Source organism: Streptomyces sp. NPDC050264 (genome assembly GCF_040655895.1).
Taxonomy (GTDB): domain Bacteria; phylum Actinomycetota; class Actinomycetes; order Streptomycetales; family Streptomycetaceae; genus Streptomyces.
Genome location: NZ_JBFAKV010000005.1, coordinates 134,795 through 191,643 on the forward strand (window position 1 = coordinate 134,795; position 56,849 = coordinate 191,643).

A 56,849-nucleotide genomic window follows, 5' to 3' on the forward strand; every position below is an offset into this window, starting at 1 on the left:
GATCGCGGCGATCGGCGAGGCCGTCAAGGCGCAGGACAAGTACCAGGACGCCGTCGCCACCTCAGGGAAGAACTCGGCCGAGGCAGTCAAGGCGCAGGCCGCGTACCAGCAGGAGCTGGCCAAGCTGCCCCCGGCAACCCGTGAGGCTGCCGTTGCGGTCGGCATTCTCCGCGACAACTTCCAGGACTGGAGCGACAGTCTCTCCGGTGACGTCATGGGCCCGTTCACCAAGGGCGTCGCGGTCGCCAACGCCCTGCTGCCCAAGACGTCAGGGCTGGTCAAAAACGCGTCCACCCAGTTCGACCGGCTGATCACCATGGTCGGCGGCGCGATCTCCACACCGGGGTTCGACGCCCTCAACTCGAGGTTCACCACCTTTGCTGACCGCACGATGACCAACGCCGTCAGCAAGCTCACGGTGTTTCTGTCCAAGGCCGACACGGGCAAGGTCGGCGGCGGCATCGAGACGTTCCTCGACTACGCACGGGCCAACGGCCCGGCCGTATGGGACACCCTGGAGAACGTCGGCCAGGCGCTCATCAATCTGCTGCAGGCCAGTTCGGATGTCGGCGTGGGCATGCTCGACGTCATCAACGCCCTGTCCGGGATCGTGTCCGCCGTGCCGCCCGACGCCATCGCGACGCTGCTGCAGCTGGCCATCGCCATCAAGGCGGTCAAGCTCGCCTCGGTCGGCGCGGCGGCCGCCGGTACGGCCATGCGCGCGCTGGGCCTGCAGCTGGCCGTCATGAACGTCGCGGCGGCCGCGGCACCCGGCAGGCTGGCCGCAGCACGTGCGGCGATCACGGCCCTGTCCCGGACTGCCAAAATCGCGATGGCCGGCACCGGCATCGGGCTGCTGCTCATCGGCATCTCGGAGCTCGCCTCACGTAGCGAGAAGGCGCCGCCGGACGTCGACAAGCTGACGACGTCGCTGACCAAGCTCGGCCAGGGCGGCAAGCTGTCCGGTGAAGCGGTGCGCGCCTACGGCAAGGATCTGTCCGGCCTCGGCGACGCGCTCGCCACACTGGCCAAGCCGAGCAACTACGAGAAGGTCGACCAGTTCCTCACCTCGATCATCGGCATGGACTCGACGCCGGTGAAGGACGCGAAGGCCGCGTTCGACGGACTCGACAAGGCGCTCGCAGGCATGGTGTCTCAGGGCCACGCGGACCTCGCGGCGTCTGCCCTCGACCAGATCATCGTGAAGCTGCAGAAGCAGGGGTACACGTCGGACCAGGTGCGTGGTCAGCTCGACGACTACAAGTCGGCGTTGGCCGGGCAGGCGCTGGAACAGCAGTTGGCCGCGCAGAGCATGGGGTTGTTCGGGCAGCAGGCCCTTGAGGTGAAGACCAAGCTCGACGCCCAGAAGGCATCGGCGGACGGATTGCGGCAGTCCATCGTCGCGTTGAACGACACGAACCGGTCGGCGCTCGGCGGCATGATCGGGTTCGAGGCAGCGGTCGACGCGGCGAGCAAGGCGGCAAAGGAGAACGCCGGCGCGCTCGACATGCACAACGGCAAGCTGGTCCTGAACTCCGAGAAGTCGCGCAACGCAGCCTCGGCCCTGAACGACCTGGCGGCCAAGACCGACGAGGCGGCCGGCGCTGCCCGCGACTCCGGGGCGTCCTGGAACACCGTGAACGGGATCTATGAGCGCGGCAGGAAGCAGCTCATCGCGAACGCCATGCAGATGGGTCTCACCAGGGACCAGGCGAAAGCGCTCGCGGATCAAATCCTGAAGACGCCGGACAAGACCGCGAAGCTACGCGGCAACCTGGACGACCTGAAGGCGAAGCTCGCCGACGCCAAGTCCCGACTCAAGAGCGTGCCCGACTCGCGTAAGGCTGGCGTACGCGCGGAGATTTCCGACCTGAAGCGGAAGATCGCGGACGCCAACGGGCGTCTGAATGCGTTCTCGGGCAAGACCGCCACGGCCACGGTCACGGTCCGATACGTGTCCGTGTTCGAGACGATCGGCTCGGCGCCCTCGACAACAGCCGATGCACTACGGCGGCAGGCGGCACGGCTGGGAAAGAAGGACGGCGGCCTGATCCACCGGGCCTCGGGCGGCCCGATACCCGGCTACCCGAGCGGAGGGCCCGTGAGAGGCCCGGGCACGGGCACCTCGGACTCGGTCCTGATGTGGGGCTCGAACGGCGAATACATGGTCAAGGCCACGTCTGTGGCCAAGTACGGCATCAAGGCCATGGACGCGATCAACGACGGAAAGCTGCAGCTGCCCGCGTCCTCTGGCCGCGCCGCGGCACCGGGCCGCGCCGCCCCCGCACCGGCCGCGCAGACGTCCACGGACGACCGGGCACCGGTCACGTACAACGTGTACCCCCGGTCGTCCGTGATCGACGCACGGGACCTGCAGCTGATCCAGCGGCAGGAAGAGGCGCGGCAGCGCGTGGGGAGGCCCCGGTAAATGCCCGTCATCACAGCACCCAAGGTCGTTGATCCGGGCGATCCGGGCGACGGAGGGACACCGCCGGTAGAGGTGCCCGAGGTCGGATACGCGACCATCACGTACATCGACCCGGCCGGCACTCGATGGCCCATGACCAACCTGGCGGGCGACTGGTTCGTACTGGCCGAGGGAGTTTCCGGGCTGGGCGCCGCGCCGTACACGCTCACCTCCGATCCGCACCCGCGCGGCGGCGCTCGGCTGCGGCACGTCCAGCCGCAGCCGCGCAGCATCGTGTGGCCGCTACTCGTCAAGGGCGCCGACCACAACGTGTTCACCGCGAACTGGCGGGCGCTCGCGCGGGCATTCACCCGGACCCTGCGCGAGGGACCCGGCCTCCTCGAGGTGGCCCGGCCTACCGGCAGCATCCGGCGCATCCCGGTCTACTACCAGGACGGCTGGGATGGACGCGGCCAGCGCGCTACCGGCATCACCTGGGACTCGGCCACCGTGACGCTGTGGTGCGAGGATCCGTACTGGATCGATGCCGTGCCGGTGGGCATACACCGCGAGTCCGGCGTCCTGGTCGACTTCCTTGCCCCGTACCCGTCGGTGTCCTCGGGGCAGGTCCTCGGCGCCACCACCGTCACGAATGTTGGCGACGTCGAGGTGTGGCCGACCTGGACCATCACCGGCCCGGCGACACGGATCACGTTCACGCGTGAGGACACCGACGAGACGTTCATCGTCGACCCGGCCACGATCGGGAAACCTGGCCTCGGCTCCGGTGAGCAGGTCATCGTGTCGACGGATCCGCCGCAGGTCCGCGGGCCCGGCGGGAACTGGATCGGGGCGCTCAACTGGCCCGAGGCCGTGCTGTGGCCGCTGCCTCCCGGCGATACCGCTGTGACGTTCCAGCTGACCGGAGCAGGGCCGGGCAGCGCGGTCGACCTGACCTACTTCCCGAGGTACGAGACCGCATGAGCAAGGGGGTGGACGCGTGACGCTCCAACTCCTGGTCACCGACCGCAACCTGAACTTCATCGGAGATCCGCTCGCCCGCTGGTCCAAGCTCGCCTGCGACGTCAATTTCAACGTGCCCGCCTCGGGCTCGGTGACGCTGCCCGCCTGGCCAGAGCATATGGAGCTGCTGCAGCCTGGCAACCGGCTGGTGCTGGTGCGCAACGGAACGATCTGGTGCGCGGGCCCGCTCGAGGAACCGCAGAACTACGTGTGGGACCTGGAAGGAAACTCCGGGCCGGGCACGGTCACCGTGGCGTTCACGGATGACCTGGCCCGCATCGCCGGATACCTCACCTACCCCGAACCCGCGAAAGCGTTCGCGTCGCAGACCAAGACCAGCAACGTGAACCGGCAGATCACGGCCACCAACGCCGAGGCCCTCATCCGGCAGCTGGTGTCGGAGAACTGCGGACCCTCGGCACTGTCTGCCCGCAGGATTGAGCACCTGGTCCTCGACGCCTTGGCCGGGGTCGGTGGTACCCGCTCGATCACCACACGGTTCGAACCGCTGCTGGACGCCTGCCGCACCGCGGCCGCCACCGACGGGCTCGGGTTCCGTACCCGGCAGGTCGACGACGAGATCCGGTTCGGGGTGTACGCACCGGCGGACCGCACAGCCACGGCCCGGTTCTCCACTGGCCTCGGCAATCTGCGCTCTGTCGCGTTCACGATGGCCGCACCCCTCGCCACCAGCGAGCTGGTTATGGGCGGCGACGACCCCGCGCAGGAGACAGCCGAGGGCGAGCCCGCCAACGAGCGCCTGTTCGTCGAGATCAACTCCGGAGCGGCCGCGGACTGGTACCGCGTCGAGAAGCTGATCGAGGAGTCCGGCAAGGACGACAGCAAGGGCGAGCTGACCCAGGCCGGAACGCTCGCGTTCGGGGACGACAACCCGCAGGCGTCCCTGTCCACGCTCACCATCGACACCGACGACCTGAAGGCCGGCCGCGATTACCAGCTCGGTGACCGCGTCACCGTCGTGCTGCCCACCGGCCTCGAGGTCACCGACGTCGTGCAGACCATCCGCCTGGAAGCCACCCCCGACGAGGGCGAGCTGGTCACCGCCGTGATCGGCAACAGCGACAAAACCACGACCACCGCCACTGTGCGCGCCGTGCGAGATCTGGCCCGCAGGCTCGGACGACTGGAAGCGAGGTAACAATGCCGCAGGACTCTTGGCCGTCGGCGTCCCACAACAACAGGTCGGTCACTGACGGCGAGTACGAGCAGATGGCCGCCCGGTTCTCCGATGACGGGGTCGACGGCTACCCCACCGATCCGGCTGTTGTCTCGGCCGGCGCCGGCCTCGCCGTCGCGATCCGGGCGAGCGTGTGGGGATCGGTGCACGGCCACGCGTGGACGTCCGGCGCCGACGGCGACACCCTCACCATCGACCCCAACACCTCCGGGCTGGTCCGCGTCGACCGCGTGGTGCTGCGCCTCAGCCGCACCACGTGGACCGTGCGCGCCGTCGTCAAGGCAGGCGTCCCCGGCGCTGGTCCGCCGGTGCTTACCACGGGTGATCAGTACGCCTCGTACGAGGTGCTGCTGGCCAACGTCACGATCCAGCCCAACGCCCTGTCGGTGACCGTGGCCCGAGGCGAGCGGTACATCGGATCCCGGATCCGGCCCGCGATCTCCAGCACACTCACGGACCCCAACGCACAGCCTGGAGACGTGACGTGGGAGCACGACACCGGCAAGCTGCAGCTATACGACGGCACCACGAAGCGGACCATTTACTCGGACTCCGGTGACCTCACCGTGGACTCGCCGATGGCTGCGTGGAAGATCACGGTCGCGAGTTCGTTGCAGGCGATGAACGGCACCATCTTCTTGCGGTTGGGGACGTGGGACCGCGTGGGCTCGATGCTGAATGCCGCGTGGGACGCGAGACTTCCGGTCCTGATTCCCGCTGCCTACCGGCACCCGAACCGCAACATCTACGCGATGTGCTACCTCACCGGTGCACGGATCGGCCGGCTCACCATCTACCCGAAGAACAACGAACTCGCCGGTCAGGTGTGGATCACGCAGAAACCCGATATCGCAGTGGGCCAAAGCGTGCTGCCCGAGAGCATCAGTTGGGTGGTGAGCTGACATGGCACGGCTCGAATTCGGGCTCGGCGTATCCGACTTCATCGTGCGGCCGAGCGATGGACTGTGGGGCGTCGGGGCCGGCGCAACGGTGACGTTCTGGAACGCGGCCACGGACGGCACCCAGTACGCCGACCTGCTCGACGTGGGCGGCGCACCCATCACTCAGGTCACCGCGACCGAGTACGGCGGCATCCCGCGGTTCTTCGGCCCGGACGGAATCACCGGGATGTGGGCCGACTCGAGCGGCCCGGCCGGCCGCGTGTGGGTCGAGGCGCACAACGTCACCAGCGGCGACAGCCACGCCGGAGCCGTACGGGACTGGCTCAACGTCCTCGACTTCGGCGCCAAGGGCGACAACTCCGCCGATGACACCGCGGCGATCCAGGCCGCGATCGCCGCATGTCCGATGGGCGGAGTCGTCTACCTGCCCGGTCAACCGTTCCGCACGAGCCGGCCGCTGACGGTACCGCCCGCGGTCACGCTCATGAGCACGCACACGAACCTCATGACCGTGCCCAACCTGACCGACCCCCCGTGCTACATCCGGCCCCTGCCCACCTTCGAGGGCGACGCGGTAATCGAACTGCTCGACGCCGCGACCGGCGGATACTCGACGATCAGCGCCGAACACCGGGTCTTGAACGTGATGATCGACGGGCAGGACCTACCCCAGGGGTCGGCCGTCGATGGGCTCGCTGCGAAGGGCAACATTCAGAACGTCGGGCTGCGCGACTTCACCGTGCGGCAGTGCACCGGCAACGGCATCTACTGCGGCGAAAACGAGGGCATCAACCCCTACAGCTGGCGGCTGCACCGGGTCATGCTCGACAACAACCACGGCCATGGACTGGCGGTGCAGGTCATGACGGACCTGACGATGATCGACGTGCAGGCGATCGGCAACTTCGCCAACGGGTTCAACATCGTCAACGCCGCCAACTCGCAGGCGCTCGGCTGCCGCGCCGAGTGGAACGGGAACAACGGCTACCACCTGACCGGCGACTGGGCGACCGGCACCGGCAGCGGTGGCATGCTGTTCAGCGGCTGCTCAACGGACCGCAACGGGTTCAGCGGGGTCCTGGTCGACGCCACCGGCAACGCGCCGCTGCAGTTCGAGAACATGCTCACCCGCCGCGACGGCCGCAACGGCGGTGCCGGCGGCGGCAACTACGCAGGATTTGCAGCCGCCGGCGCCGAGGTCCCTGTCATCGTCGGTGTTCTCACCTGCTACCCGGGCACCGACGACAACGGCACACAGGAGAACTCGCCGCAGTTCGGCGCCCGCTTCTCCGACTGCGCGTACGTGTCCGTCGCTGCTGGGTTCCTCCACGCCGATGAGGCGGGATGGTCGGACGGCGGCGGGAACGAGGTACTGCGCCGCGGCCTGAACATCGCCGAACGCACCGGCACTACCAGTGCGCCGGTGGACGTGTTCGCGCCGCCGAGCGACGTCGCCGGAAACCTCAACGTCGGCGGGTACTTGGCCGCTGCGTCCGGCCAATCTGACGGCCAGTGGAACATCTGGGCGGGCCAGGCCAAGGCCCTGAACCTCGGCGCCCTCGGCGGCGGCATCGCCATCGCCGAGGGCGCCAACGCCCGCATGAACGTCGCCACTCTGGTCGGCGGCACGGTCACCGTAGCCAACACGTCCGTCACGGCGAACACCCGCGTGCTGCCGTTCCGGCAGGCGGCAGGCGGCACGCTCGGCCACCTGTCCGTCACCAAGAATCCGGGCACCGGATTCACCATCACCTCGAGCAGCACCGCCGACACGTCGCCCCTGGTCTACCTGCTGATCGAACCCGCCTGACCCTCTACTCGTCCGCCACGCCCCGCGCCGCCCGGCCGGGGCCTTTCTCATGTCTGGAGACCGAATGGCCACCTGCCGCGGCATCGACGTATCCGCGTACCAGGGCACACAGAACTGGGCCAGCCACAAGAAGGACGGCGTCGCTTTCGCGTTCGCCAAAGCATCCGAGGGCCAGCAGACGCACGATGCCCGATTCGCCACTCACATCAAGGGCATCAAGGCGGCCGGACTCGTGCCCGGCGCCTACCACTTCGCATGGCCGAACCAGGACGCCGCGCGCGAGGCCTCGAACTACATCTCGGCCGTCACTCCGTATGCGGGCAAGGGCTTCTGCCACTGGCTCGACCTGGAGCGCTACGGCGACGGCCGGAACTACGCGGGCCGCAGCGCTTCGCAGATCAAGGCGTGGGTTACCCGCTGGGTCGCCCTCGTTCAGGAGGCCTTCCCGGGGCAGCGCGTCGGGATCTACACGAGCGGCGATGACGTCGCGGCCGGCCGTGTGCCCGCGGGGTTGCCGCTCTGGTACCCCGCTTACCCGTGGGGCGCGGCCGCGTACAGCAAGGCCGAGGCTGCCACGCAGCCGAAGGCATCCGGGCGGACGCCGCTCATCTGGCAGTTCACCAGTCAGCCCATTGACCGTTCCATCGCCTACCTGTCTGCTGCGGAGCTCCGCGCATGGGCAGCTGGCACCGATCCTGAGGAAGACCCCATGGCAGGCATGACCGCGCAGGACATCTACGACGCGGTGTGGAAGACGGACGCCGTCCCCGCGCCGACGACATCGACCACGATCAAGACGAACCCCACGTGGGCGCCCGTCAGCGTCCTCGCCGACATCGTGAACCGGGTCCGCGCGACCGAGACCGCGGTGACCGCACAGGCCGCCACGATCAAGACGCTCGTCGAGGCCCTCGCCAAGCAGGACAGCGCCGTCGATGTCGACGCGCTCGTGCAGCGCATCACTGACGCCATCGAGTCCGTGACCGTCCGCCTGGACGCCGACCCACAGAACTGAGGACGCCATGCAGAAGTATTTGAAGGCCATCGCCGCCGCGATCGCGGCCGGCGCCGCCGCGATCGGCACTGCGCTCGAGGATGGCACCATCACCGCGCAGGAGGGCGTGACCGCTCTGGCCGCCGTGCTCGCCGCGCTCGGCCTGACGTGGGCCGTGCCGAACAAGCAGGCCACAACGGACGACCGCGGCTGACCACCCACTAGAACGAGGGGGCCCGGTGGCTGATGAGCCGTCGAATGGCGAGCTGTGGCGGCTCATCACCGACGTGCGCGCAGACCTGTCCCTGCGCCTTGACCAACTCGTGCGCAGGGATGTCTACGACGCTCGGGAGAGTGCCCGCGACCGGGCTATGGACTCGCTGCAGCGTGACATCCAAGAGATCAAAGACGACCAGGAGAAGGGGGAGGACAGGCGGGCCGCAGACAGACGCCTCATCTTCAGCGCCCTGATCGCCCCGGTGTTGATGCTGCTATTGACCGTCTACCTGGCATCACAGGGGGTGAAGACGTGACGCGAAGGGAGCGCCGGCGCCACGACCTCGCGTTCGGCCTCGGCCTGGCCGCGTTCCTCGCCGCGGCACTGTGGGTTGTCCTCACCCTGCAGAATCTGCGGGCTGACCTGCAGACGCAGTACGCGGCGCGGGACGCTCTCGCCCGCCAGGTCGAGCACCTCGGCGGGAAACCTGTCGCAGGCCCGCCCGGGAGCCGTGGCGAGCCTGGCAAGTCGGTGCCTGGACCTCGGGGCGCGAAGGGAGACCCTGGGAAGGCCGCGCCCACCATCACCCCGTCGCCGGGCGCATCAGGTAAGCCGGGGGCAGACTCGTCGGTCCCCGGCCCGGCCTCCACGGTCCCGGGCCCCTCGGGCGCCCCCGGCCAGAATGCGACCGGTGCCCCGGGGAGAGACGGCACAGACGGCAAGAACGGAACGGATGGACGCGACGGGCAACCGCCCTCCAGCTGGACGTACACCGACCAGGCCGGCACCAAGTACGAGTGCACGCCTGCCGACAGTTTCGACCCCGCCGCGCCCCGCTACCAGTGCCGCATCGTCGACCCTGCCCCCGCAGACAGCGGCGACGACCAACCCACACCGCAGGCCGCTGGCTTGGACCCACTGCGCCGCCAGTACTCATGACGGAAGGGCCCCGCCTCCTTCGGGAGGCGGGGCCCTTCCGTCATGCCCGCACAAGATCGAGTGGGTTTACCTGCTCCGTCTAGGCTCGGCGAGATGATCCGCACCATCGCATTCGACGTAGGCGAAACCCTCGTTAAGGATGACCGCTACTGGGCGGCGTGGGCCGACTGGCTACACGTACCGCGCCACACGGTGTCAGCCCTCGTGGGTGCTGTCGTCGCCCGCGGGCAGGACAACGCTGACGCTCTGCGTCTGATCCAACCAGGCATCGACGTAGCGGCCGCGTACCGCAGCCGTGAGGAGGCTGGCCGTGGTGAACACCTTGACGAGACCGATGTGTACGAGGACGTGCGCCCGGCGCTCGCCGCTCTCCGCGAGGCCGGAACCCGCGTCATCATCGCTGGCAATCAGACGGCCAAGGTAGGCGAGTTGTTGCGTGCCCTCGATCTGCCCGCTGACATGATCGCAACGTCTGGAGAGTGGGGCGTTGCAAAACCGACGACGGCGTTCTTCGAGCGACTTATTGCCGAGGCCGGCGGCTCTGCCGAGGACATCCTTTACGTGGGGGACCACCCGCAGAACGACACGATCCCTGCACGTGCGGCAGGCCTGCGCACGGCGCATCTGCGGCGAGGTCCGTGGGGCTACCTGTGGGCGGAGGATCCGAGCGTGACCGCGGCGGCCGATTATCGGATCGACTCGCTCATGGACCTCGTGACCATCATCGGAGACTGAACTACCAACACCACGGCCCCACCTGAGGATTACAGGTGGGGCCGTTTACGCACCCGAACATGATCGTCTGGGTACGGTTCGAAGTGGATGCCTCGAACTGGAGCCAGTATGCCGACACTTGACGCTGTTGCGCTGGGCAAGCGCATCGCCACCACACGCAAAGCCAAACGGATGCGGCAGGTGGACCTCGCTCGCACGTCGTACCTCTCGATCGCCATGATTCGCAGCATCGAACGGGGAGCACGGAACCCAAGCGATACCGCGCTCGAAGCAATCGCCGCCGCCCTGGGGGTCGACCCAACGCGGCTACTGTCGAATTTCACCGGCACCGAAACTCGCGTGCACGCCGCCCTCCCGCAGATCTCCGCAGCCTTGGCCACGTATGACGTGCCACTCGACCCGCCGCGCCGTGGCCTCGACGAGCTACACGCTGCCGTTGACGAAGCCGTGAACTGGCGACTCGGCGCACAGTACGGGCAGATCGCACGACACGCGCCTGCCCTCCTGGACGACACGCTCGCCTCGTTCCACACATCCACGGACCAGCGCGCAGCCGCGCGCCTGCTCGTGTCCGCGGCACGGTCAGTGGACGCAGTCGCTTACAAGTACGGGGCCCGCGATCTGAGCGCACGACTGATCGACCTCATGCGCTGGGCTGCCCAGCACGCCGAGGACCCGTTAGTCGACACGTCCGTCGCATACGTCCGTACCGAAACGTTCTTCACCGCCCGCGCCCACCGCGCCGGGGCGCTCGCCCTCGAGGTCGCAGCCGACGCCGCCCCTCCGCCAACTGACCAGGACTCTCAAGCAGCGCTCGGCACCCTGCACATGCGGGCCGCCGTCATCGCTGGCCGCGACGGCAACGCCGAGCAGGCCCAGACACACATCGAGGCTGCGCACCGCCTCAGCGAGCGCACCGAGGAGGGCACCTATCAGGGCACGGCGTTCGGGCCAGAGTCCGTGCGGATCCACGAATTGTCTGTCGCCGTCAGCCTGGGACCGAACGGCGTAGGCAAAGCGTTCAAGGTGGCCCGGAAGTGGGCGCCCTCCAAGGACATTCCGGCTGAGCGACGCAGCGGGTTCTGGATCGAGCTGGCCCGAGCGCAGATGTGGGGCGGCCGCATGGAGGACGCATTCGAGTCGCTGAAGGTAGCTCGAGGGATCGCCCCGCAACACACCCGCGAACACCCCTGGGCGCGCGAGATCGCGGAGACTCTGCTCCGTGTGAAGCGCGCCGACGAGGAGTCGCTGCACCACTTCGCCGGATGGCTCGGCGCTGTCTGACGCCACCCGATTCAGCGAACTGCGGTGCTACAGCTTGTAGCACTTACCGCCTCCTCTAACGCCCATTCTCTGTGCATCGACATCACAGAGCAGAGGCCGAGAGATGAGCGACACGATCGAGGAGACGCCCGTCGTCTCCGTGGACGAAGTAAGCATCGCCCGCCTCCATGGGCTGGCGTGCTGGACATGCGGCGCGGTGTCCGGCGAGCTCGCGCCGAGCCGACGAATTCGCGAGGCCACCTCCGGACACATCTGGACCACCGCCCTGTGCGCCGGCTGCCGACACCTCCCGGTGTCGTCGTGACGACCCCCCAAGACGCTGCCGAAAGCGCAGCCAGGACAAAGGTTGTCGACCTCTTGCCTGTAGCCGTACCGCCTCTCGGCGCGCTCTCGGAACTGCAGCTCCGCGGCTGCTGCTGCGCCTGGTGCGCGGTCACTCTCGCCGTCGGCCGCAGCGTCGATCTCGGCGAGCGTGAGCTGGGCGGCCGACGGGTGTTCCCCCGGGGCTGCCCGACCTGCACCACCATCGAGGTCTATATCCAGGTGCTGGACCACGCGACTCAGTGCGCACGATGCAAGGACACAAAGGCCCTCTGTCCCGAGACCGCAGACCTGCGGCGGGCACTCAAGGAAGGACGTCAACTGTGACTGCAGGGGGCCGCATCTGCTGGCACTGCCAGAAGTCGATCAAGGTTGGGGAGGCGGTCAAGCGGAACGCCATGCACGCAGGGTCGGGCGCTGGCATCACGGTCGAGCAACACGAGTCGTGTCCGAGCTCTCCACCTCCGTCGCAGACGGCGCCCGTCAGCAAGCGCAAGCGCCACTGACCACCGCCGCCGGTACTCCAACGGCCCCCCGGCACCGGGGAGAGAGGCCGCTCAGTATCCGAGCCGAGCGGCCTTGGTCGGCGGCTGCGTTCTCGATCACGCATCGGCTTGTGAACACAGCGTGCGAATAACACACACGTTCGAGTGAAACCCGGCGCCCTGCGCTTGCCAGCGGCATGCTCGCTTAAAAGGATGAGCCTGCCATCTATCTAAGACTGGCCGCCCCTCATTGCTCCCCAGGCGTGAGGGCGGCCGGCAGCGCCCCCCGACACCCGTCCGGGGGGCGCTGTTATCTCTCGCTGCAGTTGCGATGCGGGCGCCGGTCGTCAACCGTTCGGCGATCAGCCTCGGTTGGGCGGTTCTGCACTCACCCGCCAGGCGTACCCACCCTCCGTTCCCGGGGGTGTTCCCGCGGGAACACCGAGCCGCTTTCGGTGACACCCGCAGACACCGGCCGACATCGAACTGCGCCTGTTTGTCCGGGTTTTCGGCATCGCCGCAGGTCAAAAGTGGGTAACAAAACAGGTTCAAGTCCCGTCACTCACCCTGAATGACCGAAGGCCCCGGTTCGAAAGAACCGGGGCCTTCGGCGTTCCCGCCCCGCCCGAGGCCTCAGGACGACCCGCGCACCACCAGCTCGGTCGGCAGCACCACATGACGCTCGGCGCCGCGGCGCGTCGAGGAGCGCTTGCCGTCGGCGGCGAGCGCGATCTCGTCGAGCAGCAGCTCCGTCATCGCCCGGCCCATGTCCCTGGTGGGCTGGCGCACGCTGGTCAGGCCCGGCTCCATGTGGCGGGCGATCACCGAGTCGTCGAAGCCGACCAGGGCGACGTCGTCCGGGATGCGGCGGCCGGCCTCGCGCAGCACCTGGCGGGCGCCGGAGGCCATCAGGTCGGAGCAGGCGAAGACCGCGTCGAGGCCGGGGCTGCGCTCCAGGAGCTCGGCCATGCAGCGCCGCCCGCCCTCCTCGGTGAAGTCGCCGTAGGCCACCAGCTTCTCGTCGTACGCGATGCCGTCGGCGGTCAGCTGGGCCTCGTACCCGACGAGGCGGCGCTGGGCGCCGTACACGTCGAGGGGGCCCGTGATGATGGCGACGGAGCGGCGGCCGCGGGAGGTCAGGTGTCCGACGGCGGAGCGGGCGCCCGCGTAGTTGTCGGTGTCGACGGAGGGCAGCGGCTCGTCGGCGGAGCGGGGGCCGCTGATCACCGTCGGGATGTCCATCTGCAGCAGACGGTCCGCGAGGGGGTCGTCGGCGTGCACGGAGACGAGCAGGACGCCGTCGACGCGGTGGGCGGCGAGGTACGCGGCCAGCCGGTCCTGCTCGCGCTCGCCGCGGGCGAAGGTCAGCAGGAGCTGGAGGTTGGACTCGGCGAGGGCGATACCGACGCCGCCGACCATGCCGGAGAAGTACGGCTCCGAGAAGAACCGGGACTCGGCTTCCGGAACGACCACGGCGATGGAGTCCGTGCGGTTGGCCGCGAGGGCGCGGGCCGCTGTGTTCGGGACGTAACCGAGCTCGGCGACCGCCTCCTCGACCGCGGCGCGGGTACGGTCGCTGACCCGCGGCGATCCGTTGATCACGCGGGAGACCGTGCCCCGGCCCACGCCTGCCCGGGCCGCGACCTCCTCGAGGGTGGGACGCCTGCCGTGAGTGCCGCGAGCCGCCATGACTCATACCTCCCCAAGTCTCACGCGGAATCTAACAGCCCGATAACCGCGGCAAGTTGTCGCCGCCGAACGTCTTGACACCCATCGCATGAGAGGCGAATCTTCAACTCATCACGAGTGGGAGCGCTCCCACCGTACTTGGTTCTTACATACCTCGCACACTCCCCGCCCGAGCCGCAGCACGAACAACGGGCCCAGCACAGGCAGTTGGCCGGGGGACAGCACGTCAGAGCAACCGAAGCACTTTGGAGGGACGCAATGCGCACTTCGGGCAACTCCCGCGGCCGAGCTCGCCGCACCACACTGGTCTCAGCCGCAGGCATCGCCGCTGCCGCGCTCCTGGCCACGGGGTGCAGTGCCAGCGAAGACACCGACTCGGGCTCAGGCTCGGACGGCGGCAAGATCACCCTGCACGTCGGCACGTTCGGTACGTTCGGCTTCGACAACGGCAAGGGCAGCGCCAAGCTCTACGCCGCGTACGAGAAGCTGCACCCGAACATCAAGATCGTCGAGGATCACACCACCGACGGTCAGAAGTACTGGGACACCCTCAAGCTGCGGATGTCCCGCAACAGCGGCCTCGCCGACGTCCAGGCCATCGAGGTCGGCTACATCGCCGAGGCCACGGCCCCGACCATGGCGAGCAAGTGGGAGGACCTGGGCAAGGCCGACAGCGCCCACGTCTCGGACTTCCTCGACTTCAAGACCAAGCAGGCCACGACGTCCGACGGCAAGACGATCGGCTTCGGCACCGACATCGGCCCGATGGCCGTCTGCTACAACAAGGACCTCTTCAAGCAGGCCGGCCTGCCCACCGAGCGGGACGCGGTCGCCAAGCTGTGGCAGGGGGACTGGTCGAAGTTCCTCGACGTCGCGGCCGACTACAAGAAGAAGGCGCCGAACGGCACCGTCTTCACCGACTCCGCGAGCGGCCTGTTCAACGCGGTCCTCTCCAGCCAGCCGCAGCAGTACTCCGACGACAGCGGCAAGCTGGTCTACGACAGCAGCCCCGGCGTGAAGACCGCCTGGAACCTGGCCGTCAAGGCCGCGCAGGACGGCTACACCGCCAAGCTGCGCCAGTTCGACGAGAAGGGCACCTGGGCCGCCGGGTTCAAGAACTCCAAGTTCGCGACGGTCGCCTGCCCGAGCTGGATGCTCGGCCAGATCAAGAGCCAGGCGGGCGACGGGAACAAGGGCAAGTGGGACGTCGCCCTGCCCCCGCAGAACGGCAACTGGGGCGGCTCCTTCCTCGGCGTCCCGGCCTCCGGCAAGCACGTCAAGGAAGCCACCGAGCTGGCCGCGTGGCTGACGAGCGCGGCCCAGCAGGAGAAGGTCTTCACCGCGCTCGGCAACATCCCGTCCACCAAGGACGGCCTGGCCTCCGACACCGTGAAGAGCGCGAAGGTCGACTTCTACGGTGACACCCCGGTCGGCGAGATCTACTCGAAGATCGCGGCAGGCATCACCTCGGCGCCGATCGGCGCCAACGACGGCCAGGTGAAGACCTTCCTCACCGACAACGGCATCCTCGACGTCGAGCAGCGGGGCACGGACCCCAAGAAGGCGTGGGACAACGTCAAGAAGCTGGTCGACGACAAGATCGAGCAGTGACGGACGGCCGGTAGACGCGGTCCCGGCGCCCCCTTCGGGCGGGCGCCGGGACCGCACCACGGCCCGCCTCCCCCCCCCTCAGTGATCAATGCACCACCACCGAACCGGAAGGAAAGCCCGCGTGGCCACCTCCGTCAAGGCGGACGCCGGCGGCAGCCCGCCGTCCGCCCCTCCCTCCGCCGCACCGGTCCAGCGGCCCGCTCCCTCGAACTGGCGCAGCAGGATCTACCGCTGGGACCTCAAAGGTTCCCCGTACGCCTTCATCGCTCCGTTCTTCCTCTGCTTCGCGGCCTTCGGCCTCTTCCCGCTGATCTACACGGGCTGGCTCTCGCTGCACAGCGTCCAGCTCGGCGCCGAGGACCAGGCCTCCTGGGTCGGCTTCGACAACTACAGCCGCCTCCTCGACAGCGAGTTCTTCTGGCGCGCGCTGTCCAACACGTTCACCATCGGTGTGATCTCGACGGTCCCGCAGCTCCTCATGGCGCTGGGCCTCGCGCACCTGCTCAACTCCAAGATGCGCGGGCGCGCCTTCCTGCGCATAGCGGTCCTCACTCCGTACGCCACCTCGATCGCCGCGGCCACGCTGGTCTTCGCCCAGCTGTTCAACACCGACTACGGCATGATCAATTCGTTTCTCGACGTCTTCGGGATCGGACCGGTCCAGTGGGAGTCGTCCAAGTGGCCCTCGCAGATCGCCATTTCGACGATCGTGACCTGGCGCTGGACCGGCTACAACGCGCTCATCTACCTGGCCGCGATGCAGGCCGTGCCGAACGACCTCTACGAGGCGGCCGCCCTCGACGGGGCCTCCCGCTGGCGGCAGTTCGTCTCCGTGACCATCCCCTCGATCCGGCCGACGATCCTGTTCACCATCATCGTGTCGACCATCGGCGCCACCCAGCTGTTCGGTGAGCCGATGCTGTACGGCGGCAGCGTCGGCATCGGCGGCGGCAGCGGCGGTCAGTACCAGACGCTCTCGCTGCTCATGTACCAGACGGGCTGGACCAACAACTCCCTGGGCCGCGCCTCCGCCATCGCCTGGGTGATGCTGCTGATCCTGTTGCTCGTCGGCGCGATCCAGGCGCTCGTGGCCCGCCGCAACCGCACGAAGCTGGGAGGCTGACCCATGACCGTCCAACTCCCGGCTCCCCCCGCGGCGCGCCGCAGCCGCTTCGCACCCGGCGCGGGCGACCAGCGCAAGGCCGGACCGCTCGCCTACGTCCTGCTGATCGTCGCCGCGCTCGTCTCCCTGTTCCCGCTGTACTGGAACGTGGTGGCCGCCTCGCACGACAGCCAGCGGGTGCAACAGGCCCCGGCGCCGCTGCTGCCCGGCTCGCATCTGCTGGACAACCTGGATGTCGCGTGGAACCAGGTCCACATGGGCGTGGCCCTGGTCAACACCACCGTCGTGGCGAGTGTGATCAGCGCCAGCACCGTGCTCTTCGCGACGCTGGCCGGCTTCGCCTTCTCCAAGCTGCAGTTCAAGGGCCGCAACATGCTGCTGGCCCTGGTCGTCGCCACCATGACGGTGCCGCCGCAGCTGACCGTCATCCCGCTGTACCAGATCATCACGGACCTGCAGTGGACGGACACCCTGCAGGCGGTGATCATGCCGTCGCTGGTCGCGGCCTTCGGCGTGTTCTTCATGCGGCAGTACCTCGTCGAGGCGCTGCCGGTCGAGCTCGTCGAGGCGGCCCGGGTGGACGGCGCGAACAGCCTGCGGGTCATCTGGCACGTGGTCTTCCCCGTGGCCCGCCCGGCGATGGCCGTGCTCGCGATGCTCACCTTCGTGCAGGCGTGGAACGACTTCTTCTGGCCCTTCATCGTCCTCACCGACACCGGCACCCCCACGCTCCAGGTCTCCCTGGCGAACCTCGGCGCGGGAAACCACACGGTGGACACCGCGGTCGTGCTGACCGGAGCGCTGATCTCCACGGTCCCGCTCCTGGTCGTCTTCGCCTTCCTCGGCAAGCACATCGTGGGCGGCATCACGGCGGGCGCGGTCAAGAGCTGAACCGCTTCCGTGAGCGGTGCTCCCCAGCCCCGAGTCGGCCCGGCGCCTCCGTCCCGCCCCGCTCGGCGCCGGGCCCCCACCTCCACCTCCACCTCCGCAGCGCGGACGCGCGCAACGACGCGGCGTCCGCGGTGGAGGCGGGGCCCCTCGGCCGCCCCGCCGAAAGCCGTCGCCCTGACGGCCTGTCAACTCTCCTTCCTCCGCACCTTTTGGGAGCGCTCCTATGACCACCACGAACAACACCGGCCCCACCGTCGCCACCGCCCCCACGACCACCGCGGCCCCGCCCCGCACCCGATTCCCCGCAGGGTTTCTCTGGGGGTCGGCCACCGCCGCGTACCAGATCGAGGGCGCTGTGCGGGAGGACGGGCGGACGCCCTCGATCTGGGACACGTTCAGCCACACCCCGGGGAAGGTGGCGAACGGGGACACCGGCGACATCGCCGTGGACCACTACCACCGGTGGCGCGACGACGTGCGCCTCATGGCGGACCTGGGCCTGACCTCGTACCGCTTCTCCGTGGCGTGGCCGCGCGTGCAGCCCACCGGGCGCGGTCCCGCAGTGCAGCGCGGGCTCGACTTCTACCGCAATCTGGTCGACGAGCTGCTCGCGCACGGAATCAAGCCCATGGCGACCCTCTACCACTGGGACCTGCCCCAGGAGCTGGAGAGCGCCGGCGGCTGGCCCGAGCGCGACACCGCGTACCGGTTCGCGGAGTACGCCGGGATCGTCGGCGAGGCGCTCGGCGACCGCGTCGAGAGCTGGGTGACCCTCAACGAGCCCTGGTGCAGCGCCTTCCTGGGGTACGGCTCGGGGGTGCACGCCCCGGGCCGCACCGATCCCGCCGCCGCGCTGCGCGCCGCGCACCACCTCAACCTGGGCCATGGGCTCGCCACTTCGGCGCTGCGCGCCACGCTCCCGGCCCGCGCGGGCATCGGCATCAGCCTCAACCCGAGCGTGGTCAGGGCCCTGACCGACGCGCCCGCCGACCTGGACGCCAAGCGCCGGATCGACGCGCTCGCGAACCGCGTCTTCACCGGCCCCCTGCTCAAGGGCGCCTACCCCGAGGACCTGATCGCCGACACCGCGCGCGTGACCGACTGGTCCTTCGTGCGGGACGGGGACACCGACTCCATTCACCAGCCCCTCGATTTCCTCGGCATGAACTACTACACGCCCGCTGTCGTCTCCGGTCCCCGCGACGACCAGGACGGCCCCAGGCTGGACGGTCACGGCGCCAGTGACCACTCCCCCTGGCCGGGCGCCGACGACGTCGTCTTCCACCACGCACCCGGTGAAGTCACCGCGATGAACTGGCCGGTGGATCCGACCGGTCTCACGGACCTTCTCCTTGATTACACCGCTCAGGCCCCCGGGGTTCCGCTTTACGTGACGGAGAACGGCGCCGCCTACGAGGACTCGGTCGACGCAGAGGGCCGCGTCCACGACCCCGACCGCATCCGCTACCTCCACGCGCACCTCGGCGCCATCCACGAGGCGATCGCCAAGGGCGCCGACGTCCGCGGCTACTTCCTGTGGTCGCTGCTGGACAATTTCGAGTGGGCGTACGGGTACGGCAAGCGGTTCGGCGCCGTCTACGTCGACTACGAGACGCAGGCCCGCATCCCGAAGTCGAGCGCCTCCTGGTACTCCCAGGTCGCCCGGTCCGGCGGGCTGCCCGCCGACCAGTAGGGGCTCAGGGCCGGTACGTCGCGTGGCGAGGCCACGTACCGGCCCTTATTTTCCACGTATGCCCCTTATTTCCGCTATTGAGATTCGCTGAGCCGCCATGGGCGTGCTCAAGGACCACCCGGAACTCGTCCTGTTCGTGAGCCTCGCGCTCGGCTACCTCGTCGGGAAGCTGCGCGTGGGGCCGCTCACGCTGGGCGGTATCTGCGGGACGCTGATCGTCTCCCTGCTCCTGGGCGCCTGGACCAAGGCCCAGGTCTCCGACGACGTGAAGACGGTGTTCTTCGCGCTATTCATCTTCGCCCTCGGCTATATGGCCGGGCCGCAGTTCTTCCGCAACCTCAACAAGAAGAGCCTGCGCTTCTTCGTGCTGTGCGGCATCGAGCTGGTCTGTGTCCTCGGCATCGCCCTCGGCCTCGCCAAGTGGTTCGACCTCGACGTCGGCACGGCCTCCGGCATCCTGGCCGGTGCGGCCACCGAGTCGGCGGTCGTCGGCACGGCCACCGAGTCCATCGGCAAGCTGTCGGGCCTGACCACGCAGCAGATCACCGAGTACCAGGGCAACGTCGCCACCGCGTACACCGTCTGCTACCTCTTCGGCCTGATCACGATCGTGCTCTACACGAGCCAGATCATGCCGATGATCATGCGCATCAACCTGCGGGACGCCGCCCGCGACCTGTGGGAGCGCACGCGCAGCAGCGGCAGCCTGGAGTCGGACGAGCAGCCCGCGCTGCCGGGCATGGTGGGCCGCACCTTCCTGGTGACGACCGCCGACGGGCGGACCGTCGGCGACCTGGAGTCCGGCCTCGACGAGCGGGTCACCATCGAGTCCGTCAAACGCGGCAGCAAGATCCTCACCCCCGCCCCCGGCCTGGCCCTCACCCTCTCCGACCTGGTGCTCGTGGTCGGCAGACGGGCGCAGACCATCGAGGCGGGACGGCTCATCGGCCCCGAGACGCCGGGCGTGCCGGGTCTGGACTCGGCGCTCGCCACCAACCAGGTGTCGATCACCCGCAAGGCCGACGACGGCAAGACGATCGACCAGATCCAGCGGGAGAACCCCGAGTTCCTCAAGGACGGCGTGTACGTCACCGACGTCACGCGCGCCGACACGGACCTCCCCGCCACCGGCGACACCGTCGTGCACCGCGGCGACGTCCTCACCCTGGTGGGCGCCCGCTCGGGCCTGGGCAAACTGGTCGCGAAGCTCGGCTCCGTCGTCAAGAACGACTCCACCGACTTCATCTACCTGGGGCTCGGCATCGCCGCCGGTTCGCTGCTCGGGCAGGTCGTGGTGCGGTTCGGCAGCGTCCCGATGTCGCTGGGCACCGGCGGCGGCTGCCTGATCTCGGGGCTGCTCTTCGGCTGGTTCCGCTCGCGCAGCCAGACGTTCGGCGCGTTCCCGCCGCAGGCCGCATCGACCATCAAGGACATGGGCCTCGCGGTCTTCATCGCCTGTACGGGCCTGGTGTCGGGGCCACAGGCGTGGCCGCTGCTCAAGCAGTACGGGGCACTGCTGCCGTTCGCCGGGATCGCGATGGTGCTGATCCCCGCGACGATCTCGTTGCTCATCGGCCGCAAGCTGCTGAAGATCGAGCCGCCGCTGCTGATCGGCGCCATCGCGGGCCAGCAGTGCTCGACCCCGGCGATCACCGCCGTCACCCAGGTGGCGCAGTCGTCGGTGCCGATGCTCGGCTACACGATCACCTACGCCCTTTCGAACTTCCTGCTCCCGCTGACGGGCCCCGTGCTCGTCGGCATCCTCGGTTCCTGAGAGGCGGACGGAACATGATCGACTTTCTCAACCGGAACATCTTCCAGCCCCACCCCGAGCTGCTGGTCTTCATCACGGTCGCCCTGGGATTCCTCTTCGGGAAGCTGCGCTACAAGGCCATCGCGCTCGGCGCCGTCACCGGCTGTCTGGTCGCGGGGCTGCTGCTCGGCGCCCAGTTCAAGGTCACGATCGACGGGACCGTGAAGAACCTGTTCTTCACGATGTTCCTGTTCGCCCTCGGCTACAAGGTCGGCCCGCAGTTCTTCCGCGGCCTGAAGAAGGACGGCCTGCCGCAGGTCGTCAACGCGATCGTCGTCTGCGTCACCGGCCTGCTGGTCTGCTGGGGCTTCGCCGCGATCCTCGGCTACGGACCCGGACTCTCCGCCGGCCTGCTCGGCGGGGCGCTCACCCAGTCCGCCGTGATCGGCGTCGCGCAGGACGCCATCGGCAACCTGCCGGGCCTGACCGCCGGAGCCGCCAAGAACGAGGAGAACCTCGTCGCGATCGGCTACGCGGTGACGTACCCCCTCGGCACGATCCTCTGCGCGATGCTCCTGGCGAACGTCCTGCCGAAGCTCTACCGCAAGGACCTCGCCGCCGAATCGGCCGCGCTGGCCAAGGAGTTGGACGCTCCCGAGGACGACCCCGACCTCCACGAGGGCTACTACGAGGTCGTGCTGCGCGCCTACACCATCCAGCGCCCGGACATCGTCGGCCGCACCATCGACGACTTCGAGCAGCAGCAACAGCAGCTCGGCCACCGCATCTATCTCACGCGGGTGCGCCGCGACGGGCGGATCCTCGACCACGACCAGCGGACGGTGCTGCGCGAGGGCGACGTCGTCGCGCTGAGCGCGCTGCGCGGCTCGCTGGTCAACTACGACGCCCGCACCCACATCGGCGCGGAGACGGACGACGTCGAACTGCTCGGCTACCAGACGGAGTCACTCCACGTGGTGGCCTCCGAGAAGGCCCAACTCGGCAAGAGTGTCGCCGAGTTGCGCAAGGAGCCGTTCATGGTCGGCGTCTACATCGACAAGATCTACCGCTCCGGCGCCGAGTTCCCGTACCGCCTCTCCACCAGGATCGAACGCGGCGACACCCTCATCCTGACCGGGCCCAAGCGCCTGGTGGACCCGGCGGGCAAGGCTCTCGGCAAGCCCGTCCCGACGTCCTTCGCGACCGACATGATCTGGGTCGGCCTCGGCATCTTCCTCGGCGGCTGCATCGGCATCCCGGCGCTGACCGCGGGCGGTGTGCCGATCTCGCTCTCCACGTCCGGCGGCGCGCTCATCATGGGCCTGGTCTTCGGCTGGATCCGCGGCAAGTACCCGACGTTCGGCAATGTGCCGCCCGGCGCCCAGTGGTTCATGGACACGCTCGGGCTCTGCCTGTTCGTCGCGGTCGTCGGCATCAACGCGGGGCCCAGCTTCACCTCCGGCCTGTCGACGGCCGGCTGGGGCCTGCTGATCTTCGGTGCGGTGGCCACGGTGATCCCGCTGATCGTCGGCTTCCTGGTCGGCCACTACATCCAGAAGATCCGCTTCCCGATCCTGATGGGCGTCCTGGCGGGCGGCCAGACGACGACGGCCGCGATCGGCGCGATCAACGAGTCGTCCAGATCCCAGGTCCCCACCCTCGGCTACACGATCCCCTACGCCGTCGGAAACGTGCTGCTGACCATCTGGGGCGCCGTGATCGTCCTCCTCCACCACTGAGCACCGTAAGGAAGCAGAGACCTCATGCCCAAGACGAGCCTGACCCGCGAGCAGATCCAGCAGTACGCGCAGCTCTCCCCCTTCGAGCTGAAGAACATCTTCATCGACCTGGCCAAGGAGGCACAGGCCGATCAGCCCGGGCAGAAGGGCAAGTCGAGCGTCCAGATGCTCAACGCGGGCCGCGGCAACCCGAACTGGACGGCCACCGGACCCCGCGAGGCGTTCTACGCGCTCGGCTATTTCGCGCTCGACGAGTCGCGGCGCGTGTGGACGGCCGACAACCTCGGCGGGATGCCCGAGGAGCAGGGTTCCTACGAGCGCTTCGACACGTTCGTGCGCCGCCACCCGGACCTGCCCGGCATCGAGCTGCTCGCCCAGTGCGTCCAGCTCGGCATCCAGCGCTTCGGGTTCGACAAGGATGCCTTCGTGCACGAGCTGACCGACAGCTCGATCGGCGACAACTACCCGGTGCCGGACCGGATCCTGCACCACACGCAGGAGATCGTGCGTGGCTACATCGCGGACGAGATGTTCGCCAAGAAGCCGCCGGCCGGGGACTTCTCGTACTTCGCGACCGAGGGCGGCACGGCCGCCATGTGCTACATCTTCGACTCGCTCATGAAGAACGGGATCCTGCGCAAGGGCGACAAGATCGCGCTGATGGTGCCGGTCTTCACGCCGTACATCGAGATCCCCGAGCTGGACACGTACGAGTTCGACGTCACATACGTACAGGCCAGCATGTTCGCCGAGGCGGGCGTGCGCGAGTGGCGCTATCCGCAGGAGGAGGTCGCCAAGCTGGAGGACCCGGAGATCAAGCTGGTCTGCCTGGTCAACCCCTCCAACCCGCCCTCCCTGGCGCTTTCGCAGCGCGTCGCGAACCAGATCAAGGACATCGTCGCGACGAAGAACCCGAACCTGCTCATCGTCACCGACGACGTGTACGGGACGTTCGTGGAGGGCTTCCGCTCGATCGCCGCGGACCTCCCCCGCAACACCCTCCTCGTCTACTCGTACTCGAAGCACTACGGCTGCACGGGCTGGCGGCTCGGGGTCATCGGGCTGCACGACGACAACGTGATCGACGAGATGCTGGCCAAGCTCCCGGCGGCGGACAAGGACCGGCTGAACAAGCGGTACGGGACGCTCACCCTGGAACCCGAGAAGATCAGGTTCATCGACCGCCTTGTCGCCGACTCCCGTCAGGTGGCCCTCAATCACACGGCGGGCCTCTCGCTCCCCCAGCAGGTCATGCTCAGCCTGTTCTCACTCTTCGACCTGCTGGACGAGGGCCAGGAGTACAAGCTGCGGATCCGCCGAATCGTCCAGCAGCGCCTCGAACTCCTCCTGGAGGGGGCCCAGATGAAGGTCGCGGAGGATCCGCACCGCGCCGGGTACTACATCGAGCTGGACCTGATGGCGCAGGCCCAGCTGGAGCACGGCGAGGAGTTCGCGGCGTACCTGGAGAAGAGCTACGAGCCCGTCGACCCGCTGTTCCGCCTCGCCCGGCAGACCGGCGTGGTGCTGCTGAACGGCGGCGGTTTCGAGGGCCCGGAGTGGTCGGTCCGCGTCTCCCTCGCCAACCTCGACGACCTGGACTACCTGAAGATCGGCCACCACCTGCGGGCGATCTTCAACGACTACGCGGAGGAGTGGCGGGCCTCGAAGGGCTGACGCCCGACGCCTGACATGGCACAGCCCCGGCCGGGTGGGGGGACTCCGCGGAGCACCGGCCGGGGCCGCAACCCCCGTTGTTCGAAATGGCTTACCGGCAGGGCTACTTGAAGGCCACGAACGCCTTCTGGAACGCGTTCGCCGACTGCTCGACCGAGCTGCAGGTCGGCTGCGCGGAGTTCGAGGCGCCGCCCTCGCACTGCTTGTCGCGGGTCGCGGACCACATCGAGAGGCTGCCGAGGCCCTTCTCCTTGGCGAAGGTGACCAGCTGCGTGGCGTCCTCGACCTTGAAGACCTCGGACGAGACGTCGTTGACGCCGATCATCGGGGTGAGGGCCACGGCCTTCCAGGCGGCCGCGTCGGAGAGGCCGAGCGCGCTCTTGATCTGCGCCTGCGTGGCGGTCGCGGCCTGCTCGGCGTAGGTGCCCATGTCGCCGCTGTACGAGGCGCCGTAGTCCATCGCCATGATGTTGACGAGGTCGGTCGAGACCCCGTTCTCCTTGGCGTTCTTCAGGAAGTTGACGCCGTCCGAGGTGAGGCCCTCGGGCATGACCGGGAGCGTGAAGGAGACGTTCAGGTCGGAGTTGTTCTTCTGGAGCGTCGCGATGGCCTGGGCGCGCTTGGTGTTGGCGGCCGTGTCCGGCAGGGCGCCGCCCTCGATGTCGAAGTCGACCTTGGTGAGCTTGAACTGGTCGATGACCTTCTGGTACGCCGCCGCCAGGTCGCCCGCCGAGGAGCACGCCTGTGCCAGCTCGGTGCCGGAGGCGCCGCCGAAGGAGACGCGGACGTCGCCGCCCGCGGACCTCAAGTCGCCGATCTGTGCGGCGACTTCGTCGCTGCCGAGGTCGCTCACACCGCCCCACTTCGGGGAGCAGTCGCCGCCGGAGGTGATGAAGGCGAGGTTGTACTCCTTGACGCCGGTGGCCTTGGAGGAGGCGACCAGGTCGAACTTCGGGTAGAGCGAGGTGTCCACGTACGGGGCGAAGCCCGCGGTCGCCGCCGAGCCCGAGCCCGTACCGGCGGAGGAGGACTGCGACGGGCTCGCCGTCGCCGTCTCGCTGGGCTTGGCGGTGGCGGAGGCAGAGGCCGTGGCGGAGGCCGACGCGGTCGGGGCGGGTGTCGCCGTGTCCGTCGGGCGGCCGCTCGGCTCCGGGGTCGCGCCGTCGTCGACGGAGCACTTGGCGTCGTTGATGAGACAGCCGGTCGGGTCGGCGTCACCGGAGACGACGAAGCCGACGGTCACGGACTTGCCGGCCGCGATGCCTTCCTTGTCCCAGGAGGCGGGCTGCACGGTGACGTGCGAGCCGCTCACCTTCGAGTCGGCGTTCCACAGCGAGCTGAGCCTGGCACCGGCCGGCAGGTCGAACTCCAGCGTCCAGGCGGACTGCGCCTTGTCGGTGTCGTTCTTGATGACGTACTGGCCGGTGTAGCCGCCGGACCAGCTGCTGGTCTTGGTGTACGCGGCGCCGACCGAGGCCGCCGACGCGCTGGACGCGAAGAGGAACCCGCCGCCGCCCACGACGGCCGCCGCGACGATGCCGCCTATCGCCTTGTTCCTGCCGCTGACCCTGCGCCGGTGCGTGCTGCTCATCGCGTGCCTGCCTTAGCTGTACGGGGGGTTTGGGGGTGCGGCAGCACGCTAGCGATCCGGAATCCGTCAATTCGGGCAACAGGGAAGCGCCGTACGGATCTTAGGGTTGGCTTAAGGAAGGGATCGGGAGCGATTAAAGGTCGAGACCAGTCCTTTACGTTCGCGGCCCCGATGCCCACGGCTGCGACGGCCCTCCAGCAGGCCGCGCCCGTCGAGCTGCACCCAGATCCGCACCTCGGTGCCGCCGAGCACGGAGGAGCCGATGCGCACGTCGCCGCCGGTCGACTCGGCGAGGCGGCGCACGATGTCCAGGCCGAGCCCGGTCGAGCCGTCGCTGCCCGAACCCTTGCCGCGGGCCATCGCCGCCTCCGGGTCGAGAATGCCGGGTCCCGCGTCCGAGACGAGCACGATCACGGCGTCCTCGCCGCTGTGCACGTCGACCGCGAAGGCGGTGCCCTCGGAGGTGTGCCGGAAGACGTTGCCGAGCAGCGCGTCCAGGGCGGCCACCAGCTCGCCGCGGGCGACCGGGATCCGCACGGGCCGGTCGATCCCGGCGACCCGCACCTTGCGGCCCTCGTCCTCGGCGAGCGCCGACCAGAAGTCCATCCGCTCGCGGATCACCTCGGCGGCGTCGCAGCCGGCGCCCGGTCCCGCCGCGGCGGTCTGCGGCTTGGCGTCCCGTGCCGTACGGATGATGGTGTCGACCTCGCGCTCCAGCTGCTCGACGGCGACGCGGGTCTGCTCGGCGGCGGTGCCGGTACCGAGCGAGGCGACGTTCAGTCGGAGCACGGTCAGCGGCGTGCGCAGCCTGTGCGAGAGATCGGCCGCCAACTCCCGTTCATTGGCGAGCAGTTGTACGACCTGGTCGGCCATGGAGTTGAACGCGACGGCGGCCAGGCGCAGTTCGGAGGGTCCGTCCTCGGGCACACGCGCGCCGAGCCTGCCCTCGCCCAGTTCGTGCGCGGCGCCGACAAGGCGCTGCGCGGGCTGCACCACCCGCACCCCGAGCCGGTCCGCCACGGCGACCGAGCCGATGATGAGCGCGATGCCGACGCCCGCGAGCACGACCCACGCGGTCGTCACGCCATTGCCGACCTCGGCCTCGGGGACGTAGACCTCGACGACGGCGATCTTCCCGGTGCTGACCGCGATCGGCTGCAGCCACACGTAGCCGCCGGGGACCTCGTCCTTCCTGGCCCGGCTGATGTCCAGCTTGTCCGCGGTCACCCGCTGCCGCCCGAGCCGGATCGCGGGGTTGCCGCCGGCGGCCGGGACGTACACGGACATCCGCTCCTCGCCGCCGGTCTGCGCGGTGGCGAGGGCGCGGGCGAGCTGGTCGCGGTCGGTGGTGATGGAGAGGGTGGGCCCGATGGCGGCGGCGGTCCGCTCGGCGTTCGAGAACGCCCGGTCCCGCGCCATCTCCTTGATGACGAGCCCGAGCGGGATGGCGAACGCCACCACCACCATGGTCGTGACGGCCAGGCACACCTTGACCAGCGCCCACCTCACAGCGCGGGCTCCGGCTGCGGCGGCTCCAGCTTCACGCCGACACCGCGCAGGGTGTGCAGGTAGCGGGGGCGCGCGGCCGTTTCGCCCAGTTTCCGCCGCAGCCACGACAGATGTACGTCGATGGTCTGGTCGTCCCCGTAACTCTGCTGCCACACCTCGGCGAGGAGTTCCTTGCGGGGTACGACGACGCCGGGGCGTCCGGCGAGGAAGGCCAGCAGGTCGAACTCGCGGCGGGTCAGGTCGAGCCGGGCGCCGTCCAGTTCGGCCTGCCGGCGCAGCGGGTCGATGGCCAGGCCGCCGACGCGCAGGACCCGGGACGGCGGCTCGGCGCCCGCGCTGGAGCGCGAGCGGCGCAGCACGGCGGCCATCCGGGCCGACAGGTGCTCGGGCGAGAAGGGCTTGGTCAGGTAGTCGTCGGCGCCGTCGTTCAGCAGCCGGACGATCTCGGCCTCGTCGTCGCGGGCCGTGGCGATGATCACGGGTACGTCGGTGATACCGCGCAGCATCTTCAACGCCTCGGCCCCGTCCAGGTCCGGCAGACCGAGGTCGAGGATGACCACGTCGAACCGGAAATGGGCGACCTCGCGCAGCGCCTCCAGGGCCGTGCCGACGCTGCGCACGGTGTGCGCGGCGTCGGTCAGGTGCCGGATGAGGGCTGAGCGTACGAACTGGTCGTCCTCGACCACGAGCACACTTGCCATGGGCGGCACCGTACGCCATCCGGCCGATCCGGCCCTCCTCCCGGGTGACTCAGGGCCGCGCGGGACAGCGGCGGGGGGCGTGGTGCAGTATGGCCCGCGATGCAACCGACGCCACCACCGCCGCCCGAGACCCCGGCCGCCCCTCGGGCCCCGCGCCCCATGCGACGGGGCCTGGTGCACACGGTGGCCTGGCTGCTCGCGACCGGGGCCGCGGTGACGCTGTCGTGGTGGGGTGTGCACACGGTGATGTCCGGCACGGCGTACGACCCGCCGCGGGCGCTTCCGGTGGTCGCCGCCGACGCGTCCGACTCGGCGTCGCCGCTCTCCTCGTCCACGCACCGCCCGGAGCCCGCACCGTCCACGACGCCGTCCCGGCCGTCGGCGAAGCCCTCGTCGAAGCCGTCGGAGCCGAGCCGGACGCCGTCGTCGAAGCCCGCGCCCGGCACGTCGCCGCCCGGCACCGCGTCCTCCGGTGACGTGAAGAGTTACGCGACGGCCGGGGGCCGTGCCGTCTTCGACCTCGGGGAGACCTCGGCGACGCTGGTGTCCGCGACGCCGGGCGCCGGGTGGTCGGTGCAGGTGTGGAAGCAAACGACGTGGATCCGGGTCGAGTTCACGTCCGGGGACCAGAAGGTGTCGGTGTTCTGCACGTGGCACGATCACCGGCCGTCCGTGGAGATCGCCACATACTGAGCCGTCTTCTGTGTGAGAGCGCTCAGCGGAACACGGAGGGCGGCGGTGCGGGCGACGCCTTCGCCGAGGCGTCCGTGACCGGTGCGGCGCCGCCCGCGAAATCCAGCAGCGCGCGGCCGTGCTCGACCCGGCCGGGGTGCGGGTCGCCCGCCGCGCGCCGGGTCAGCTCGGCCACCGGCAGGGGCAGCGCCGACGCCACCAGGACGGCGTTGCCGAAGCGTTTGCCGCGCAGCACCGTGGGGTCGGCGATCAGGGCGAGTTCGGGGAAGACGGCCGCGGCGGTGGCGATCTGGGCGCGCAGGTAGGCGAGCGGCGGGCCGTCGGCGAGGTTGGCGACGTAGGTGCCGGCGGGCCGCAGCACGCGGCGCACCTCGGTGAGGAACTCGGTGGTGGTGAGGTGGCCCGGGGTGCGGGCCCCGCTGAACACGTCCGCGACGAGGACGTCGGCCCAGGCGTCGGGCAGCTTGCCGAGGGCTTCGCGGGCGTCGGCGGTACGGACCCGGATGCGGGCGCCGGGGTCCAACGGCAGCGCCGCCCGCACGAGTTGCACCAGCGGGCCGTCACTCTCCACGACCTGCTGCGTGGCGCGCGGCCGGGTCGCGGCGACGTAGCGCGCCAGGGTGAAGGCCCCGCCGCCGAGGTGCACGGCCTGCACCGGGCGGCCCGGGTCCGCGGCCAGGTCCAGGACGTGGCCGATGCGGCGCTGGTACTCGAAGGAGAGATGGGCCGGATCGTCGAGGTCGACGTGCGACTGCGGGGCGCCGTCCAGGAGCAGCGTCCAGCCGGAGGGCCGGTCCCGGTCGGGTATCAGCTCGGCGAGTCCGCCGTCGACGCTCTGCACGACGGACTCCCGGGCCCCTCTGCCGTCCCTGTCGCCCCTGCGCCCCTGGTTCCCTCGTGACCTCGCCATCAGGCCATTATCCGTGGCGGGCGGCGGATCGGCTCAGCGGCAGTTGTCGGCGGCCTCGATCAGGCGGGCCGCCTCGTCGAGCGCGGCGCGCAGCACGGCCGGGTCGGTGACCAGGTCGGTGCCGGGCGCCTCTTCGGGGTCGGGCGGCAGCAGCCAGCCGGTGCCCTCGACGGGCGGCGCGAGCGAGAGGCCGCGGCCCTGGGTCTGCGTACAGGCGCTGCCCGGGACGTCCCAGCCGTCGGCGGTGCCGGGTGGGACGAGGAAGCCGAGGGTGTCGCCACCGCCGTCGTGCAGCACCGGGCCGACCGGCTCCGCGCTGCCGCGGCGCAGGATGTCGACGGCTTCCAGGCCCTGCCGGGACGGCACCGTCACCAGGTCGCAGGCGCCGGGTGGCTGCGCGCTGTGCTGCTCGGTCGGACGGTGCCGCGCCGTCGACAACGACTCGGCGGGTTGTGACGTCATGGGTCCTGAGGCGTCCAACACGTCGCCCCCTCCTCGCTCTTCGCGTACATGGCACTCATGCCAGTTGGGGTTTCGCCGCATGGTTCAACGCCTCAGGGCGTCAACGGCAACGGCGGCACGCCGCCGCAAAGGATGGCAGTTCATGGCAGATCGTGGGTGAGATATCCCGTTTGTAGCCAAACACTGCGTGTCGGACCCGTTACAGCCGGTACCTTCGAGCCTCGCCGGAACAAGGGAGTCCCGGCGCGCAGACGCCGCCCGGCTCCGCGTTCCGCCAACTCCCTTGGTGTCCGGCACGGTTCGCACGGGAGGACCCGCCCATGTCGTCGTCTCCGTATCTTCCGGCCACCCCGGCGCCGCAGCACCCGCGTCCGAACCTCGCCTTCCGGCGGCTGCGCGGACAGCGCTCGCCGGGCGAGTTCGCGGCCGCGGTGCGCCGCGCGGCCCGCGAGATCGGCGAGCGCGTCAGCTGCGACGCGCGCTACATCGGACGCGTCGAGTCCGGCGCGATCCGCTGCCCCAACTACGCGTACGAGCGGGTCTTTCTGCACATGTTCCCGGGCCGCTCCCTCGCGGACCTCGGGTTCGCCCCCCGTGCCTCGGTACGCGGCAGGGGCGCCCGCCCACCCCTGGCGACCACGGTCCCGCGTCCCGCACGTCCCGAACCCATTGAGTACACGCACCACGAGGAGAGCGACGTGCGGCGTCGCGCATTCATGACCGGCATGACCGGCTCCACGGCCACCGTGGCCGTCGCCGCCCTGACGCCCTTCGGCGTCTCCCTCGGGGCCGCCCCCGGCGACGGCGGCCCCGACCGGCATCCCGCGCGGGCCGGCGCCCGCGCCGTGGAGGAGGCGATCCGGCGCATCCGGCTGCTCGACGACCGGCACGGCGCCGACGGCCTGTACCGGCGGGCGGCGGCGCCGCTGCGGACCGCCTTCGAACTGCTCGACGCCGGCACCGCGCAACGCGACGTCTCCGAGCGGCTGCAGACCGGCGCGGGCGAACTGGCCATCTCCGTCGGCTGGCTGGCCCACGACTCGGGCCGCTTCGACGACGCGCGCTCGCACTACGCGGAGGCGCTCGCCACGTCGCGGATGGCGGGCGACGAGGCGCTGGAGGCGCACGCGTTCTGCAACACCGCGTTCCTCGCGCGGGACGCGGGGCGCCCGCGCGAGGCCGTCCGGGCGGCACAGGCGGCGACCAGAGTGGCGGCGCCGCTCGGCTCACCGCGGCTGCTCTCGCTCCTCGCGCTGCGGGAGGCGGGCGGCTGGGCCGGACTCGGCGACCGCCCCGCCTGCGAGCGGTCGCTGGCGCGGGCACAGGCGTTGTTCGCGCGGGGCGGCTCGGACACGGACCCGGAGTGGATGTCGTTCTACGGGGAGGCCGAGATGGAGGGCCTGGAGGCGCAGTGCTGGTCGGCACTGGGCGCATGGCCGCGCGCGACCCGGCACGCGCGCCGCGCCGTCGCCCTCCAGGACCCGCACTTCAAGCGCAACAACGCGCTGTACACAGCCGAGTTGGCGGACGACCTGGCCCGCGCCGGCCAGCCCGACGAAGCCGCGTCCGCGGGGGCCCGGGCGCTCGGTCTGCTCCGGGACGTGCGGTCGTCCCGGATCGAGTCGATGCTGGCGACCACGGCGCGGGTTCTGCTGCCGCACCGGCGGGCGGCCGGGGTGGCGGCGTTCTTGGAGGCGCACGCGTCGTCCCGGCGGTGAGCCGTCGGCGCCGAGGCGGAACGGGTCAGCCCGTGAGGTGGCCCGACTCGTTCCAGGTCTCGATCGCCGGCTCTCCGTACGCCCAGCCCAGAACGGAGAGCGACGTCGGGTTGAGGCGGATACGGGACGCGAAGTCCAGGGGGAGGCCGAGCCAGCGCGCGCCGATGGAGCGCAGGATGTGGCCGTGGGCGAAGACGAGGAGGTCCCGGCCGTCGCGGTCGGCGGACCTGGCCCAGGACACGACCTCGTCGGCCCGCGCCGTCACCTCGGCGAGGGTCTCCCCGTCGGGGACGCCGTCGCGCCAGATGAACCAGCCGGGCCGCATCTCCTGGATCTGCGCCGGGGTGAGCCCTTCGTAGGCGCCGTAGTCCCACTCCATCAGCGCGTCCCACGCAGTGGCCCGCTCCCCGAACCCGGCCAGCTCGCACGTCTCGCTCGCCCGCACCAGCGGGGAGGTGCGCACCTCGACTCCGGGCAGCCCTTCGTAGGGCGCCCTGTGCAGTCGCTCGCCGAGCAGTTTCGCGCCGCGCCGCCCCTCTTCGAGGAGAGGAATGTCCGTTCTGCCGGTATGCCGTCCGGACAGGGACCATTCCGTCTGTCCGTGTCGGGCCAACAGAATGCGCGGTGCCATGCGAGGACCTTTCACAACTACAGGGCGTACAGAGCTACAGAACTACAGGGACGTACGGGGTGAACGAGGGACGAACGGGTAGCGTCGCCCCGTCCATCATCGCGCAAGCGGATTGCGGGCCGCCTGTCGGGCAACCCGGTGAGTGATCTCCGCGTCTACGAGGGTCAGGGGTCACCCACGCCGGGCCCCACATGCACCGTAAGGTGAGCAAAGTGGCCGGAGGCCGCCGGACGAGGAAGAGGGGGAGCGGCCCGAATGTCGCAGACCGACCACGCACCACGCACGGAGGCGATACCAGGCGTTCGGCTCAGGTGGTGGACCGAACTGCCGCTCATCCTCCTTGTGTACGGAGCGTATTCGGCAGGCCGGCTGCTCGCCCGCGGCGATGTGAGCACGGCTGTCGACCACGGTGTGGCGCTCCTGAGAGCCGAGCAGGCCCTCCACCTCAATCTCGAACACCCGCTGAACCGGCTCTTCACGCGCGAGCCCTGGCTCGGCGTGCCCGCCGACTTCTGGTACGCCTCACTGCACTACGTGGTCACCCCGGCCATCCTGATCTGGATCTTCCGGCGCCGTGCCCACCTGTACCGGGCGGCCAGGACCTGGCTGATGACGTCCACGCTGATCGGCCTGATCGGCTTCACGATGGTGCCGACCTGCCCGCCGCGGCTGCTCGCCGCGGGCCACGGCTTCGTCGACACCATGGCGCAGTACAGCTCGTACGGCTGGTGGGGCGGCGCGGCCAGCGCGCCCAAGGGCCTGGGCGGCATGACCAACCAGTACGCGGCGATGCCGAGCCTGCACGTCGGGTGGGCGCTGTGGTGCGGGGTCATGCTGTGGCGCAACGGCCGGAGCCCGTACGCGAAGGCCGTCGGCGTCGCCTACCCGCTGATCACCACGATCGTCGTGATGGGCACGGCCAACCACTACTTCTTCGACGCGCTGGCCGGGGTGGCCGTGATGGGCGCGGGTCTGCTCCTGACGAAGCCGGTGACCGGGCTCGCGGCGCGGATCAAGGACCGGGTGGACGCCGTTCTGGCGAACGGTTCCCAGGCGGGCCCTTCCGCCACTCTTTCCTCGAATGTCAGTGGAGAGTGCCAGACTCCCCAGGGTGAGCGATTCCCCCGACAGCGCAAGTCCGCCACGTCGCACGACACAGGCGACGGGGCTGCGGCGCCGGCTCGCTGAGCTGCGCGGCCCCGACCATCCGCCGCGCCCGCTGGACGCCCGCGCCCTGGCCGCCCTCGCGGCGAACCCGGGGTGCAGCAGACGCGCGCTGCTGGACGGCGCGGGGGTGGACAAGGCCCGTCTCGCGGACGCGCTCGGCTCGCCCGCGGCGTTCGGCCAGTCCCAGTTCGCCCTGGCGCGCGGCAATGTGTTCGAGGCGCGGGTGAAGGCGGACGGCGGTTCCCAGCTGCTGCACCTGGTGCACGCGCGCGTGGACGGCGACGCCCCGGAACCGGCTCCCGAGCTCGTACGCGCTCCTGATCTGTCGGCGGTGGGGCCCGAGGGCCGTACCGCGCGCACGGCCCTCGCGCTGCGGGAGGCGGTGGACTCCCCCGGCACCTGGACGTTCCTCGACCATCCGATGCTCGCCCTGGACGTGGCGGGCAGCCCGGCGTTCCTGGAGCCCGACGCGGTGGTGGTGCACCCGGACGGGAGCTGGACGGTCGTCGAGATCAAGTCGTTCCCGATGATCGACGGCGCGGCGGACGCGGCGAAGGTGGGCGCGGCCGCGCGGCAGGCCGCGGTGTACGTGCTGGCGCTGGAACAGGTCGCGGCCCGGCTGCCGGACATCCCGGTCCAGGTCCGTGACCGGGTCGTCCTGGTCTGCCCGAAGGACTTCTCGAACCTGCCGGCCGCGTCCGCCGTGGACGTGCGCAAGCAGTTGTCGGTGACGCGGCGCCAGTTGCGCCGCCTCACCCGGATCGAGGACATCGCGGCACAGCTGCCGCCCGGCACCGTCCTCGACCCGGACCTGCCGCCCGCCGAGCTGACCGCGGCGGTCGAAGCGGTGCCCGCCACGTACGCGCCGGAGTGCCTGGCCGCGTGCGAGCTGGCGTTCCACTGCCGGGAGCGGTCGCGGGAGGCGGGCGCGGTGACGAGCCTCGGCCGGTCGCTGCGCGCCGAGCTCGGCGGCCTGACCACGGTGGACGCCGTACTCGCCGCGGCCCACGGCGAGGCGGGCGACCCGGCGGACCCGACGGTGGCGGCGCTGCGTCGCGCCGCCGCGCTGCGGGCCGAGGCACTCGGGGGCGCGCGGTGCTGAACCTCACGGCGCCCCAGGTGCCGGCCCCCGACACGACCGTCTCCCTGCTCGCCGAGGAGCCCGCCACGTGAGCCTGATCAACCACCTGGCGCGGCTCGAAGCCACCAGCACCGGCCGCGCGCAGCCCATCGCCACGGTCGGGCACCGGCACCTCTCCCAGCGGCCCCTGGTCGTCGTGCCGTTGACGACCGCGGGCGAGACCGGCGCCCCGCTCGGCGCTCTGGTCGGCACCGAGCGGACCTCCCCGCGGCTGCTGGTCGTGGCGCAGCCGCGCGACCGCGATCTGCGCTTCGCGTTCCTGACGCAACTCGCCGAGACGGTCCTGCCGTACATCGACGGGTACGCCGGTGATGTCGAGGCCGCCGAGCGCAGCGAGACCGACCCGGAGACCGGCAAGAAGGTCAAGGTCGAGGTCGAACTGTGCGCGGACGCCCCGCAGTTGATCGTGCCGAGCCGCGCGGGTATCGACCTCGTGCGGCTCCTCGGCCGGTCGATGCGGTTCCGCCGCACCGCGGAACAGGACCCGGAGACGCCGTATCCGGCGCCGCCGCACGTTCCACTGCTCGGCCGCTGGCTGACGCACTTCGGGGAGCGGGCCCGCGTCCCCGGCTCCTCGCTGCTGCTCGCGATGACCGATCTGCTCTCCCGGCACTGGGCGACGGGCCAGTCGAGCCTGGAGGACCAGCACCTGGGCGCGCTGCTCGCCTGGATCGCGGCGCCCCAGGGCACGTCGGGCGCGGAGGCCGCGCTCCGCGCCGAGCTGGACCGGGGCCCGGACGGCCAGTTGCTCTGCCCGCCCGCCGGTCCGGCCACCGACCCCGCCTTCGACAACAAGCTGCTCGCACCGGCGATCGAGCGCTACGACCGGGCCCGTACGCGGCTGGCGGCGACCGAGGACGCGGTCGAGGCCGACGGCCGTCTCGCCGAACTCACCGCCGCCGAGCGGGAGATCCACATCCTGGTCGAGTCGCGGACCCGGCCCACCTGGGACGCGGTGTGGCGCGGCCTGGACCTGCTGTGCACGCTGCCCGAGGGGCCGCGCGCGGCGGAGCGCTGGACGCGGGACCGCTGGTCCTTCACCGGGCACCGCGACCGGGTGGCCGCGGGCGAGCCGCCGCAGCCGCGCCGCGACGACGCGGTGACCGCGGCGAACAAGCTGGCCACCCGCGAGCGGGAGCAGGCCCGCCTGGACGCGCAGGAGGCGCTCGACGACCCGCTGGTGATGGCGGGCCGACGGCTCGCCGGGGAGGCCTTCGCGGGTGAGGTGACCGAGGTCGTGGCGGCGTACAACGACAAGAAGCGCCCGCGGCCGCTGGTCACGGTCCGCACGGACGACCGGCCGCATCTCGGGGAGCGGGTGAAGGTGTTCCGTTCCCTCGAAGGCAAGCCGCAGACGGCCGAGTTCGTGGCCTACGAGAGCGAGGCCCAGGACGCGGTGGTGCTGCGGCTGCTGGACAAGATGGGGCGCGGCAAGGAGCCGGAGGAGGGTTCCGTGCCGCGGAAGGGGGACCGGTTGTGCTGGACGCTGTTCGAACACGAGCAGCGCGGCGGTCCCAAGCTGCCGGATCCGGAGGAGACGCCGTGGACGCACGGCGGCCCGCCGGGCACGGACGCGTCGACGCCGGATGCCGTGACCTCGGAGGACCTCCTGTGACCGTGACCTCTCTCGACCCGTCCGGCCTCGGTCCCGCCGCGCTCAGCCCGTCCGCCGCCGCGGGCCTCGCGACGGAGGCCATCCTGCGCGACACGCTCCACGGTGACGCCCGGGGCGTCGTCGTGGACTCCCCGCCGGGCGCGGGCAAGTCGACGCTGGTCGTGCGGGCCGCGCTCGAACTCGCCGAGGCGGGGCGGCCGTTGATGGTCGTCGCGCAGACGAACGCGCAGGTGGACGATCTCGTCCTACGACTCCACGAGAAGAACCCCGAGCTGCCCGTCGGCCGGCTGCACAGCAGCGACCCGGACGCGTACGACAAGGCGCTCGACGATCTGCCGAACGTCCGCACGTCGACGAAGGCCGGCGACCTCGCCCCGCTGCCGGTCGTCCTGTCGACCGCCGCGAAGTGGGCGCACGTGAAGGTCTCCGACGCCGGGGGCCCGTGGCGGCACGCCATCGTGGACGAGGCGTACCAGATGCGGTCCGACGCGCTGCTCGCCGTGGCGGGGCTGTTCGAACGGGCGCTGTTCGTGGGCGACCCGGGGCAGCTGGACCCGTTCGCGATCGTCGGCTCGGAGCAGTGGGCGGGGCTTTCGTACGATCCGTCGGCCTCGGCCGTGTCGACGCTGCTCGCCCACAACCCCGAGCTGCCGCAGCACCGGCTGCCGGTGTCGTGGCGGCTGCCGGCGTCGGCCGCGCCGCTGGTGTCGGGGGCGTTCTACCCGTTCACGCCGTTCCGCAGCGGCACCGACGAGGGCGACCGTGAGCTGAAGTTCCTTGTGGCGTCGGACGGTTCGGGCCCCGACCGGGTCATCGACGAGGCCGCCGAGGCCGGCTGGGGGCTGCTCGAACTGCCCGCCGCGCACACGCCCCGGACGGACCCGGAGGCGGTGCGGGCCGTGGCGCTCGTCGTGCGGCGGCTGCTCGACCGGGAGGGCGTCACCCGTTCCGAGCGGGGTCCGCGGGAGGCCCCGCTGACCGCCGACCGGATCTGTGTCGGCACCGCGCACCGCGATCAGGCGGCGGCCGTCCGCTCCGCGCTGGCCGAGCTGGGCGTGCGGGACGTCACCGTGGACACGGCGAACCGGCTGCAGGGCCGGGAGTTCGACGTGACCGTGGTGCTGCACCCGTTGTCGGGCCGCCCGGACGCGACCGCGTTCCACTTGGAGACGGGCCGCCTGTGCGTACTCGCGTCCCGGCACCGGCACGCGTGCGTCGTGGTGTGCCGGGCCGGCGTCGCCGATCTCCTCGACGAGCATCCGTCGACGGAGCCGGTGCAGCTGGGGGTGGACGTGAAGTTCCCCGACGGCTGGGAGGCCAATCACTCCGTGCTGGCCCGGCTCTCGGAGCACCGGGTCGGCTGGACGCCGTAGAAGCGTCGCCGCGGGAGGCTTTGACGGAGCAGGCGTTGGCGGAGGGAGCGTTGCCGCAGGGGGCGCATTCGTAGGCGACCGAGGCCCACTTGCGCGCCGTCGGACAATGGAAGGCGGCCCGGGCACCGAGCGGGCCTGAACCGGCACAAGGAGGAACCACCATGGCGGAGCCCGACCGGCCCCGTACCCCGCAGCCGCGGCTGCGTCCCGCCCCGCTGATCTTCGAGCCCGCGGAGGCCGCCGCCGACCCGGAGCACTTCTTCGACCTGGAGTCCATCGCGGACCCCCGCGAGCTGCTCGCCCGCGCCACGGAGCTGACGCTCGCGTTCCGCGCGGCGACCGACCGGTCCGTCGAGTTCCAGGCGATGGCCGCGGCCCAGCTCGCCGACCCGCGCCGCTTCGACCGGCTGACCACGGCCGACATCGCGGAGCGCGCGGAGTGGACCGAGGACTATGCGAAGAAGATGGTCGAGTTCGGCCGTGAGCTGCTGCGCGGCGCCACCGATCAGGCCCCGTAAAGATCAAATGGCATATGCCAGAGGGGCAAGATACTCCTCCCGGCCCCCTCCTGTCCCGGTTTCCCGCAACCCATAGGAGCTGAATCCTCACGCCCTGTAGACGTTGGAGGTATGAACAACCTTGCCCCGGCCCCCGGCATCCCCCACGACCGCTTCGACGTCTCCGATGTCACCCCTGACGGCGCTGCCTGGCTCGCCTCCGCAGGAACGTATCCCCGCTCGGCCCTCGCCCACTGGGCATCCCGCCCCGCCGCACCCGTGGTGCTGCCCTGCGGATCCGTCTTCGACGTGGTGAACGTACCGGCGATCTTCGGCCGGCGGATGTTAGACCGGCTCTGGGACGAGGGCCCCGGCACGGGCCCGGTCGCCGCCCACCGCGGTCGCATGCTGCTGTTCACCGCGCCGGGTACCGCGCAGCGGCTGCCCTCGCTCCTCCAGTGGGAGGAGTGGGGCCCCGCGGTGCCGCCCCTGCTCTGCCACGGCACCGGAGACGCGGTCACCGTGCCCGCCCCCACGACCCGCGCCACGCCCTCCGACCAGCACCTGGAGTCCCGCTGGGTGGTCGCCCCCGACACCCGCCGCCCCTGGCTCCCGGGCCCCGAGGTAGTGCTCTGGGCCTGCGTCCGGGCGGCCCGCGCCGCCGTCGACGCGTCGGTGCGCATATCGATTTTTCCTGCCGCCGATCAGGATGCTAAAGTCTACGACGTCAGCAGGCGCCGCTAGCTCAGTTGGTTAGAGCAGCTGACTCTTAATCAGCGGGTCCGGGGTTCGAGTCCCTGGCGGCGCACAGACGGTGAAAGGCCCTCCGCGAGAGCGGGGGGCCTTTCGCGTTCGCGTCAGACCGGCAATCCGCACGACCCCGCCACCGACTGGGGGTGCGGGGGTCATCCCCCGGGAGATGCAGCACCCCGACGCCGAGGCGGGGACGAGGGCTGACGGCCGGTGTTGCTCAGTCTGTGTTCTGTCGAAACCCGTCAGGGCTGAATGTTCTCCAGGTCCTCGAGGAGGCCGGGGTGCGTCGGCTGCCACCCGAGAGCGTCGCGGGTGTGGGTGCTGGATGCAGGCTGGTCCATGGCGAAGATCGGGCCGAACGGGCCGAAGGTCTCCTCCGACACCGCCTCGACCGGCAGGCCCAGCCGTCGGCCGACGACCGTAGCGATGTCCCGCACCGCGTCGCCCTCGTCGGCCACGGCGTGCCAGGCTGTCCCGGCCGGTGCCGATTCGAGAGCCAGACGGAACAGGACCGCTGCGTCGAGCGCGTGCACGGCCGGCCAGCGCTGGGTGCCGTCACCCGGGTAGCCGGCCACTCCGGTGCGGCGCGCTTGATCGGTCAGCAGGCCGGCGAATCCGCCCTTGCCCTCATTGTGGACCGTGCGCGGCATGCGGACAGCCGTGCTGCGCACACCGCGCGAGGCCAGATCCAGCAGCGCATTGACCGAACGGCCCCGACCGCCCACCGGTCCGTCGATCGGCAGTGGATCGGCCTCGGTGGAGGCGCGCTCCGGCACCCAGGGCGTCCCGGAGACCGTGACGATCGGGCGGTCGCTTCCGACGAGTTCCTGACCCAGCGCGGCGAGAGCGGCGCTCTCCTCGGTGATGGCCTGCGCGAGAGCGTCCGGACTGCTGTAGTCGCGCCCGAACGCCAGACTGATCACGCCGTCGGACTGCGCGGCGCCGGACCGCAGGACGTCGAGGTCCGCCATGTCTCCTCGCAGCACCTTGGCACCGGCGCTCCCAAGGGTCTGCGCGGAGCCGTCCGAGCGAGCCAGTGCGAGAACGGTGTGGCCGTTGTTGAGCAGTTCGGCGACGACCGCGGAGCCGATGGTGCCGGTACCGCCGGTGATGAAGACGTGCATGAGCTCTCCCTGAAAGTGATGGGACCATTGTCCCATCACTGACCTTACACGGTGACGGGACAGGTGTCCCATCACCTATTCTGGTCTCATGGCTAGATGGCAACCAGGGGCGGCCCAGCGACTCGTCGTTGCGGCCGTCGACCTGTTCACCGAGCAGGGGTACGACGCAACCACGGTGACGCAGATCGCCGAGCGCGCCGGCGTCACCAAGAGCACCTTCTTCCGGCACTTCTCCGACAAGCGAGAGCTACTGGTCGCCGGCCAGGAGACGCTCAGCAGGCTGCTCGCCGACGGCATCACCGAGGCGCCTGCGAGCGCCAGCCCGCTCCAGGCGGTGGCAGCCGGTCTCGAGCGCGCATCGAGCGCCATGGGGCCGACCAACCGCGAACTCGGCCCCCGCCTCAAAGCAGCCGTGGCAGCCAGCACCGAACTTCAGGAGCGTGACGCCCTCAAGAGCGTCGGTCTCGCGGCCGCCATGACAGCCGCGCTCATCGACCGAGGTGTCCCCGAGTCGACTGCGCACCTCGCGGGCGAGCTGGGAGTCCTCGCGTTCAAGCGGGGCTACGCCCAGTGGTCCGAAAGCGATCGCGATGACACAGAAGGGCTCGCGCCTCATGCACTGGCGGCCCTGGAGGACCTGCGCGCGGCAACTGCATCGCTGAGCTGATCAATGCCACCCGACTGTTCGCCGACTGGGCCCTGTATCGGCGACGTGAGTGCCGCGCCCTCTGTCGCGTCACATGGCTTGAGCCAGGAAGAAGCACCCCGGCCCCTCGATATGTGATCTTCAGGTGGCCATGGCGCCGCCGCGCTGACCACTGCCTGAGGACGGGATTGACCTTTCAAAAAACCTTCTTCGGAAACCTGGGTCGTTCAAGAACTCCGTATCGCCGTTCTCTGACATGTTCCGTGGCCATGACGACCACTCAGGAGCCAGCGGACGGCGCGGACGTGCACCGCCGCCGGGTGCCGGAAGATCTTCGCGGACAAGAAGTCCGGCAAGGACGCGCTCCGGCCCGAGCTGGAGGCGTGCCACGCGTTCCTCGACGCGGGCGACACGCTCGTCGTCCCCTCGCTCGACCGCTACGGCCGCAGCCTCCAGGACCTCATCAACATGGTCGCCGAGCTACGCGAGCACGGAATCGGCTTCACCTCGCTGCACGAGAAACTGGACACCACCACCCCCGGTGGCCGACTCGTCCTCCACGTCTTCGCCGCGCTCGCCGAGTTCATTCGCGAGCCCCGCTCGATCACCTCAATCGCCAAGTTCCTCGGGGTCTCCCCGGGCACGCTCTACAACCACATCCCGGACCTGCGCGAGCTCCGCGCCGACACCCTGCCCCGCCGGCTCGAAGCGCCCGCGCGGGAGGCAGACCCGAGCAAGATCAATCTCAGCGGCACTTTCCGTACCTCAACTACTCACACCCGGGCTGGGGGCCCGGAGGGTGTTCCCTCCGAAACGCCGGGTGCTCAGCCCACCGTCACCTTCACCGTCCATGCGCCCGAGGCCGTGCGGTCCTCGGCCTCGATTCGGAGTCTTTCGCCCGGCACCGTGAAGCTCTCCCCCGCTCCGATCGGGGCGTCCGCGAGGGGCGGGTACACCGAGTCGCCGTAGCAGGCCTCGGTGCCGGGGTGGGCGTCGAGGACCTGGACGGGGCCCGCGCCGGAGGAGGCGTCGCTGCGTACGCGGTAGACGAGGACTCCCTGGTTGCAGGTGGTGCTGTCGTTGCCGCCGGTGCCGCGGGCCTCCAGGGCGACGACGCTGGAGGGCCCGGTCCGCAGGACCGCGAGTTTGGTGCCGTCGCCGGTGCCGAACGGGGCGCCGGCCGCGCTCGGCGCCGTGCTCAGCGGCTCCAGCGTCAGCCGGGTCGTCCCGGTGCGCGTCACGCACGCCACCTGCCGGGGGTCGAGCCAGCCGAGCTTCCACTTGTGCCAGCCGAAGAAGTCCGGCGCGAGCCCGAACTGACTGCCCATGACATCCCAGTCGCCGACGTAGGTGTCCCAGTCGCCCTTGCCGTCGGACGGCCGGTGATAGAGATCGGGCAGGTCGAAGACGTGGCCGGTCTCGTGCGCGAGGACGTTGCGGTCCGGCGGGTGCTGCTCGAAGACGGTGACGACGCGCCGGATGTCGGTGCCGTCCGCCCGCATCGGCCTGTCGAAGTTCACGACCTTCGTGGCGTCCGAGTCGACGCCCGGCGCGTCCGGATCGGCGACGAGGTAGACGACGTCGTACTTGCCGAAGTCCGTGTGCGGATCCGCCACCTTCAGCGCGTCACGCAGATACGCGCTGCGGTCCGCCGCGTTCCAGTCCCGCCGTATGTCGTACGACGTCGAGTCCCGCGGCATTTCGAGCCACTGCCGCTGCGGATGCGGGACCAGCGAGAACTTGCCGTACGAGGCCCGGTCGAAGAAGCGGCTGGTGGCCGGGAAGTAGTCGGCCGTCAGCTCCTCGGGCGTGGTCCGCGGCGCGGAGTCCGGGAAGGAGAGGAAGACGAGTACCGCGTTCAGGGTCTTCAGGGGACGCGGATAGGCCCCGTTCCAGGTGTCGAGGCCTTCGGAGTGGTGGGCCGAGCTGCGTTCCAGGGCGCACGGGCCCGCGTAGGGGGCGGCGGCCGCGGGGCCCGCGACCAGTCCGGTGGCGGCCAGGGCGGTGAGAGCGGTGAGCGCTGCCGCGGCGGCACGCAGTCGGGTCTTGTCCACTCCCCCGAGTGGCTGCGGACGCGGCAAGTCGACCTCCGGTACGGGAATGTGGGGCACCCCACCCAGAGTGTGGGTATTTGTTGGGTTTCGCCCTGTTTATCTGGCCCGGACGAGTGAGGGGCGACACCCCGAGCGGTCACAGGCCGTCACAGATGATCGAGGTGCGGCAGAACCCCGTACGGGGACGAGCAGAAACGATCTGGCGAGGCGAATTACGTCCGCCCGGAACCATCCCGACCGTGGACAAGGCTGGATAGGCCGTCCGACCGGCCTCTATGATCGGCACACTTTCCTGCCGGGACTCAGCCGCAGCAGGCCGTGCGACCGGACCACGCGATCAGACCACGCACTACGGGGAGCGAGCGGTGAGCGCACAGCCCGAAGGGCCCACGACCGCGGCGGAGGTGTCCCCACCCGGCCCGCGCCCCGAATTCCTCACGCAGAGTGATCACGCGTACGAACACCCCGCTCGGGCGGTCCACGGGGCCGCGTTCCTCGCCGCGCCCCAGCCCATGCTGCTTGCGGACCGCAACGGCCTGATCGTCGGTGCCAACGCCGCCGCGCTCGCCCTGCTGCGCGGCGAGAACCCGGAGCCGCTCATCGGCCTCGTCGCCGCCGAACTGCTCGACCTGGCCTCCGACCCGCGCACCTGGGACGCCTACCGCGAGGTGCTGCGCGGCCGGCAGGCCCGGCTCGGCCGCACCCGCCGCCTCAAGCACGCCGCGGGCCACGCGGTCTGGGTGCGGATCACGGTGTCCCCGGTGCCCGGCGCCGACGTCGTGCTGTTCTCGCTCAGCGACATCGACGCGCACCGCGACCTCCAGGCCCAGTTGCGCCACCTGCGGATGCACGACCCGGTGACCCGGCTGCCCAACCGCGCCCTGTTCTTCGAGCGCCTGGCCGCCGCGCTGGAGGCCGGTACGTACGAAGGCACGGGCGCGACCGGCCGCGTAGGCCTGTGCTACCTCGACCTCGACGGGTTCAAGGCGGTCAACGACACCCTCGGCCACCATGTCGGCGACCGGCTGCTGGCCGCCGTCGCCGAGCGGCTCCGGCGGTGCGCGAACCTCGCCCGGCCCGCCACCGGCACCCCGCTGGTGGCCCGGCTCGGCGGCGACGAGTTCGCGCTGCTCGTGGAGGACTCGACCGGCACGGAACAACTGTCGGACCTGGCCGAGGCGGTGCTCGGCGCGCTGCGGGAGCCGTTCGACCTGTCGGGGCAGCGGCTGGTCGTCTCGGCCTCGATCGGGGTCGTCGAGCGGCAGGTCGCGGGGACCAGCACCACGGGCCTGATGCAGGCCGCGGACACCACCCTGTACTGGGCGAAGGCGGACGGCAAGGCACGCTGGACCCTGTTCGACCCGGAGCGCAACGCGCGTCGGATGACCCGTCAGGTCCTGTCGGCCGGGTTGCGGCCGGCCGTCGGGCGGGGCGAGTTCGTGCTGGAGTACCAGCCGTTGGTGCGCCTGGAGGACGGTGGGCTGCGCGGGGTCGAGGCGCTGGTGCGCTGGCAGCACCCCCAGTACGGCCTGCTCACGCCGAATCGGTTCATCGGGCTGGCCGAGGAGGACGGCTCCATCGTGCAGCTGGGGCGGTGGGTCCTGGAGACCGCCTGCCGGCAGGCACGGGAGTGGCAGCTCGCGCATCCGGGCGTGCCGCCGGTCTTCGTCAGCGTCAATGTGGCGGTGCGTCAGGTGTGGGACTCGGATCTGGTGGCCGATGTCGCACGCATCCTGGACGAGACACAACTCGCCCCTGAACTACTTCAGTTGGAGCTCACCGAGTCCGCCGTGATGGGGTCCACCGGGCGGCCCCTGCAGGCGCTGCAGGATCTCAGCGACATGGGTGTGCGCATCGCCATCGACGATTTCGGCACCGGGTACTCGAACCTCGCGTACCTGAGCCGGCTTCCGGTGTCGGTGCTGAAGCTGGACGGGGCGTTCGTGCGCGGATTCCCGGACGGGGACGGGGCCGGGGCGCCCGAGGATCCGGCCGATGCCGTGATCGTGGAGGCGATGGTGCAGTTGGCCCATCGGCTCGGGCTCACGGTGACGGCGGAGTGTGTGGAGACGGTCGAGCAGGCGGAGCGGCTTCGCCGGATCGGGTGCGACACGGGGCAGGGGTGGTTGTACTCGCGGCCCGTCGCCGCGGAGCGGATCTCTGTGCTGTTGGCGGATCGGTGCCGGTAGTCCGTGGGGCGGCGGACCGCGTCCGCCGCATCGCCCCGCGGGCTCGTCCTCATCAGCCGGACGGGCCGCCGGATGCCCTCGATCGGGCCGAGCCTGCCCGGCTGGCTGACTGGTGCATGACTCGATGAAGTCCCGTACCACCTGCGGGACTTGAGGGGGTCGGGGCCATGCCACCGCCACGTCGCCGGCACTGACCCCGCGCACCGGGCGGTAGACCACGCCGGGGCGTTGGCAGGAGCGGGCCGTGGCTTCGGGGGTGAGGGAGATGCGTGGCCGTGGGCGATGGCGGTGAGCCATTCGTCGGGGTTGTGGGCCGTGGCGCCGAGGGTGACGGGGTGGCCCGCCCGCTCTTCGAGGGCGAGGCGGTAGTCGCGCCGGCGGCCGGTGCCGGCCGGAGAGCAGGGCGTGGGCGGTTCGCCGGCGCGGATGCCGCTGCATGTGGGGGCGATCGGGACGGCGGTGCTCGCGGCTGTCGCGGCGTCCGCGGGCGGCGCGGTGCTCGACGGCCTGCATCATGCGTTCCTGACGGCCGGCCTGGTCACGGCGGCCGCCCTGCCGGTGACGGCGGCGTTCCCGCGCCGCAGGTGAGCCGGTTCTACGAGCGGGTGAGCGCTGGTACGGGAACGAAAGCGCCGCCCCCGATATCCATCAGGGGGCGGCGCCGGTCGTCAGGCCTGCGGCAACCCGTAGGCATCCGCGATGAGTTCGTACGAGCGCAGCCGCACCTCGCCGCTGTGGGCGTTGGCGGTGAGCATCAACTCGTCGGCGCCGGTGCGCTTTTGGAGGTCGTCGAGGCCGGAGCGGACCTCGTCGACGGCGCCGTGGACGACGTTGGAGTTCCAGGAGTCGATGAAGTCCTGCTCCATCTCGTTGAAGTGGTGCGCCTCCGCCTCCTCGGGCGTCGGGACCAGGCCGGGGCGGCCGGTGCGCAGGCGGACCATGTTGAGCGCGGCGGCGAGCACCTGGCGGCGGGCCTCGGTGCCGTCGTCGTCCGTGGCGAGCGCCGAGACGCCGATGAGGGCGTACGGCTCGTCCAGGACCTCGGAGGGCTGGAACGACTCGCGGTACAGGTCGAGCGCCGGGATGGTGTTCTGCGCGGAGAAGTGGTGCGCGAAGGCGAACGGGAGGCCGAGGACACCGGCAAGGCGGGCGCTGAAGCCGGACGAGCCGAGCAGCCAGACCGGCGGGCGGTGCGGGTCCTGGACGCCGCCCGGGGACGTGGCCTGGACCGGGCCCGGGACCGCGTGGATGCGGGAGTACCGGTGGCCGTCCGGGAAGTCGTCGTCGAGGAAGCGGGTCAGCTCGGCGAGCTGCTGCGGGAAGTCGTCGGCGCCTTCGTTGAGGCGGTCCGTGCGGCGCAGTGCGGCCGCCGTCGCGCCGTCGGTGCCGGGGGCGCGGCCGAGGCCGAGGTCGATGCGGCCCGGGGCCATCGCCTCCAGGGTGCCGAACTGCTCGGCGATGACCAGCGGGGCGTGGTTGGGCAGCATGACGCCGCCGGAGCCGAGCCGGACGCGGTCGGTGTGGGCGGCGAGGTGCGCCAGGATCACGGCCGGGGACGACGAGGCCACTCCGGGCATGGAGTGGTGCTCGGCGACCCAGTAGCGGTGGAAACCGCGGCGTTCGGCGAGGCGGGCGATGTCGACACTGGTGCGCAGGGCCTGCGTGGCCGTATTCCCTGCGCCCACGGTGACCAGGTCCAGGACGGAGAGGGGGGTCGGGGCGGTGCCGTGGGCTGCGCCGCGGATCTCGTCGTGGTTGGCCGGCACGGGGTCCTCCTGGTGAATCAAGACTGGGTAACCCCGGCTTAACGGAGGCTCGCTCCGCTTTATTCCCGGGGTTCCGGAACCCCGGGAACGCACCGCCCCGACCTCCCCGCACCGGGGTCACACCTGGATCACCGGCTCCTTCGTGAAGAGGGCGCCCAGTGCCGGGACGTTCACCCGCCGGTCCACCAGCCGCAGCGCCTCCCAGACCGTGACCTGGTTGGCCGTGAGGACCGGCTTGCCCAGCTCCCGCTCCAGGTCACGGACGTAGGCCGCCGTATGCAGGGCCGTGTCGGGCAGGAGCACCGCCTCCGCGTCCGGGTGGTCGCCGGCCCGGGCCATCGCCAGGACCTCCTCCCACCCCCACGTGCCGACCTCCGCGGCCGTGATGATCCCGCTGCCCCGCACCGAGAGCACCTCGGCGCCGGACGCCTTCAGGAACGTCGCGAAATGGTCGGCGACGTCCTCCGGGTACGTCGCCGCGACCGCGACGCGGCGCACCCCCAGCTCGCCCACCGCGTGCGCGAAGGCGAACGAGGTGCTGGAGGCCGGCAGGCCCGCGGCCAGGGCCAGTGCCCTGACCTGCTCGTGCGCGCCGTCCCAGCCGAAGACGAAGCTGGCGGACGTGCACGCCCACACCACCGCCTCCGCGCCGGCGAGCCTCAGCTCCTCGACACCCGCGGACAGCCGTTCGGCCGCGCCCATCTCGAGGAGCGCGTCGACACGGTGCGCGTCCTCGCCGATGTCCGTATGGACGACGGGCAGCCGGATGTCACTGTCGATCAGCATCTCGATCCGCGGGAAGTCGTCCTCGGCGGAGTGTCCTGGGTAGAGAAATCCGAGCGCTGTCATGTCCTATGCCCACCCTTCCTGGCCCTCCGGAAGTTCCGGGAGGCCTTGTCCGGGCCGGAGCCCTTCGTCCGGCAGGGGCCACTGCCGTCGCGCCGCCGGGTCGAGCAGCGCCTGATAGGGCCCCACCGCTCGCGTACCCAGTCGTCGCAGGGCTGCCCACATCGTGACCTGGTTCGCCGAAATCACCGGGATCCGCAGCTCGGCCTCCAGCTGCGGGATGACGTCGTACGTGGGCAGGTTCGTGCAGCTGATGAAGAGCGCGTCGGCCGTCCCGCCCACCGCCGCCCGCGCCATCTCCGCCACATCCCGGTACGGGACCTTCCAGATGTGCCGGGTCAGGCCGAGGTAGGCGCGCCCGGTGACCGCGATGCCGGCCTCCGCCAGGTACTCCTCCAACGACTCGGTGACGGACTGGGTGTACGGCGTGACGAGCGCGATCCGGCGGGCCCCGAGTTCGGTGAGCGCTTCCAGGAGCGCGCCCGACGTGGTGAGGGAGGGCAGCGCGCCCGAGCGGCGCATCGCCTCGCACATGGCGCGCTCGCCCGCGATGCCGCCGACGAAACTGCCCGACGTGCACGCGTACGCGAGGACTTCCGGCTCGGCCGCGCCGAGCGCCCGTACCGCCTCACCGAGCGTCTCGTGCTCGCTGACCAGACGCGCCAGATCGAGGCTGACCTCGACCGGGACGAACGGGGTTCGGGTGAGGTGGAGGGAGATTTCGTCAGGCACCCAGCGCCACAGTTCACGATCGAGGGCGAAGTCGAACGGTGCGACGACGCCGAGGCCGCGCTGCGGCTGCGGTCCCCCCAGGAAAGAGACGTCCATAGAGCATGCCCCAAGTTCAGCTGACGTGATGATGCCGATGCGGTGCTTGAGCCGGCGGTCCGCCGCCGGGACGTCGGGACAGCGAAGAGGAGGGGAACGAGCTGACGCAGTGCCCCTGTTGACGAAGGTAGGTTCAGGTGCCAGCGTGGTCAATCCGCCCATGTCAGATGGATGCCGCGAGACGGTCCACACGCCATGATCGCGAAGTTGCCGGCGTTCCCGACTCGTTGCTCAAGGAAAGCGGAGCTTCGTTGCGAAACGATTTCCCTGCCGTGTCCGGTCCCGACGGCTCGGGCTCCGACGGCGGCGGCCCGGACAGCCACCGGCCCACCGTCCTCGTCCTGGACGCCGCGCCCCCGGCGCCGCCGCCCCGGCTCGGCAGTCTCACCGGCCGGGCCCGCCTGCTGCACGCCTCGGACGCGGCCGGGCTGCGCGCCCGACTCCCCCAGGCCGACGTCCTGTTGGTGTGGAACTTCCTGTCCGACGCGGTACGGGACGCCTGGCCCGGCGAAGGTCCGCGGCCGCGCTGGGTGCACACCGCGAGCGCGGGCGTGGACCGGCTGATGTTCCCCGGACTCGTCGACTCCGACGCCGTGCTGACCAACGCCCGCGGCATCTTCGACCAGCCCATCGCCGAGTACGTCGCCGCACTCGTCCTCGCCATGGGCAAGGACCTGCCGCGCACGCTCACCCTGCAGGCGTCCCGCGAGTGGCGGCACCGCGAATCGCAGCGCATCGCCGGGACGCGGGCCTGTGTCATCGGCTCCGGGCCCATCGGGCACGCGATCGCCGCGCAGCTCAGGGCACTTGGCATCATCCCGGCGCTGGTCGGGCGCCGGGCACGGGACGGCATCCACGGCCCCGCCGACCTCGACCGGCTCCTCGCCCGCGCCGACTGGGTGGTGAGCGCGGCGCCGCTGACCGAGGACACCCGCTCCATGTTCGACGCGCGCCGGTTCGGCGTGATGCAGCCCTCCGCCCGCTTCATCAACGTAGGACGCGGGCAGTTGGTCGTGGAGTCCGACCTGGTGGACGCCCTGCACAAGCGGTGGATCGCGGGCGCGGCCCTCGATGTCTTCGAGCACGAGCCGCTGGATCGGGACAGCCCGCTGTGGACGGCTCCCGGGCTGCTCGTCTCGCCGCACATGAGCGGGGACACGGTCGGCTGGCGCGATGAACTGGGGCTCCAGTTCCTGGAGTTGTACGGGCGCTGGGAGGCGGGCCGGCCGCTGACGAATGTAGTCGACAAGAAACGTGGGTATGTCCCCGGGAACTGATCCCGTTCGCTGATCCTGTTCGCTGATCCTGTTCGCTGATCCATGGTGTCGCGCCATGGTGTGGAGGGGTGGATGACCACCGAGCTCACCGGACTGACCGCGCAAGAGCTTCTCGACGGCTACCGCAAGGGCGAGTTCAGCCCCGTGGACGCCACCCGGGCGGTCCTCACCCGGATCGAGGAGACCGAGCCCGGACTGAACGCCTTCGTGCGGATCGACGCGGCGGGCGCCCTCGCCGAGGCGGAGGCGAGTGCCGGGCGATGGCGGCGCGGTGAGCCGCAGGGGCTGGTCGACGGCGTGCCGGTGACGGTCAAGGACATCCTGCTGCAGCGCGGCGGGCCGACTCTGCGCGGCTCGAAAACCGTTCGCCCGGAGGGGACTTGGGACGAGGACGCGCCCTCGGTCGCGCGGCTGCGCGAGCACGGCGCCGTCTTCGTCGGCCGGACCACCACGCCCGAGTTCGGCTGGAAGGGCGTCACCGACTCGCCGCTGTCGGGGGTGACGCGCAATCCGTACGACACCTCGCGCACGGCCGGCGGTTCGAGTGGCGGCAGCGCCGCGGCCGTCGCGGTCGGCGCGGGGCCGCTCTCCCTCGGCACGGACGGCGGCGGCTCGGTGCGCATCCCGGCCGCGTTCTGCGGGATCTTCGCGCTGAAGCCGACGTACGGGCGGGTTCCGCTGTACCCGGCGTCCGCGTTCGGGACGCTGGCTCACGTCGGGCCGATGACGCGCGACGCGGCCGACGCGGCGCTCATGATGGACGTGATCTCCGGCCCCGACCCGCGCGACTGGTCGGGGCTCGGCCCCGCGGCCGACAGCTTCCGGGACGGTCTGCGCGGCGGGGTGCGCGGCCTGCGCGTGGCGTACTCGCCCTCGCTCGGCGGCCAGGTGGCGGTGCGGCCGGGCGTCGCGGCGCGGGTGCGGGCGGCGGTGACGCGGCTCGCCGAACTCGGCGCGTACGTGGAGGAGGTCGACCCCGACTTCACCGACCCGGTCGAGGCGTTCCACGTGCTGTGGTTCAGCGGGGCGGCCCGTGTGGTGCAGCATCTGTCGCCCGCGCAGCGGCAGTTGCTCGACCCGGGGCTGCGGGAGATCTGCGAGCAGGGCGCCCGGTACAGCGCGCTCGACTATCTGGCGGCGGTGGACACGCGGATGGCACTCGGCCGCCGGATGGGACAGTTCCACTCGACGTACGACGTGCTGCTCACGCCGTCGTTGCCGATCACCGCGTTCGAGGCGGGGGTGGAGGTGCCGCGGGGGTCGGGGCTGCGGCGCTGGACGGGCTGGACCCCGTTCACCTACCCGTTCAACCTGACCCAGCAGCCGGCGGCGACCGTCCCGGTCGGCCTCGACGGGCACCTGCCGGTGGGGTTGCAGGTGGTCGCCGGGCGGCATCAGGACGGCTTGGTGCTGCGGGTCGCACACACGCTCCACGAGGCGGGGGTCGCCGGGACGGTGCCGCCTGTCGTGTCCTAGGGCCAATGCCGTTGCCTTAGCCGCGATCTTGGTGCGTGCACCCCCGAGCGCAGGCGCGGCGCGCATCCCGGTGACATTCTCAAGAACCGCAGGAGTCCACCGTGTCACGGCGGTTCATGAGCCTGGGGCGACGAAGGGCAAGATCGCCCGTAACGCAACGGCATTGGGCCTAGGGCCTGGCTTCAAACTCCCCTCGTCGCCCGGAGGGCGGCCCGGCGGCGTTCGGTGCGTGCTCTCGGCGGGCCGGGTGCGGGGCCTCGTACGGGGCGTACTCGGCTTTGCGCCCGGCGCGGCGGGAGTCCGTGCCGGGCGCCGCCGGGGAGAGGGGAGTTCGAAGACAGGCCCGAGGCCACGGGGCTCCGCCCCGGACCCCGGTCCTCAAACGCCGGGCGGGCTGATCTGTGCCGGAGGGGGCTGGTCCTCGCAGGGCGTCACACGCGCTTGAACCCCAGCGTCTCGCCCACCGCCCCCGCCCGCCAGAGGTCCTGGCACGCGGCCGCCATGTCGTCCAGGCCCTCCACCACCTGCCCCCACACGATCCCGGGCACCCAGCCGACGTCCCCGTTCATCAACAGGTTGTTGCGCTCGTAGAAGAGGGCGAGGTCGATGACGGGCGCGCCCGCGGCCAGCGAGGCGCCCGCGCCGTACCCGTAGGACTGCGAGCCCAACTGCGTCCCGTTGAAGGAGAAATAGCAGAGGTCGCCCGGAATGGGCGTCACCGTCGGATTCTCCAGCGGTGGCTCCTGTTCCGCGAATGCCGGGAACAGGGCGTAGATCTCGTTGCGGGCGTATTTGGCGTGGTAGACGTCGGAGACGAGCGGCAGCGCGTCCCACACCGCCGCACACGTCAGCGGCGCGCGGTCGTCGAGCAGCTTCGCCGTACAGGCCACTCCCCTTTTGGCCAGCGAGACTTCGATGAATCGGTCCGTTGAGTCAGCCATGCCCTCCATGGTCTGCCCCATCCACCCCCATGGGTCAAGACCGCATCTGCCGTATCGGGGGCGTGAATTGATCGGCATGAATTGCGTCGAGTCGGGTAGCCGCGCGCCCATGGCTCCACCAACTGAGATACGTACGAAAGAGACTCCGGAAAAACGTCCCCTACGCAGACGGTCCCTGCTCGCGGGAGCGGGCGCGCTCGGTGCGATGGGCGCCCTGGGCGCCGCGGGCTGCAGCAGAGTGCCGAACGGTGACACGCTCGCCCGGCTCAAGGGGCAGGGCACCGTACGGCTGGGCATCGCGGGAGAGGTGCCGTACGGGTACATCGACGACGACGGCGAGTTCACCGGCGAGGCGGTGGAGCTGGCCAAGGTCATCTTCAAACGGCTCGGTGTCGGCCATGTTCAACCCGTGGCCACGGACTTCGCCTCACTCATACCCGGCCTGAACACACAGCAGTTCGACGTCGTGTCCGCCGGGATGTACATCAACAAGGACCGCTGTCAGCAGGTCATCTTCGCCGACCCCGAGTACCAGATGCTGGACTCCTTCATCGTCCGCAAGGGCAACCCGAAGAACCTGCACAACTACGCCGATGTCGTGAAGTCCGGGGCCAGGTTCGGCACCGGCACCGGATACGCCGAGATCCAGTACGCCGTGGACGCCGGGTACAAGGAGTCCGACATCGTGATCCTCCAGGATCAGGTGGCCGGGCTCAACGCCGTGGAGGCCGGACGCATCGACGTCTTCGCGGGCACCGCCCTCACCACGCGCGAGGTGACCAAGAAGAGCCGCAGGGCCGAGCACACCGAGCCGTTCGCGCCGACGGTCGACGGCAAGAAGCACGTCGACGGCGGCGGTTTCACCTTCCGCCCCACCGACACGAAGCTGCGGGACGCCTTCAACGTCGAGATCCACAAGATGAAGAAGAGCGGCGAACTGTTCCGGATCCTCCAGCCGTTCGGCTTCACCAAGGCGGAGATGACGACGCTGACCGCCGAGGAGCTGTGCCGATGACCGCCGGACTGTGGGAACACTGGGTACTGCCGGGCATCTGGATCACCATCCAGCTGACGGTCTACAGTGCGGCGCTCGCGACCGTGGTCGCGTTCGGCGTCGGCGTGGCGCGCACGCACCGCCTGTGGATCGTACGGTTCGTGGCCGGCCTCTACACCGAGATCTTCCGGGGCACGTCGGCCCTGGTCCTGATGTTCTGGATCTTCTTCGTCCTGCCGCAGCTGGCGGGCTGGTCCCTCGTCCCGATGTGGGCGGCCGTACTGGCTCTCGGCCTTTCCTACGGCGCGTACGGTGCCGAGATCGTGCGCGGTGCCCTGAACGCGGTGGCGCCCGCGCAGCGCGAGGCGGGGGTCGCGCTGAGCTTCACGCCGTGGCAGCGGATGCGGCTGATCCTGCTGCCGCAGGCGGTGCCGGAGATGATTCCGCCGTTCTCGAACCTGCTGATCGAGCTGCTGAAGGGCACCGCCCTGGTGTCGCTGCTCGGCATCGGTGACGTGTCCTTCGCCGCGTACCTGGTGCGGCTCGCGACGACGAAGAGCACCGAGATCTACTCGATCACGCTCGTCATCTACTTCGTGATCGCGTTCCTGCTGACCCGCGGCATGCGGGCGCTGGAGCGCAAGACCAAGGCGGGGCTCGGGCAGCGGCCCGAGCGCGGGGCCGGTGTCATGCGCAAGCTCAGCCTGCGCCAGCAGAACGAGACCGGAGGTGCCTCCCTGTGATCACCACTGCCGCATCGAACTGGGACTGGTCCGCGGTCAGCGACTTCATGCCGCACTTCTGGGACGGCGTCGTCGTCACGCTCCAGATCCTGCTGTACGGCTCGCTGATCTCGTTCAGCGTCGGCCTGCTCTGGGCCATCGCCTTCCGGGCGCCCACCCGCTTCATCCGCTGGCCCGTCGGGCTGATCACGGAGTTCATCCGCAACACCCCGCTCCTGGTGCAGCTGTTCTTCCTGTACTTCGTGCTGCCCGAGATCGGCATCCAGTTCTCCGCGCTGACCACCGGCGTCGTCGCGATCGGCCTGCACTACTCGACGTACACCGCGCAGGTCTACCGCGCGGGCATCGAGGCCGTACCGGTCGGCCAGTGGGAGGCCGCCCGCGCGCTGAGCCTGCCGTACCGCAAGACCTGGACCGCGGTCATCCTGCCGCAGGCGATCCGCCGCGTCATTCCGGCGCTCGGCAACTACGTCGTGGCGATGCTGAAGGACACCCCGCTGCTCGCGGGCATCGGCGTCCTGGAGCTGCTCCAGCGCTCGCGCCTCGAAGCGGCCAAGACGTTCCAGTACACGGAGGCCCTCACGGTCATCGGTGTCGCCTTCATCGTCATCTCCTACCTCGCGTCCCTTCTTCTCCGATCCCTGGAGCGCCGTCTTGTCCACTGATGCGAACCTCTCCAAAGACCAGCCCAATCCCAAGGTGGACGGCACCGAACTGATCCGCTTCGACAAGGTCGTGAAGCGGTTCGGCGGGAACACCGTCCTGGACGAGCTGGACTTCTCCGTCGCCTCCGGCAAGCACGTCACGCTGATCGGCCCTTCGGGTTCCGGCAAGACGACGATCCTGCGGCTGCTGATGACCCTGCTCAAGCCGGACGAGGGCACCATCAAGGTGGGCGGCGAGTACCTCACGCACGAGGAGAAGAACGGCAAGCTCGTCTCGGCCGGCGAGAAGCACATCCGCGAGGTCCGCAAGAACATCGGGATGGTCTTCCAGCAGTTCAACCTCTTCCCGAACATGAAGGTGCTGCGCAACATCATGGAGGCGCCGGTCACCGTGCTCGGCCTCCCCAAGGACGAGGCGGAGCAGCGGGCCCGCGACCTGCTCGACCTGGTGGGCCTCGGCGACCGCTGCGACGCGTACCCGACGCAACTCTCCGGCGGCCAGCAGCAGCGGGTGGCCATCGCGCGGGCGCTCGCGATGCGGCCGCAGGTGCTGCTCCTCGACGAGGTGACCTCGGCGCTCGACCCGGAGCTGGTGGCGGGCGTCCTCGACGTCCTGCGGGACATCGCCCGCACCACCGACATCACGATGCTCTGCGTGACCCACGAGATGAGCTTCGCCCGGGACATCTCGGACCAGGTCCTGATGTTCGACGCGGGCCGCGTCATCGAGTCCGGCTCCCCGGAGAAGATTTTCAGCGAGCCGGAGCACGAGCGGACCCGGGAGTTCCTGAGCGCGGTGCTGTGACCAGCCGCTCACTCCTTGGTGCATGACTTTGGCATATGCCACGGTGGCGCGTTCCAGTTGAGAGGCATGGAATGCGCCACCAATCTCCCCAACCGCCGCCCCTATTGGGTGCGTTGGCGGCTATCGTGGACGGAGCCAGCTGTCCGGAACCGGTCCTTGCAGGGGGATGCCGTGGCGCTGAAGCACGAGCAGGACGCGTCGTCGTACCAGCCGCACCAGTCGGTGCAGCACGCCCTCCGCGTGCTCGATGCCGTCGCCCACTGTGGCGCTGGCATCACCGACAGCGAGCTGGTGCGCGAGACCGGCCTGCCCGCGGACCAGCTGACCGCGCTGCTGCGCATGCTCCGCCGTGAGGGGTACGTCCAGCAGACCGCCGACGGCGCGTACGTCACCGGGGAGACGCTGAGCAGCCTCGGCTCCACCGAAGGCGGCGCGGCCGCCCTCACCGCCAAGCTCCAGCGCACGCTCGACGAGCTGCGGGACACGGTGGGCGCCGCGATCTACATGAGCCGGTACATCGACGGCGAGGTCCACATCACGCAGTACGCGTCCGGCCCCGAGACCCCCGCCGTGAACGAGTGGGTGGACTTCCGGGTCTCGGCCCACGCGAGCGCCGTCGGCAAGAGCCTGCTCGGCCAGCTGGATCTGGACGGTCGCCGCGATCACCTCTCCCGCCACAAGATGGCCCGCCTCACCTCGCGCACCATCACGAACGAGAGGGTGCTGCTCTCCAAGCTGGCCACCCAGCCCGCGACGGTCCCGGTCCTCGACCTCCAGGAGTACGCGGTGGGCACGGTCTGCGCGGCCGTCCCGATCACCGCCGGCTCAGCGGTCGGCTGCCTCGCCCTCTCCCTCCCGGTCGAACACGCCCACCGCCTCCACGACGCGGCAGAGGCCCTGAACAAGAGCGCGGCCCCGGTACTGCTGTCCATGGCGATCTGACCCGGTACGCCCGAGTGCGCGGCCCAGCACCGGCTCGGGGGTGTGGGTGGCGAAGCCCCCACGACGCGCGGCGCAGCCGCGCAAAAACAACGGTGGCGGGACGGTCCGCGCTTTCCGCGAACACATCCCGCCACGTGCGCCGCCAGGGACTCGAACCCCGGACCCGCTGATGCTGTGTCTTCCCGGGAGACGACCCCCGGACCCCCGGCCGTCGGCGGAGTCTCGCGGATCGCCGGCCGCACGCGAAAGGCCCCCCGCTCTCACGGAGGGCCTTTCGCTGTCTGTGCGCCGCCAGGGACTCGAA

General features: G+C 70.4%; 50 protein-coding genes, 2 tRNA genes and 1 pseudogene (2 of these 53 running past the window's edge). 39 read left to right on the forward strand and 14 right to left on the reverse strand.

Going from position 1 to position 56,849, the window contains the following annotated elements; all coding sequences use genetic code 11:
• The 12 genes from AB0J02_RS10355 to AB0J02_RS10410 all read left to right on the forward strand — a co-directional run.
• Positions 1 to 2,428, forward strand: partial view of a hypothetical protein gene (locus AB0J02_RS10355; RefSeq protein WP_363193175.1) — the 3' portion only. It extends 395 nt beyond the left edge of the window; the window shows 2,428 of its 2,823 coding nt (coding positions 396–2,823); its start codon lies beyond the left edge, outside the window; the stop codon is at positions 2,426 to 2,428.
• The gene (locus AB0J02_RS10360) at positions 2,429 to 3,391 is read left to right on the forward strand and encodes a phage tail protein (RefSeq protein WP_363193176.1); all 963 of its coding nucleotides are present in this window, start codon (positions 2,429 to 2,431) and stop codon (positions 3,389 to 3,391) included.
• Positions 3,392 to 3,407: 16 nt separating this feature from the next.
• The gene (locus tag AB0J02_RS10365; RefSeq protein ID WP_363193177.1) at positions 3,408 to 4,589 is read left to right on the forward strand and encodes a siphovirus ReqiPepy6 Gp37-like family protein; all 1,182 of its coding nucleotides are present in this window, start codon (positions 3,408 to 3,410) and stop codon (positions 4,587 to 4,589) included.
• A 2-nt stretch (positions 4,590 to 4,591) separates the two neighbouring features.
• Entirely contained in the window at positions 4,592 to 5,530 is a 939-nt protein-coding gene (locus tag AB0J02_RS10370; protein WP_363193178.1) for a hypothetical protein, read from the forward strand.
• A 1-nt stretch (position 5,531) separates the two neighbouring features.
• The gene (locus AB0J02_RS10375; RefSeq protein WP_363193179.1) at positions 5,532 to 7,340 is read left to right on the forward strand and encodes a glycosyl hydrolase family 28-related protein; all 1,809 of its coding nucleotides are present in this window, start codon (positions 5,532 to 5,534) and stop codon (positions 7,338 to 7,340) included.
• Positions 7,341 to 7,404: 64 nt separating this feature from the next.
• Positions 7,405 to 8,355 carry a glycoside hydrolase family 25 protein gene (locus tag AB0J02_RS10380; RefSeq protein ID WP_363193180.1) on the forward strand — a complete coding sequence of 317 codons (951 nt, stop codon included), beginning with the start codon at positions 7,405 to 7,407 and terminating at the stop codon, positions 8,353 to 8,355.
• A 7-nt stretch (positions 8,356 to 8,362) separates the two neighbouring features.
• Positions 8,363 to 8,548: a hypothetical protein gene (locus AB0J02_RS10385; protein ID WP_363193181.1), complete on the forward strand. Its 186-nt coding sequence runs from the start codon at positions 8,363 to 8,365 to the stop codon at positions 8,546 to 8,548.
• A gap of 25 nt (positions 8,549 to 8,573) precedes the next feature.
• Entirely contained in the window at positions 8,574 to 8,867 is a 294-nt protein-coding gene (locus AB0J02_RS10390; RefSeq protein WP_363193182.1) for a hypothetical protein, read from the forward strand.
• A 716-nt stretch (positions 8,868 to 9,583) separates the two neighbouring features.
• Positions 9,584 to 10,225: an HAD family hydrolase gene (locus tag AB0J02_RS10395; RefSeq protein WP_363193183.1), complete on the forward strand. Its 642-nt coding sequence runs from the start codon at positions 9,584 to 9,586 to the stop codon at positions 10,223 to 10,225.
• 108 nt (positions 10,226 to 10,333) lie between these two features.
• Positions 10,334 to 11,509 carry a helix-turn-helix transcriptional regulator gene (locus AB0J02_RS10400; RefSeq protein WP_363193184.1) on the forward strand — a complete coding sequence of 392 codons (1,176 nt, stop codon included), beginning with the start codon at positions 10,334 to 10,336 and terminating at the stop codon, positions 11,507 to 11,509.
• 103 nt (positions 11,510 to 11,612) lie between these two features.
• On the forward strand, positions 11,613 to 11,813 hold the full coding sequence (locus AB0J02_RS10405) for a hypothetical protein (RefSeq protein ID WP_363193185.1): 201 nt from the start codon (positions 11,613 to 11,615) through the stop codon (positions 11,811 to 11,813).
• Positions 11,814 to 11,866: 53 nt separating this feature from the next.
• The gene (locus AB0J02_RS10410) at positions 11,867 to 12,157 is read left to right on the forward strand and encodes a hypothetical protein (RefSeq protein WP_363193186.1); all 291 of its coding nucleotides are present in this window, start codon (positions 11,867 to 11,869) and stop codon (positions 12,155 to 12,157) included.
• 791 nt (positions 12,158 to 12,948) lie between these two features.
• On the opposite strand, the gene AB0J02_RS10415 is transcribed toward AB0J02_RS10410, so the two are convergent.
• Entirely contained in the window at positions 12,949 to 14,004 is a 1,056-nt protein-coding gene (locus AB0J02_RS10415; protein ID WP_363193187.1) for a LacI family DNA-binding transcriptional regulator, read from the reverse strand.
• 258 nt (positions 14,005 to 14,262) lie between these two features.
• On the opposite strand from AB0J02_RS10415, the gene AB0J02_RS10420 reads away from it, so the two are divergent.
• The 7 genes from AB0J02_RS10420 to AB0J02_RS10450 all read left to right on the forward strand — a co-directional run bounded on the left by AB0J02_RS10420 (position 14,263) and on the right by AB0J02_RS10450 (position 24,488).
• Positions 14,263 to 15,615: an extracellular solute-binding protein gene (locus AB0J02_RS10420; RefSeq protein ID WP_363193188.1), complete on the forward strand. Its 1,353-nt coding sequence runs from the start codon at positions 14,263 to 14,265 to the stop codon at positions 15,613 to 15,615.
• A gap of 121 nt (positions 15,616 to 15,736) precedes the next feature.
• Entirely contained in the window at positions 15,737 to 16,738 is a 1,002-nt protein-coding gene (locus AB0J02_RS10425; RefSeq protein WP_363193189.1) for a sugar ABC transporter permease, read from the forward strand.
• Between the two features lie 3 nt (positions 16,739 to 16,741).
• The gene (locus tag AB0J02_RS10430; protein ID WP_363193190.1) at positions 16,742 to 17,629 is read left to right on the forward strand and encodes a carbohydrate ABC transporter permease; all 888 of its coding nucleotides are present in this window, start codon (positions 16,742 to 16,744) and stop codon (positions 17,627 to 17,629) included.
• Positions 17,630 to 17,852: 223 nt separating this feature from the next.
• On the forward strand, positions 17,853 to 19,322 hold the full coding sequence (locus AB0J02_RS10435; RefSeq protein WP_363193191.1) for a GH1 family beta-glucosidase: 1,470 nt from the start codon (positions 17,853 to 17,855) through the stop codon (positions 19,320 to 19,322).
• A 97-nt stretch (positions 19,323 to 19,419) separates the two neighbouring features.
• On the forward strand, positions 19,420 to 21,096 hold the full coding sequence (gene aspT / locus AB0J02_RS10440; RefSeq protein WP_363193192.1) for an aspartate-alanine antiporter: 1,677 nt from the start codon (positions 19,420 to 19,422) through the stop codon (positions 21,094 to 21,096).
• A 14-nt stretch (positions 21,097 to 21,110) separates the two neighbouring features.
• A complete protein-coding gene (gene aspT / locus AB0J02_RS10445; protein WP_363193193.1) occupies positions 21,111 to 22,814 on the forward strand; it encodes an aspartate-alanine antiporter in 1,704 nt (567 codons plus the stop codon).
• A 24-nt stretch (positions 22,815 to 22,838) separates the two neighbouring features.
• On the forward strand, positions 22,839 to 24,488 hold the full coding sequence (locus AB0J02_RS10450) for a bifunctional aspartate transaminase/aspartate 4-decarboxylase (protein WP_363193194.1): 1,650 nt from the start codon (positions 22,839 to 22,841) through the stop codon (positions 24,486 to 24,488).
• A gap of 103 nt (positions 24,489 to 24,591) precedes the next feature.
• Here the strand turns inward: AB0J02_RS10450 and AB0J02_RS10455 are convergent, their stop codons facing one another.
• From AB0J02_RS10455 to AB0J02_RS10465, 3 genes are all read right to left on the reverse strand, one after another.
• On the reverse strand, positions 24,592 to 26,079 hold the full coding sequence (locus AB0J02_RS10455) for a cellulose binding domain-containing protein (RefSeq protein ID WP_363193195.1): 1,488 nt from the start codon (positions 26,077 to 26,079) through the stop codon (positions 24,592 to 24,594).
• A gap of 111 nt (positions 26,080 to 26,190) precedes the next feature.
• On the reverse strand, positions 26,191 to 27,588 hold the full coding sequence (locus AB0J02_RS10460; RefSeq protein WP_363193196.1) for a HAMP domain-containing sensor histidine kinase: 1,398 nt from the start codon (positions 27,586 to 27,588) through the stop codon (positions 26,191 to 26,193).
• Positions 27,585 to 28,289, reverse strand: coding sequence for a response regulator transcription factor (locus tag AB0J02_RS10465; protein WP_363193197.1), 705 nt, complete (start codon positions 28,287 to 28,289; stop codon positions 27,585 to 27,587). The genes AB0J02_RS10460 and AB0J02_RS10465 overlap by 4 nt, the downstream gene beginning before the upstream one ends.
• A gap of 159 nt (positions 28,290 to 28,448) precedes the next feature.
• Here AB0J02_RS10465 and AB0J02_RS10470 point away from each other — a divergent pair, with 159 nt between their 5' ends.
• Positions 28,449 to 28,982: a hypothetical protein gene (locus AB0J02_RS10470; RefSeq protein WP_363193198.1), complete on the forward strand. Its 534-nt coding sequence runs from the start codon at positions 28,449 to 28,451 to the stop codon at positions 28,980 to 28,982.
• A 22-nt stretch (positions 28,983 to 29,004) separates the two neighbouring features.
• Here AB0J02_RS10470 and AB0J02_RS10475 read toward each other — a convergent pair whose 3' ends face one another.
• Together AB0J02_RS10475 and AB0J02_RS10480 are read right to left on the reverse strand one after the other, a co-directional pair.
• Positions 29,005 to 29,892 carry a fused MFS/spermidine synthase gene (locus tag AB0J02_RS10475; protein WP_363193199.1) on the reverse strand — a complete coding sequence of 296 codons (888 nt, stop codon included), beginning with the start codon at positions 29,890 to 29,892 and terminating at the stop codon, positions 29,005 to 29,007.
• Positions 29,893 to 29,925: 33 nt separating this feature from the next.
• Positions 29,926 to 30,354 (reverse strand): hypothetical protein, encoded by a 429-nt coding sequence (locus AB0J02_RS10480; RefSeq protein ID WP_363193200.1) that lies wholly within the window; start codon positions 30,352 to 30,354, stop codon positions 29,926 to 29,928.
• Positions 30,355 to 30,674: 320 nt separating this feature from the next.
• On the opposite strand from AB0J02_RS10480, the gene AB0J02_RS10485 reads away from it, so the two are divergent.
• Positions 30,675 to 32,072 (forward strand): tetratricopeptide repeat protein, encoded by a 1,398-nt coding sequence (locus AB0J02_RS10485; protein ID WP_363193201.1) that lies wholly within the window; start codon positions 30,675 to 30,677, stop codon positions 32,070 to 32,072.
• Positions 32,073 to 32,097: 25 nt separating this feature from the next.
• On the opposite strand, the gene AB0J02_RS10490 is transcribed toward AB0J02_RS10485, so the two are convergent.
• Positions 32,098 to 32,703: a histidine phosphatase family protein gene (locus AB0J02_RS10490; RefSeq protein ID WP_363193202.1), complete on the reverse strand. Its 606-nt coding sequence runs from the start codon at positions 32,701 to 32,703 to the stop codon at positions 32,098 to 32,100.
• A 255-nt stretch (positions 32,704 to 32,958) separates the two neighbouring features.
• Between AB0J02_RS10490 and AB0J02_RS10495 the strand changes: the two genes are divergently transcribed.
• The 7 genes from AB0J02_RS10495 to AB0J02_RS10525 all read left to right on the forward strand — a co-directional run bounded on the left by AB0J02_RS10495 (position 32,959) and on the right by AB0J02_RS10525 (position 39,304).
• Complete coding sequence (locus AB0J02_RS10495; RefSeq protein WP_363193203.1) at positions 32,959 to 33,891, forward strand: phosphatase PAP2 family protein; 933 nt, start codon at positions 32,959 to 32,961, stop codon at positions 33,889 to 33,891.
• Positions 33,815 to 34,972 (forward strand): hypothetical protein, encoded by a 1,158-nt coding sequence (locus tag AB0J02_RS10500; RefSeq protein ID WP_363193204.1) that lies wholly within the window; start codon positions 33,815 to 33,817, stop codon positions 34,970 to 34,972. Before AB0J02_RS10495 ends, AB0J02_RS10500 begins: the two co-directional genes overlap by 77 nt.
• 67 nt (positions 34,973 to 35,039) lie before the next feature.
• Positions 35,040 to 36,626, forward strand: coding sequence for a hypothetical protein (locus tag AB0J02_RS10505; RefSeq protein WP_363193205.1), 1,587 nt, complete (start codon positions 35,040 to 35,042; stop codon positions 36,624 to 36,626).
• Between the two features lie 2 nt (positions 36,627 to 36,628).
• Positions 36,629 to 37,999 carry an AAA domain-containing protein gene (locus tag AB0J02_RS10510; protein WP_363193428.1) on the forward strand — a complete coding sequence of 457 codons (1,371 nt, stop codon included), beginning with the start codon at positions 36,629 to 36,631 and terminating at the stop codon, positions 37,997 to 37,999.
• 161 nt (positions 38,000 to 38,160) lie between these two features.
• Positions 38,161 to 38,517, forward strand: a complete 357-nt coding sequence (locus AB0J02_RS10515; RefSeq protein ID WP_363193206.1) for a hypothetical protein — start codon at positions 38,161 to 38,163, stop codon at positions 38,515 to 38,517.
• A gap of 111 nt (positions 38,518 to 38,628) precedes the next feature.
• Positions 38,629 to 39,240 carry a bifunctional DNA primase/polymerase gene (locus AB0J02_RS10520; RefSeq protein WP_363193207.1) on the forward strand — a complete coding sequence of 204 codons (612 nt, stop codon included), beginning with the start codon at positions 38,629 to 38,631 and terminating at the stop codon, positions 39,238 to 39,240.
• A tRNA-Lys gene (locus AB0J02_RS10525) sits at positions 39,231 to 39,304 on the forward strand. The genes AB0J02_RS10520 and AB0J02_RS10525 overlap by 10 nt, the downstream gene beginning before the upstream one ends.
• Positions 39,305 to 39,491: 187 nt before the next feature.
• Here the strand turns inward: AB0J02_RS10525 and AB0J02_RS10530 are convergent.
• Entirely contained in the window at positions 39,492 to 40,373 is an 882-nt protein-coding gene (locus AB0J02_RS10530; RefSeq protein WP_363193208.1) for an SDR family oxidoreductase, read from the reverse strand.
• 88 nt (positions 40,374 to 40,461) lie between these two features.
• Between AB0J02_RS10530 and AB0J02_RS10535 the strand changes: the two genes are divergently transcribed.
• Positions 40,462 to 41,040: a helix-turn-helix domain-containing protein gene (locus AB0J02_RS10535; protein WP_363193209.1), complete on the forward strand. Its 579-nt coding sequence runs from the start codon at positions 40,462 to 40,464 to the stop codon at positions 41,038 to 41,040.
• 285 nt (positions 41,041 to 41,325) lie between these two features.
• Positions 41,326 to 41,613, forward strand: a pseudogene (locus AB0J02_RS10540) (recombinase family protein); the annotation flags it as partial.
• A 230-nt stretch (positions 41,614 to 41,843) separates the two neighbouring features.
• On the opposite strand, the gene AB0J02_RS10545 reads toward AB0J02_RS10540, so the two are convergent.
• Positions 41,844 to 43,073: a M6 family metalloprotease domain-containing protein gene (locus tag AB0J02_RS10545; RefSeq protein ID WP_363193210.1), complete on the reverse strand. Its 1,230-nt coding sequence runs from the start codon at positions 43,071 to 43,073 to the stop codon at positions 41,844 to 41,846.
• Between the two features lie 512 nt (positions 43,074 to 43,585).
• On the opposite strand from AB0J02_RS10545, the gene AB0J02_RS10550 reads away from it, so the two are divergent.
• Complete coding sequence (locus tag AB0J02_RS10550) at positions 43,586 to 45,262, forward strand: EAL domain-containing protein (RefSeq protein WP_363193429.1); 1,677 nt, start codon at positions 43,586 to 43,588, stop codon at positions 45,260 to 45,262.
• A 405-nt stretch (positions 45,263 to 45,667) separates the two neighbouring features.
• Positions 45,668 to 45,850 (forward strand): hypothetical protein, encoded by a 183-nt coding sequence (locus AB0J02_RS10555; RefSeq protein ID WP_363193211.1) that lies wholly within the window; start codon positions 45,668 to 45,670, stop codon positions 45,848 to 45,850.
• An 80-nt stretch (positions 45,851 to 45,930) separates the two neighbouring features.
• Here the strand turns inward: AB0J02_RS10555 and AB0J02_RS10560 are convergent, their stop codons facing one another.
• From AB0J02_RS10560 to AB0J02_RS10570, 3 genes are all read right to left on the reverse strand, one after another.
• On the reverse strand, positions 45,931 to 47,028 hold the full coding sequence (locus tag AB0J02_RS10560) for an LLM class flavin-dependent oxidoreductase (RefSeq protein ID WP_363193212.1): 1,098 nt from the start codon (positions 47,026 to 47,028) through the stop codon (positions 45,931 to 45,933).
• Between the two features lie 117 nt (positions 47,029 to 47,145).
• Positions 47,146 to 47,877, reverse strand: coding sequence for a decarboxylase (locus AB0J02_RS10565; RefSeq protein WP_363193213.1), 732 nt, complete (start codon positions 47,875 to 47,877; stop codon positions 47,146 to 47,148).
• A 3-nt stretch (positions 47,878 to 47,880) separates the two neighbouring features.
• Positions 47,881 to 48,702, reverse strand: a complete 822-nt coding sequence (locus tag AB0J02_RS10570; protein WP_363193214.1) for an aspartate/glutamate racemase family protein — start codon at positions 48,700 to 48,702, stop codon at positions 47,881 to 47,883.
• Between the two features lie 272 nt (positions 48,703 to 48,974).
• On the opposite strand from AB0J02_RS10570, the gene AB0J02_RS10575 reads away from it, so the two are divergent.
• A complete protein-coding gene (locus tag AB0J02_RS10575) occupies positions 48,975 to 49,979 on the forward strand; it encodes a D-2-hydroxyacid dehydrogenase (protein WP_363193215.1) in 1,005 nt (334 codons plus the stop codon).
• A 72-nt stretch (positions 49,980 to 50,051) separates the two neighbouring features.
• Complete coding sequence (locus AB0J02_RS10580) at positions 50,052 to 51,455, forward strand: amidase (RefSeq protein WP_363193216.1); 1,404 nt, start codon at positions 50,052 to 50,054, stop codon at positions 51,453 to 51,455.
• A gap of 431 nt (positions 51,456 to 51,886) precedes the next feature.
• Here AB0J02_RS10580 and AB0J02_RS10585 read toward each other — a convergent pair whose 3' ends face one another.
• A complete protein-coding gene (locus AB0J02_RS10585) occupies positions 51,887 to 52,396 on the reverse strand; it encodes a DUF3830 family protein (protein WP_363193217.1) in 510 nt (169 codons plus the stop codon).
• Between the two features lie 109 nt (positions 52,397 to 52,505).
• Between AB0J02_RS10585 and ehuB the strand changes: the two genes are divergently transcribed.
• From ehuB to AB0J02_RS10610, 5 genes are all read left to right on the forward strand, one after another.
• On the forward strand, positions 52,506 to 53,411 hold the full coding sequence (gene ehuB / locus AB0J02_RS10590; protein ID WP_363193218.1) for an ectoine/hydroxyectoine ABC transporter substrate-binding protein EhuB: 906 nt from the start codon (positions 52,506 to 52,508) through the stop codon (positions 53,409 to 53,411).
• Entirely contained in the window at positions 53,408 to 54,133 is a 726-nt protein-coding gene (gene ehuC, locus AB0J02_RS10595; RefSeq protein ID WP_363193219.1) for an ectoine/hydroxyectoine ABC transporter permease subunit EhuC, read from the forward strand. The genes ehuB and ehuC overlap by 4 nt, the downstream gene beginning before the upstream one ends.
• Before the next feature lie 47 nt (positions 54,134 to 54,180).
• Positions 54,181 to 54,798 carry an ectoine/hydroxyectoine ABC transporter permease subunit EhuD gene (gene ehuD, locus AB0J02_RS10600; protein WP_363193430.1) on the forward strand — a complete coding sequence of 206 codons (618 nt, stop codon included), beginning with the start codon at positions 54,181 to 54,183 and terminating at the stop codon, positions 54,796 to 54,798.
• Between the two features lie 34 nt (positions 54,799 to 54,832).
• Complete coding sequence (ehuA, locus tag AB0J02_RS10605; protein ID WP_363193431.1) at positions 54,833 to 55,603, forward strand: ectoine/hydroxyectoine ABC transporter ATP-binding protein EhuA; 771 nt, start codon at positions 54,833 to 54,835, stop codon at positions 55,601 to 55,603.
• Between the two features lie 171 nt (positions 55,604 to 55,774).
• Positions 55,775 to 56,545, forward strand: a complete 771-nt coding sequence (locus AB0J02_RS10610) for an IclR family transcriptional regulator C-terminal domain-containing protein (protein ID WP_363193220.1) — start codon at positions 55,775 to 55,777, stop codon at positions 56,543 to 56,545.
• A 284-nt stretch (positions 56,546 to 56,829) separates the two neighbouring features.
• On the opposite strand, the gene AB0J02_RS10615 is transcribed toward AB0J02_RS10610, so the two are convergent.
• Positions 56,830 to 56,849, reverse strand: a tRNA-Lys gene (locus AB0J02_RS10615) (it continues 54 nt past the right edge of the window).

Excerpts from the sequence above, each read along its gene's own strand:
- AB0J02_RS10465 (WP_363193197.1), bottom strand. The coding sequence starts at position 28,289 with ATGGCAAGTGTGCTCGTGGTCGAGGACGACCAGTTCGTACGCTCAGCC.
- AB0J02_RS10495 (WP_363193203.1), top strand. The coding sequence starts at position 32,959 with ATGTCGCAGACCGACCACGCACCACGCACGGAGGCGATACCAGGCGTT.
- AB0J02_RS10380 (WP_363193180.1), top strand. The coding sequence starts at position 7,405 with ATGGCCACCTGCCGCGGCATCGACGTATCCGCGTACCAGGGCACACAG.
- AB0J02_RS10475 (WP_363193199.1), bottom strand. The coding sequence starts at position 29,892 with ATGGCGAGGTCACGAGGGAACCAGGGGCGCAGGGGCGACAGGGACGGC.
- AB0J02_RS10565 (WP_363193213.1), bottom strand. The coding sequence starts at position 47,877 with ATGACAGCGCTCGGATTTCTCTACCCAGGACACTCCGCCGAGGACGAC.
- AB0J02_RS10470 (WP_363193198.1), top strand. The coding sequence starts at position 28,449 with ATGCGACGGGGCCTGGTGCACACGGTGGCCTGGCTGCTCGCGACCGGG.
- AB0J02_RS10535 (WP_363193209.1), top strand. The coding sequence starts at position 40,462 with ATGGCTAGATGGCAACCAGGGGCGGCCCAGCGACTCGTCGTTGCGGCC.
- AB0J02_RS10490 (WP_363193202.1), bottom strand. The coding sequence starts at position 32,703 with ATGGCACCGCGCATTCTGTTGGCCCGACACGGACAGACGGAATGGTCC.
- AB0J02_RS10450 (WP_363193194.1), top strand. The coding sequence starts at position 22,839 with ATGCCCAAGACGAGCCTGACCCGCGAGCAGATCCAGCAGTACGCGCAG.
- AB0J02_RS10485 (WP_363193201.1), top strand. The coding sequence starts at position 30,675 with ATGTCGTCGTCTCCGTATCTTCCGGCCACCCCGGCGCCGCAGCACCCG.
- AB0J02_RS10530 (WP_363193208.1), bottom strand. The coding sequence starts at position 40,373 with ATGCACGTCTTCATCACCGGCGGTACCGGCACCATCGGCTCCGCGGTC.
- AB0J02_RS10520 (WP_363193207.1), top strand. The coding sequence starts at position 38,629 with ATGAACAACCTTGCCCCGGCCCCCGGCATCCCCCACGACCGCTTCGAC.
- AB0J02_RS10570 (WP_363193214.1), bottom strand. The coding sequence starts at position 48,702 with ATGGACGTCTCTTTCCTGGGGGGACCGCAGCCGCAGCGCGGCCTCGGC.
- AB0J02_RS10585 (WP_363193217.1), bottom strand. The coding sequence starts at position 52,396 with ATGGCTGACTCAACGGACCGATTCATCGAAGTCTCGCTGGCCAAAAGG.
- AB0J02_RS10420 (WP_363193188.1), top strand. The coding sequence starts at position 14,263 with ATGCGCACTTCGGGCAACTCCCGCGGCCGAGCTCGCCGCACCACACTG.
- aspT (WP_363193192.1), top strand. The coding sequence starts at position 19,420 with ATGGGCGTGCTCAAGGACCACCCGGAACTCGTCCTGTTCGTGAGCCTC.
- AB0J02_RS10415 (WP_363193187.1), bottom strand. The coding sequence starts at position 14,004 with ATGGCGGCTCGCGGCACTCACGGCAGGCGTCCCACCCTCGAGGAGGTC.
- ehuD (WP_363193430.1), top strand. The coding sequence starts at position 54,181 with ATGCCGCACTTCTGGGACGGCGTCGTCGTCACGCTCCAGATCCTGCTG.
- ehuC (WP_363193219.1), top strand. The coding sequence starts at position 53,408 with ATGACCGCCGGACTGTGGGAACACTGGGTACTGCCGGGCATCTGGATC.
- AB0J02_RS10550 (WP_363193429.1), top strand. The coding sequence starts at position 43,586 with ATGCTGCTTGCGGACCGCAACGGCCTGATCGTCGGTGCCAACGCCGCC.
- AB0J02_RS10515 (WP_363193206.1), top strand. The coding sequence starts at position 38,161 with ATGGCGGAGCCCGACCGGCCCCGTACCCCGCAGCCGCGGCTGCGTCCC.
- AB0J02_RS10480 (WP_363193200.1), bottom strand. The coding sequence starts at position 30,354 with ATGACGTCACAACCCGCCGAGTCGTTGTCGACGGCGCGGCACCGTCCG.
- AB0J02_RS10455 (WP_363193195.1), bottom strand. The coding sequence starts at position 26,079 with ATGAGCAGCACGCACCGGCGCAGGGTCAGCGGCAGGAACAAGGCGATA.
- AB0J02_RS10400 (WP_363193184.1), top strand. The coding sequence starts at position 10,334 with ATGCCGACACTTGACGCTGTTGCGCTGGGCAAGCGCATCGCCACCACA.
- AB0J02_RS10385 (WP_363193181.1), top strand. The coding sequence starts at position 8,363 with ATGCAGAAGTATTTGAAGGCCATCGCCGCCGCGATCGCGGCCGGCGCC.
- AB0J02_RS10395 (WP_363193183.1), top strand. The coding sequence starts at position 9,584 with ATGATCCGCACCATCGCATTCGACGTAGGCGAAACCCTCGTTAAGGAT.
- AB0J02_RS10435 (WP_363193191.1), top strand. The coding sequence starts at position 17,853 with ATGACCACCACGAACAACACCGGCCCCACCGTCGCCACCGCCCCCACG.
- AB0J02_RS10405 (WP_363193185.1), top strand. The coding sequence starts at position 11,613 with ATGAGCGACACGATCGAGGAGACGCCCGTCGTCTCCGTGGACGAAGTA.
- AB0J02_RS10580 (WP_363193216.1), top strand. The coding sequence starts at position 50,052 with ATGACCACCGAGCTCACCGGACTGACCGCGCAAGAGCTTCTCGACGGC.
- ehuB (WP_363193218.1), top strand. The coding sequence starts at position 52,506 with ATGGCTCCACCAACTGAGATACGTACGAAAGAGACTCCGGAAAAACGT.
- AB0J02_RS10430 (WP_363193190.1), top strand. The coding sequence starts at position 16,742 with ATGACCGTCCAACTCCCGGCTCCCCCCGCGGCGCGCCGCAGCCGCTTC.
- aspT (WP_363193193.1), top strand. The coding sequence starts at position 21,111 with ATGATCGACTTTCTCAACCGGAACATCTTCCAGCCCCACCCCGAGCTG.
- AB0J02_RS10375 (WP_363193179.1), top strand. The coding sequence starts at position 5,532 with ATGGCACGGCTCGAATTCGGGCTCGGCGTATCCGACTTCATCGTGCGG.
- AB0J02_RS10370 (WP_363193178.1), top strand. The coding sequence starts at position 4,592 with ATGCCGCAGGACTCTTGGCCGTCGGCGTCCCACAACAACAGGTCGGTC.
- AB0J02_RS10360 (WP_363193176.1), top strand. The coding sequence starts at position 2,429 with ATGCCCGTCATCACAGCACCCAAGGTCGTTGATCCGGGCGATCCGGGC.